Source organism: Streptomyces sp. NPDC050085 (assembly GCF_044460595.1).
In the GTDB taxonomy this organism is placed as follows: domain Bacteria; phylum Actinomycetota; class Actinomycetes; order Streptomycetales; family Streptomycetaceae; genus Streptomyces.
Genome location: NZ_JBITJZ010000002.1, coordinates 242260 through 299408, shown reverse-complemented (window position 1 = coordinate 299408; position 57149 = coordinate 242260). Strand labels below are relative to the sequence as shown.

The following is a 57149-nucleotide window of genomic DNA, read 5'->3' as shown; positions in this document are numbered from 1 at the left end:
GACCGACGAGCACCTGGGCGGCGTGCAGCGGGCGCGCGGCGGCGTCCGCGGGCACGACCCGGGCCATCGCGTCGGCGGCCTCCGCGTAGTTCCACAGCCCGTCGGTGCACACCACCACCACACCAGGCCGGTCCGGCTTGAAGGAAGCGGTGTGCGGCTCCAGTTCGTAGGCGTCCGCGCCGAGCCAGCCCGTGATGGCGTGGGCCCGCTCGTCGGCGTACGCCTCCGCCTCGTTCATCAGGCCCGCGGCCACCATCTGCGCGGCCCACGAGTCGTCCTCGGTGAGCCGGGCCGCGGGTGCGGTGCGGTTGTCGGGCACCCAGTAGGCGCGCGAGTCGCCGACCCAGCCGACGACGAGCAGTTCCTTGGTGACGATGGAGCCGACGAAGGTGCACGCCGGCGCGTTCTGGTGCGGCTGGTGCTCGCGGGCCGTCTCGGGCTCCTGCGCAAGCGCGTTGACCGCCTCGGCGGCCACGACGATCGCCTCGTGCATGGCCTGCTGCGGGTGCGTGCCGCGCGGCAGCGAGTCGTGCAGCGCCTCGTTGGCCGCGCGGGACGCGGCGAGGGAGGCGTCGTCGGGGCGCGTCGCGGAGGACACGCCGTCGCAGACGACGGCGACGACCGCGGGGGAGCCGTCGGGCAGCGCCGCCGAGGAGATCGCGAACGCGTCCTCGTTGCGGTGGTGGCGCAGCCCCCGGTCGCTGACCGCGGCGACCGCGCCCAACTCCTGCTCCATGTGGTCGCGTTCGCGCGGCTGGGCGTGTCCGCAGTTCTCGCAGTAGCCGTCCGGGTCCACGGTGCCCGCGCGGCAGGCGACGCACAGTTTGGTGCCGGCGGGCGGCGTCGCCGCCTCCAGCTCCTCGGCCGTCGCCGTCCGCGGATCGGGCGCCGCGAGCTCGAAGTCACTGCTCACGGCCGGGCTCTCGACCGGGTCGTCGAACCGTACGGCCGTGGGCAGTTCGGCCCCGCCGGAGTCCGTGCCCTCCAGGTCGGTCGGCAGGTGCACCGGCGCGGGAGTGTCCGAACTGTCCAGTTCGGGCGCGGTCGGCCACTCCACGGACTCCGCCTCGCCCGCCGCTCCCGGTGCTTCGGGCGCGGCGATGGTCAGCGTCGGCTGGTCGTCCGGCACCTGGGGCACCGACGACAGGTCGTATCCGCACGCCCCGCAGAAGCGGTCGCTCTCGTCGAGCGGCTCCTCGCAACTGGGGCAAGCGGCCAGCTGGTGCGTCTGCGACATCAACTCACACCCACGTCCGGGGGCGGTAGCGGTTGGCCCGCTCCACCAGATCGATCCTCTCCTCGCCCCTTGAAGCGAGCCTGGCCAGTGTCCGGTACGAGCGCTCCAGGCCGAGGCGCAGGCCGCGCTCGTCCAGGTCGTTGCCGAGCACCACCGCACGTACGGGGCCTGCCGGCTGACCGGAACCCTGCCTACCGGAGAGTACCCAGTCGAGCGCCGTGCCGAGGACCTCGGTCGACAACTGCTCGCGGCGCACCGCGTCCAGGCCGAACGAGTCCAGGGCCTCGACCTGTCCGGCCGCGGCCGTCAGATCGTTCAGCAGGGGGTCCCCGTTGACACCTTCGGTCATACGTCCCCGAAGGCGCGCCCGCACCGAGGCGACGCGGGCCGCCGTGTAGTGGATCGACGACTCCGGGACCGACTCCAGGGTGCGCACCGCGCCGCCCCGGTCGCCGGCCGCGAGCTGCACCCGGGCGAGCCCGAACGCGGCGCTCACGTAGCTGGGGTCGGTGGCCCACACGAGGCGGTAGTACTCCGCCGCGTTGTCCAACTGCCCCAGCACTTCCGCGCACACGCCGAGCGCCAGCTTCGGGGCGGGCTCGCCGGGGAACGCGTCGTAGATCGCGTCGAAGGACAGGGCCGCGCTCTCGTGGTCGCCCGTCGCGAGCGCCGCGACACCCCGGTACCAGACCACCCGCCAGTCGTCCGGATGGTCGGCCTCGAGCGCCGTCAACCCCCGTACGGCCGAGTCGAGTTCGCCCATTTCGAGGCGGGCCCGCAGCTCGCGCAGACGCAGCTCGAGGGAGCCGGTGGGCGCCGCGTGCAGCGCCGAGATCAGCTCGGCGGGGGCGGAGGCCATCAGGCCCGCGAGGAACCCCGCGTTCGGGTCGCCCGGGTCCACCCGCGGCACCGGAAGCGCGAGCGCGGCCGCCGGGGTGTGCAGCCGTTTGACGAGCGCGGACGGGGACGGCGGAAGGGCGGGCACCGGCGCGGGAGCGAGCTCCGCGGCCCTCTTGCGTACGCGCACGGGGATCGCCCGTGATCCGAGCCGGGACACCTCGCCTTCGAGGCGGGCGAACAACTCCGTGTCGGTGACCTTCACTTCGGGCCCGAAGAGCGTGGACAGGGCCGGGCGCGGCCGGTTCGTCTGCAGCGCCACGACCTCGCGCAGCACGCCCGTCAGCTGCTCGGCCATCTCCTGCGCGGAGGCGAACCGGCGGGCCGGGTCGGGGTCCGTGGCGCGCACGAGCAGCCGGTAGAAGGACTCGTAGCGGCGGAAGACCTCGATGTTGTCGGGGTCGGGCAGCGAGTCCACGTAGACGTTCGTGTAGCCCTGGAAGTCGAAGGTGAGGACCGCGAGCGTACGGGCGACGGTGTACAGGTCGGAGGCGACGGACGGGCCGACCTCGGCGACCTCGGGCGCCTGGTAGCCGACCGTGCCGTAGATCGCGGACTCGTCGTCGTCCATCCGCCGGACCGCGCCCATGTCGATGAGCTTGAGCTGGTCCTCGGTCTGTATCGCGTTGTCGACCTTGAAGTCGCAGTACAGGAGGTTGCGGCTGTGCAGGTGGCCGAGGGCCTCCAGCGCCTCGATGCCGTACGCGCAGGCCTGCTCGACCGGGAGCGGGTCGCGCTTGCCGTCGACCGTGCGCCGGTCGTTGGCGATCTCCTTCAGGGACTTGCCGCCGACGTACTCCATGACGATGTAGCCGTCCATGGATCCGGTGCGCTGGTCGAGGTGCTCCACGAAGTTGTAGATCCGCACGATGTTGCTGTGCTCGATCTCCGCCAGGAAGCGGCGCTCGGAGATCGCCGCCGCCATCGCGTCCTGGTCGCCTGTGTCGAGCAGGCCCTTGAGGACGACCCAGCGGTCGGAGACGGCGCGGTCGACGGCGAGGTAGACCCAGCCGAGACCGCCGTGCGCGAGGCAGCCCACGACCTCGTACTGGCCGTGCACGATGTCGCCCGCGGAGAGCTTGGGCATGAACGAGTACGGGTGGCCGCACTTCGTGCAGAACCCTTCCGTCCGGCCCGGCCGGTCACCGCGCGCACGCCCCACCGGGGCCCCGCAGTCCGAGCGCGAGCAGAATCGCTTCCGCTCGGGGACCTCCGGGTTCTTCTGCACCATCTCGCGCGGGTCGGGCCGCGGCACGTCCGGGACGCGCACCAGGCCCGCGCCGAGCCGCGCCCGGCCCGAACTGCCCGCCGCCGAACCGGAGCTGCGCACCGACACCGAGCGCGAGGTCGAACTCCCCGACAGGGAACGGGAGAGCCGGCCCGACACCGAGCGGCGCGACTGCGAGGAGCGCGCCGACGCCCTCGACGACGCCCGCGAACTCGACGACGAGCTCTGCGAGCCGCGCGAGCTGTGTCCCTTGCCCGCGATGCCGGTGGGCGGCGACGACACCATGCCGGTGGGCGACACCACCGGGGCGAGCCCGCAGGTGTCGCAGTACAACTCGCCGCCGCCGACGTCCTCGTAGCTCCCCGTGCAGCCGGGGCGCTGACAGGCCGCCGGGCCGGACTCGGCGGGGGCCGCCTGCGCGGGGACCTTGGCCGGCACCCCCTGCACCCCCTGCACCCCCTCGGATTTCAGGCCGCAGGTGTCGCAGTACAGCTCCCCGCCCATGTCCTCGTAGCGCCCCGTACAACCGGGCCGCGTGCACTTCTGCGCCACCGTCATGCCTACGACTCCCCCCTCTGGTCCGTGGGCGCGGACAGCACATCCGCCGCCGCCCGCTGATAACGCAGCACCGCCTCCTCGGCCACCCGCAGGTCACAGGGTGCCGACCACAGCATGCGGCGCGCCGCGTCGTACCGCTCCACCAGGAAGGGATCCTCCGCGAAACCGAGCCGCGCGACCTTCGCCTTGTACGCGTCGAGCCGCCCGCGCAGCTCCGCGCGGACGGCCAGCGGCTGGGTGACCGCCGTCAACGACTCGCGGGCCCGCAGCAGTTCGTCCTCACCCTTGGACTCCAGGGACTCCAGGAGCGGCGAGAGGCGGTGCCACTGGCCGTGCCTGCGGTACTCGGCGGCGAGCGCCAGCTGCTCCTGAAGTGCGGTCGGCGGTCCGGAGACGGCCGGTACTTCCGATGCCGCGATCTTCGCGAGCACCTCGCCGCGCGCCGATCTCGCCTCGGCGAGCGTGCGGTCCGCGCGCGAGAGCACGTCCCGCAGCTTCGCCAGGCGCGCCTCCGCGTCCTGCCGCACGGTCAGCACGGCCTCGATCTCGCGCCGCACCTCTTCCAGGGCGCGCGCCTGCCGGTCGTACGCCGTGGTGTCGGGCCGTCCACCGCCGGGGGCCGAACTCCCGGGCGCCTTCTGCCAGTACGCCAAAGGGTCCGAGACGACTTCCTCGCGCAGCCGGGTCAGCGCGCCCGTGATCCGCTCCAGGTCGTCGCCCGCCGGATGCTCCCCGGGCCGTACGCCCACGGAGTGCGCCAGCTGGCGGGTGCGGCCCAGCTCGGCCGCGAGCATGTCGATGCGGGCGGGCAGCGCCGACCACACGGCGTCGGCGGCGACGACCATGTCGAGGGACGACGCGTACAGCTCGTTCATCCGCGCCACGAGCGAGGCCAGCGTGAAGTGCTCGGACAGCTTCGCGGGCCCGGTGAGCGTCGGCGCGCCCTGCTGCCCGGCACTGGAGGCGACCGTCACCGAGTCGCCGCGCAGCAGCTCCGTCAGCTGCGCGAGCTCCTCACGGGCGGGCCACTTGCGCCGCGAACGGACCTCGCGCGCGGTGCGCAGCGCGGCCGTGTACGTGTCGAAGTACGTCCACAGCAGCGTGATCGCCTGCTCGGCGGCGGCCCAGCGCTCCCGGGTCGTCCCGGTCAGCTGCGCGCCTTCGAGCAGGCGGCGTCCGGCGTGGTCCTGGAGTGCGAGCAGCGACGTCTCGATGGCCTCGTGCTCGGCGCCGAGCCGGGCCAGGGCACGGTCCACCTCGTCCCGGTCCATCACCGGACCAGGGGGTCCCGCGACGCCCATCGATCACCTCTCGCTTCCCTCGGATCCCACAACCGGCCGACGGTGACGGCCGGTTGACCGCCACCAGCTTGCCTCACTTGTACTTCGGTGCGGGCGGCCCCGCGGACGGACCGAGCGCCGGCTCGAGCCACTTCGCGTACGACGCCCTCCAGCCGTCGCTGCCGGCGCGGTAGTCGTCCAGGACCTGGTTGACCCGGGCCACCAGGCCGTCCGCGCCCTGCTTCATCGCGACACCGTAGAACTCCGTGGTGAACGGCTTGCCCTTGAGCTCCACCGTCGGGTCCTGCGCGGCCTGGCTCGCGGCGAGCGCGCCGTCGGTGACCACCGCGTCCACCTCGCCGAGCTGCAGGCGCACCAGGCAGTCCAGCTGGTTCGGCACGGTCGTGGAGATGTCGGTGTCCGCCGGGAGCGTGCCCTTCGCCTTGCCGTCCTTCAGCGCCGACTCGGCCGTCGAACCGGCCGCCGAGCAGACCCGCTTGCCCGCGAGCGAGGCGCCGAAGCCCTTGATGTCCGTCGCGGTCTTCGGGGCGAGCACCTGCTGGCCGGTCTGGAAGTACGCGGTGGAGAACGCGACGTCCTTGAGGCGGTCGCAGCTGATCGTCATCGTGCGCACCACCATGTCGACCTGGCCGCTCTTGATCGCCGGGATGCGCTGGTTCGTGGGGATGGCCTTGAAGCGGATCTTGTCGGGGCTGCCGAGGAGCTCCTTCGCGATCTCATGGGCGAGATCGATGTCGAAGCCCTCCAACTCGCTCGACCTGTCCGTGTTGTTGGGGTCGCGATAGCCCCACCGGTAGCTGTTCTGGTCGACGCCGACCGACAGATAGCCGCGGTTCCTGATCGCCTGCACCGCGGCGCTGCTGTCGTCGCCCGACGCGCGCACGCTGCGCTCCGGCTCCTTGCCCTCGACCTTCGGGTCGCAGTCCTCCGCCCTCGTCTGCACACCGGTGCCGACGCCGCCGGAGCCGATGCCCGTACTGCCGTCGCCCTCGCCGCCACTGCCGCCGCGCTGCGTCAGGGGGAGCAGCAGGGCGCACACCACCGCCAGGGCACAGGCGAGAGCCATCGCCGCCACGCCGCCCCAGCCGCGCAGACTCACCTTCGACGTCCCTCGCTCGGCCATCACCGCACCCCCTCTCACCGGTACTCCGAAAGCCTGCGCCCGATGCCGAACACCGCGCCCGCCGCGGCGAGGACCGCCAACAGGGCGGCGCCGAAGGGCAGTCCGGTCATCGCGTCGCGCCCGTCGCCCGCGTCCGCGCTGAACTGACGCTGCTCGTGCGCGAGCGCCTTGTCGAGATTCAGGTCCACCTGATCGAAGCACTCACCCGTCGGCTTGTCGCCCTTCGCGCCGCCGATGACCTTGTCGAGGGCGCCCTGGTAGTTGCCGGCGTCGTCCTTCGCGCGGGCGTCCGTGTGGCGCTTGCGCCATTCCTGCATCGCGCCGTTCGCCCCGTCCACCGGCGTGCTCGCGGCCTTGTCGCCACCTGCCATGGAGTCCGCCGTCTTCAACTTCGCGGCCAGCGTGTTCATCTGCTGCTGGAAGTCGACGTCGTACTTGTCCTTGGTCTCGCCGCCGACGCTGACCGTCTCGGCGCCGCGGCTGACCAGCGTCAGGTTCTCGCTTCCGCGCGCCTTCAGGGACGCGATGCTCGCGTCGTGCAGCACGTTCAGCGACCGTACGCCGTCGTCGTACGACGCGTTGAGCCCGCTGCGCGCCACCGTGTGGCCCACGACGAGCCACAGCAGGACGATCACGGAGGCGGCGGTCGCGGCGAGCATCCCCTGGTTGAACACCCGGTTCGTACGCCGGTAGTGGCGCCGCTGCGCCCAGGCCAGGGCGGCGAGGGCGAGCACGCCGAGTGCGATCGCGATCCAGGGGTAGGGCGTCGCCGAGTCGTAGTCGTCGCGCAGCCGCTGGTTCTCGTTCTTGTACAGGTCCTCCGCGGCCGGGAGCATCTCCGTCTGCATCTTCTGGTTCGCGTACCGCAGATAGGCGCCGCCGAGGGGGAAGCCCTGCCGGTTGTTGGCCCGGGCCCGCTCGATGAGGCCCTTGTACTCGGGCAGCAGCGTGTTCAGCTTCGCGATCGTCATCGCCGAGGGGGTGCCGGGGTTCGTGCTGGCCGCGGCCGTCACGAGCTTGGCGGCGGCGGTCTTGATGTCCTTCTCGTACCGGTCGCGCACGGTGGCCGGCTCCTGCCCGCCCGCCAGGAAGCCGCTGGACGCCGCGGTGTTGGCGTCCGCGAGCGAACGGTAGATGTCGGCGGCGTCCGCGGTCAGCGGCTGGCTGGAGTGCAGCACGTCGTCCGCGGCCGCCGAGCGGTCCGTCATCTGCCAGGCCGTCGTCGCCCCGAACGCGACGACCAGCAGCGCGAGCACGGCCCCGATGAGGCGCAGCCGTCCCGGCTCCGTGGTGGCCGCGGAGCGCAGCCGGTCCACGCCCTCCGCCCAGGCGGTGCGGCGCGCGGGTGCGGCAGGCGCCGGTGCCGGGTCAGTGGCACCACGCGTCGCTTGCGGCGGCACGGGCGGTCCTGTCGGCACTGTCGGCGCGGCACCGCGCCCGGGCGGTGCCGCGCTCCCGTTCGGCGGGTATGTCACTCTCGACCCTCCCCCATGGAGTCGTACGTCGGCCGCAAGTATCGCTGCCGCGACTGACATCCGCACAGGCATTGACTCGATCTTGTTTGCGGGCCCTCCTCTTGAACACGTGGCGGGGGTGGGTTCGGTTCCCGTCGTTCAGACGAGTCCGGCGAGTCTGTCCAGCGCACGACGGCCCTCGCGGCGCACCCCGAGCGGCACCAGCGCGGCCCGCCCCGGCACCCGCACGCCGCCGGTGAACGCCACCCGGGTGCCGTCCCCGTCGGCCACCGCGGCGACGCCGACCAGCAGGAACCGGCTCTGCAGCCAGCACCAGCCGGGCCGCTGGACCCCACGCAGCCGCGCCCGCATGCCGTACCTGCTGCGGGCCAGCGCCTCCACGCGCTCGCCGTCCCTGCGTACGACCCGTACGTCACGCATGTCGGTGACGACCTTCCCGAACTCGCCTTCCAGATCGGACAGAAGAGCCCCCACGCGCGCGTAGGGCGCATCGATGCGGCCCTCGGTGACCGTGGCGCCGGGGACGGCGGCGGCCAGCACGTGCAGCCGCCGTACGGGATCGAGCTCGGCCCGCGGCCACGACTCGGTGCGGTCATTCATGACGTCCACGCCTTCCGGAAGGTCTCACGGGCCCGGGACAGCCGGGACTTGACGGTGCCGACGCGCACGCCGAGCAGCTCGGCCGCGGCCCGCTCGTCCAGGCCCTCCACGTCACGCAGCACGAGAACGGCCCGGTGCTCGGGCGACAGCCGGTCCAGTACGTCCTTGATGTCTGCGGCGAGTTCGGGGTCGCCGCGCCCCGGCAGCGTGCTCAGGTCCAGCGGCACGGCCCGCGCCGAACGCCGCGCCACCCGCACCGCCTCCCGTACGGCGATGGCACGCGCCCAGCCGCGCAGCGCCGCCGGGTCCTTCAGCGTCCGCAGCGACTTGAAGACGGCGACGAGCGTCTCCTGTGCGGCGTCCGCGCCGTCGTCCAGCGCGATCGGGCCGCAGATCCGCCCTACGTAGGGCGCGAGTTCGTCGAGCAGGGCCGCCATCGCGAGGGTGTCGCCGCGCTGGGCGGCCCGCACGGTTTCCGCGGTCTGCGTCTTCGGGTCAGACACGTACGGCATCTTCCCGGTACGTCGTGGAGCCCGCGCGGGCGACCCGGAGCGCAGAGACGGCCAGGGCGGCACACAAGGGCGTGTACAGGCCGAGGTTGAGCCAGTAGAAGGCGCTGCCCGGGTCCTTCTCGACGATCCAGTACAGCCCGGCCGCCCCGCGCAGCGCGAGCCCTGCGGCGACGGCGGCCGTGCCGAGCCGCCACAGCGGCCGGGGCCGCCGGGCGCAGGTGGCGACGACGCCGGACGCGCCGAGCAGGAGCGCGGCCAGCGGGAGCACCACGGGTGGGGTGAACGGGGCGTCCAGGCCCAACACGGCGTCGCTGAGCGCGTGCTGGTCGGCGGCGGGCCAGGTCGCCCCGGTCGCCCAGTAGACGTGCGCGAGGCCGTCGAGGGTGAGGACGGTGGCTACGAGGGTGGCGTTCTTGTTCACGGGGTGGTCCTCCAGGGGTGCGCGATCGGTTGCGGCACGTACTGGAGGAGGCGGGCCGGTAAAAGGTTCCCGGGGTTCTTCGCCGGTTCGCCGTAACTTCGGTTCCACGAGGGCGGCTGCCGGCCGGTGGGGCTTCTCGCGCAGTTCCCCGCGCCCCTGAGATGCACGCCCTTCGGGCGTGCATCTCAGGGGCGCGGGGAACTGCGCGACCAGCCACGACGAAGGTCGCACCCGCAATCGCGCCGGCGAAGCTACGGCGCGTAGTGCGCCCGCACCCGCGCATGCACCTCCGGCGGCGAGCCCACCGCGTCGAGGCCCAGCAGCGCCGCCCCCAGAACAGGCCGCTCAGAGACCACCCGGGGCGTCGCCTTGGGCGCCTGCTCGGCGAGCAAGTCACGTATACGCGTGTCCAGTTGGGGGTGCTGGGCGGCGAGTACGCTGCCGCCCAGCAGGACCGGGACCTCGTCGTCCAGGAGGTCCAGGCGGCGCAGGGCCACCGTGGACATGGCGACCACCTCGTCCGCCATCCGGTCGACCAGCGACCGGGCCACCACGTCACCCTCCGCCGCGGTGGCGAAGAGCACCGGCGCGCACTCGTGGCGGCGTTCGAACGGCACGTGCTCGAGGTGCAGCGCCTCGATCAGCGCGTACATCGAGGTGAGCCCGAAGTGCGCGGGCAGCGTCCGCATCAGGGCCGTGGGCACCCCGCGGCCGTCCTCGGCGCGGGCCGCGTACCAGAGGGCCTCCTCCGCCAGGCCCCCGCCGCCGCCCCAGTCGCCGGAGATCTTGCCGATCGCCGGGAAGCGGGCGGTGCGCCCGTCGGGGAGCATGCCGACGCAGTTGACGCCGGCGCCGCAGACGACGGCCACGCCGCGCGGCTCCGCGTCCTCGAGCAGTCCCGCCCGCAGCACGGCGAACGTGTCGTTGCGCACGTCGACGCTCGACGAGGACGACCAGCCGCGGGCGCGCAGCGCGTCCGCCAACTCCCTTTCCTCCACGGGCAGATCGGCGTTGGCCAGACACGCCGAGACGTGCCCGACCGAGGTCAGACCCGCCTGGCCGAGCGCCCGCGACACCGCGTCCGCGAGGACGTCCACGGCGGCCGTGACGCCCACCTTGGGCGGTTGGAACCCGCCGCCGCGGGCCGCACCGACGACCACGCCGTCGGCCGCGACCACCGCGACGTCGGTCTTGCTGTTCCCTGCATCGATGGCAAGGACGGTCATGCCCACGCGAGGTGCTCCCGGTTGTGCGCGATCAGCTGGTCGGTGAGCTGCTCGGCGTACTCGTACTGGCCCACCAGGGGGTGGGAGAGAAGTGCCTTGAAGACGCGGTCGCGGCCGCCCCGCAGGGCCGCTTCGAGCGCCAGGTCCTCGTACGCCGTCACGTTGGCGATGAGGCCCGCGTACAGCGGGTCGAGCTGCGCGACGGGCAGCGGGCGGGCGCCCTTGCCGTCGACCGCGGCCTGGACCTCGATGACGGCGTCGTCGGGCAGGAAGGGCAGCGTGCCGTTGTTGTACGTGTTGACCACCTGGTGGGGCGAGCCGCCGCCGCCGAGCAGCGATGCCGCGAGGTCGACGGCCGCCTCGCTGTAGAAGGCCCCGCCCCTCTTCGCCAGCAGTTCGGGCTTCTCGTCCAGCGTCGGGTCGCCGTACATCGTCAGCAACTCCCGTTCCATCTCCGCCACTTGGGCAGCACGGGACGGCTTGGTGCGCAGCTCTCGTACGACCTCGTCATGCTGGTAGTAGTAGCGCAGGTAGTACGAGGGCACGACCCCCAGGCGGTCGACGATCGCGCGCGGCATGTGCAGGTCCTCGGCGACCGCGTCGCCGTGCTCGGCGAGCAGCCGCGGCAGGACGTTCTCGCCGTCGGGGCCGCCGAGGCGGACGCCCAGCTCCCACGTGAGGTGGTTGAGGCCCACGTGGTCGAGGTGGACCTGGGACGGCTGGACGTCGAGGAGCCTCGCGAACTTGCGCTGGAAGCCGATCGCGACGTTGCACAGACCGACGGCCTTGTGCCCGGCCTGGAGCAGGGCGCGCGTCACGATGCCCACCGGGTTCGTGAAGTCGATGATCCAGGCGTTCGGGTTGGCGCGGCGCACGCGCTCGGCGATGTCGAGGACGACCGGGACCGTGCGCAGGGCCTTGGCGAGGCCGCCCGCGCCCGTCGTCTCCTGGCCGACGCAGCCGCAGTCGAGCGGCCACGTCTCGTCCTGGTTGCGGGCGGCCTGCCCGCCGACGCGGAGCTGGAGCAGCACCGCGTCGGCGTCGGCCACGCCCGCGTCCACGTCGGACGTCGTCCGGATGACTCCCGGGTGGCCCTGCTTGGCGAAGATGCGCCGGGCCAGGCCGCCGACCAGTTCGAGGCGGTCGGCCGCCGGGTCGACGAGGACGAGCTCCTCGATGGGCAGGGTGTCCCTCAACCGCGCGAAGCCGTCGATGAGTTCGGGTGTATAGGTCGATCCTCCGCCGACCACTGCGAGCTTCATAACCGAATACCGTCCTTAGCCCTTGACCCCGGTGAGGGTGACGCCTTCGACGAAGGCCTTTTGTGCGAAGAAGAAGACGAGGCAGACCGGCGCCATCACGAGCAGCGTCGCGGCCATCGTCAGGTTCCAGTTGACGCTGTGCGCCGACTTGAAGGATTCGAGGCCGTAACTCAGCGTCCACGACGCCGGGTTCTGGGCCGCGTAGATCTGCGGGCCGAAGTAGTCGTTCCAGCAGTAGAAGAACTGGAAGAGCGCGATCGCGGCGATGCCCGGCTTGGCCATCGGGACCACGATCTTCAGCAGGGTGCGCAGCTCGCCGCAGCCGTCGACCTTCGCCGACTCGATGTACTCCTTCGGGATCGTCAGCAGGAACTGACGCAGCAGGAAGATCGAGTACGCGTCGCCGAACGCCATCGGGATGATCAGCGGCCACAGCGTGCCGGCCAGGTGGAACTGCTGCGCCCACACCAAGTACATGGGGATCACGATGACTTGGGGCGGCAGCATCATCGTCGAGATGACGAGGATCATCGCGGTGCGGCGGCCGCGGAAGCGGAACTTGGCGAGCGCGTACGCCACGGGTATCGCCGAGCACACGGTGAACAGGGTGCCCAGACCCGCGTAGATCAGGGAGTTCTTCCACCAGTCGAGGAAGCCGTCGGTCTCGAAGACGGTCTTGTAGTTCTCCCAGTGCCAGGAGTCCGGCCACAGGTCGCCGCTCATCGCCTGGTCGTCGCTCATCACGGACGTGAGGAAGACGAAGACGAAGGGGAGGACGAAGAGGAGGGCCACGGCGATCGCGATGCTGTGCACGGCGATCCAGTGGAGGATCTCCTTGCGGCGCGGGCGGGCCGGCGCCTGCTCTCTGCGGTCGTCGGCGCCGGTCGTGGCCGGCGGGCGAAGGGTCGTAGTGGTCATGGGGGATCAGTCCTCCGCCGCGAGCAGGCCCGAGCGCTTGCGCATGAGCAGCATGGTCACGGCCATGGCGATCACGAACAGGACGAGCGAGAGCACGCACGCCGCGCCGGTGTTGAAGTTCTGGAAGCCCATCGAGTAGACGAGCTGGGGGACCGTGAGGGTCGAGTGGTCCGGGTAGCCGGGCTGGATCACGGAGCCGGGGCCGATGGAGACGCCGGACGCGATCTTCCCGGCGACCAGGGCCTGTGTGTAGTACTGCATCGTCTGGACGACGCCCGTGACGACGGCGAACATCACGATCGGCGTGATGGACGGCCACGTCACGTACCGGAATCTGCCCCAGGCGCCCGCCCCGTCGAGCTCGGCCGCCTCGTACTGCTCCTTCGGTACGTCGAGGAGCGCGGCCATGAAGATGACCATGAGGTCGCCGATGCCCCACAGGGACAGCAGGACGAGGGACGGCTTGGCCCAGGCCGGGTCGTTGAACCAGTTGGGGCCTTCGATGCCGATCTTGCCGAGCACCTCGTTGACCGGTCCGGTCGAGGGGTTCAGGAGGAAGACGAAGGCGACGGTCGCGGCCACCGGCGGGGCGAGGTAGGGCAGGTAGAAGGCGGTCCTGAAGAAGCCGACACCGCTCTTGATCTTCGTGACGAGCAGGCCGAGCGAGAGGCCGAAGACGACCCGCAGGGCCACCATGATCACGACGAGCCACAGCGTGTTCCACAGGGCCGGGCCGAACAGCGGCATGTCCTGGAACACGTACTTCCAGTTCCTCAGCCCCACGAACGTGGGCGCCTTGATCTGGTTGTAGTGCATGAACGAGAAGTAGACGGTGGCGAGCAGCGGGTACGCGAAGAAGACGCTGAACCCGATCAGCCAGGGGGACAGGAAGCCGAGCGTGCGCAGTCTGCGCCGCGCGGGCCGGGAGAGTGTGAGTGCCATTCTGCTTTCTCCGCCCCTCAGTTCTGCGACTGCAGTGTGTCGGCGTCGATGAGTTTGTCGAGGCGCTTCAGGCCCGACTTCAGGTTCGGGACGCGGCCCGCCTCCTCGGTGTACGAGAAGTCCTGGAGCTGGACGACGTACATGCCGCCGTTCGTCGACGGGGGCAGCACCTGGCTGTACTTGTTCTTCGCGATGTCCAGGAACGTGCGGAACTTCGGATCGGCGTCCAGCTTCGGCGACTTGAGGGCCGCGTTCGTGGACGGGATGTTGTGGATCGCGTTGGCGAACCTGACGACCTGGTCGGTGTCGGCGGTCAGGTACTTCACGAGTTCCCAGGCCGCGTTCTGGTGCCTGCTGCTGTGCGCGATGCCGACGACGGTGCCGGTCAGATAGCCGCGGCCGTACGTCTCCGGCTTGTCGTCGGGGACGGGCAGCGGGGCGACGCCCCAGTCGAACTTCGCCTTGGACTCGTTCAGCATCAGCCCGCGCCACTCGCCGTCCAGGTGCATGGCCAACTTGCCGCCCAGGAAGGCGTTCTGGTTCGACATCTCGTCGCCGAAGGAGGTCCGGAACCGTTCGAGTCGGTCGTAGCCGCCCTGAGCGTCCATCAACTTCTTCGTGGTGTCGAAGAATTGATAGGACGCCGGGTCCTTCGCGAGCCGCGACTTGCCGTCCTTGTCGAAGTACGTCGGACCCCACTGCGCGAACAGCCGGTCGGGGCTGTTCTGGTAGAGCCGGAAGTTCGGCATGAAGCCGACGCGCTTGTACGAGTTCCCGGACTTCTCGGTGAGCTTCTTGGAGTCGGCGACGAACTCGGACATCGTCTTCGGCGGGTGCGTGATGCCCGCCTCCTTGAAGGCGTCCTTGTTGTAGTACATGCCGAAGGCGTCGGCGAGCAGCGGCAGGGCGCACTGGTTGCCGTTGTAGCCCGTGTAGTCGAGCAGGGCCTGGGGGAACACCTTCTTCTTGTCGAGCCCGGTCTTCTTCATGAACGGGTCGAGGTCGGCCCACATGCCGGAGTCGCAGTACTGGCCGACGTTGTTCGTGGTGAAGGACGAGACGACGTCGGGGGCCTCGTCGCCGCCCGCGCGCAGGGCCTGGTTGACGGTGGCGTCGGTGACGTTCCCGACGGACTTCACCTTGATGTTCGGGTGCAGCTTCTCGAAGCGGGCGATCGAGTCGTCGATCGCCTTCACCTCTCCCTCCGCCGACCAGCCGTGCCAGAAGGTGAGGGTGACCGGCTTGGTCGGGTCGTCGGTGGCGCTGCCGGTACTCGGATTGGCACAGCCGGCGAGCAGCAGCCCGGCCGCGGTGAGCAGCACGGGGGCGCGCAGGGGTATACGCCATCGGGGCATGGCGAACGTCCTTTACTGGTACGGGGGTTGGGGAGGTCCGTGAAGAGGTGAGAGGTGCGAGGTGAGGGGCGAGAGGTGACAGGCGAGGGGGTGGCGGTCAGGCGCTGCTGGTGTCGAAGACGGTGGCGCGGGCCTGGGTGAGGGCGGTGCGCAGGGCGCCGGTGAGGATGGGATCGCCATCGAGCTCACTGATCCGCAACTGCGGCCGGGGCAGGGCGAGTCCGGTCAGCTCGTCCTCGACGCGCGCGCGCAGGGCGTCGCCGCCGGCCTGCGGCACCTGCCCGGAGAGCACGACGAGCTGGGGGTCGACGACGGCGACGATGGAGGCGATGCCGGTGGCGAGCCGCCGGGCGACCTCGGCGAGGACGTCCTCGTTCGCCAGCGCCTCGGTCAAGTCCTTGATGCCGCCCGCGAGTTGCCGCACGGCGGGCGCGGCGACCAGGCTCTGGAACCCGCCTCCGGCGTCCTCCCGGGCGAGCACGTCGACGCCGCCGCGGGCCAGCGGGGCGCCGGGCAGCGGCATGTAGCCGATCTCACCGGCGCCACCGGTCGCGCCCCGCAGCAGCACGCCGCCGAGCACGATGGCGGCGCCGACGCCCTCGTCGACGTAGGCGAGGACGAAGTCGTCGTGGTCCTGGGCGGCGCCCTCGTACTGCTCGGCGACGGCGGCGAGGTTGACGTCGTTCTCGATGGCGACGGGCGTGCCGAGCACCTCCGCCAGCTCGGCGCGCAGGGTGCGCGAGTGCCAGCCCGGCAGGTGAGGGGCGTAGCGCAGCTGGCCGGTGCCCGGGTCGATGGCGCCCGGGGTGCCGATGACGGTGGCCGTCAGGTCGTCGTGGCCGAGTCCTGCCCGGCGCAGGGCCCCGTCGACGGCCTCGGTGACGAGCTGCGCGGTGCGGTGGCGCACGTCCTCGGCGACGGCGACCGCCTCGACGCGGCAGCGGCCGCGCTCGACGCCGGTGATGTCGGCGACCACGGCGGTGATGCCGGTCGGGTCGGCGGACAGGGCGGCCACGTGGGCGGAGCCCGGGTCGATCTCGTACAGGACGGCGTTCGGCCCGGGCCGCCCGCTCTGGCTGCCGGTGGTCCGCACGAGCCCGGCGGCTTCGAGCCGCCCGAGGATCTGCGAGGTGGTCGGCTTGGAGAGCCCGGTCAGTTCGCCGATGCGGGTGCGGGTGAGCGGTCCGTGGGCGACGAGGAGGTCGAGGGCGGCGCGGTCGTTCATGGCGCGCAGCACGCTGGGCGTGCCGGGGGTACCAGCCATGGGTCCTGCCTCCTCGCAGCACTGTTAGGAAAGTTTCCTATTGGGGTGCGAGGAACGTAAGACGCATGTGAAGGGGGCGTCAATAGCTGACGCCCCCTGATTGTCCAACTCGTTACGCGGCCGCTGCCGACGGGCCGAGGTACGGGGCGAACTGCTCGGCCACCGCTGCCGCCACCGCGGCCGCGTCGAGCGTGCCGTCGACCTCGATGACGCGGATGCCGAGGCGGCGGGCGCTCTGCACCGCGTCATCGGCGAGCAGCCGGTCACGGGCGATGCGGTTGGCCTGGGCGCGGGCCGGGTCGCTGACCGGCGCGTGGAGAGCGGCGGCGCGCGGGAGGGTGCGGAGCTGGTGTTGCCGGAAGTCCTCGGTGGGCACGAGCGCGACCATCCGCCGGGGTCCGGGAAGACGACCGTGGCCGAACTCATCGCCGAGCAGCACCACTTGACGGCCCATCACACCGCTGCGCGTCACCGATCCGGAGCATGCGGTACAGGGAGGGGCAGGGAGTTCACTCCGGGCCGTCCGCCCCCTCCGCGGGGAACAGGATCGGGCTGATCAGGTAGCGGCTGCGGTCGGGGGTCGGGTCGTTGGTGATGTGCCGTACGAGGACCTCCCTCAACTCGCCGATCAGCGACGCGAGTTCGTCCGGGCTCAGCCACATCGCGTGTTGCCGGTAGCCCACCAGATCGGCGGCCGGGTCGGCGCCGGGGCGGTCGAGGTACGCGTTGAACTCGGCCAGCAGCGTCGCCATCGCCACCGCGAACACCTTGCGGTGCTCCTCGGGCGGCACCGCGGCGGCGGTCTTCGCGTCGATCGCCGCGCGCTCCCGCCGCAGCCGGTAGCGGCGCTCGACGGCGCCGCGCACCCGCTGCTCGCCCTCGACCTCGAGCAGCCCGCCGTCGGCCAGCAGCCCCACGTGCCGGTACACCGTGGCTTTCGACACGTCGGGCAGCAGGGCGCACAACTGGGAAGTGGTCAGGGCCCGTTCGCCGGACAGGGCGTGCACGAGGCGCAGCCGTACGGGGTGCAGGAGGAGATCGACCGAGTCCATCGACGTACGATCTCATGACTGATACCTTTCTCAAACATGAGAACGGTGAGAGCGGCGAGAACGGTGAGAACGGTGAGAGCAGTGCGGACAGCGGGGGCGGCGGGGGCCGTGGTGCACCCGCCCCTAGGGAAGCTGTACGACATCGGCGACGGCCGGACCCTGATGCTGCACCGCTCCGGCGCGGGCGGCCCGCCCGCGGTGTTCCTGGCGGGGGCCGGGGCGATGAGCCTCGACTACCTCAACGCGCACGACCGCGTCGCGGGGCTCACCACGAGCGTGCTCTACGACCGGGCGGGCAACGGCTGGAGCCACGAGGCGGACCTGCCCCGCACCGCGGCCCAAGTGACGGACGAACTGCGCGAGTTGCTGGCGGCCGCCGACGTCCCCGGGCCCTACCTCCTGATCGGCCACTCCCTCGGCGGGGCCTACGCACGCCACTACGCCCGGCGCTTCCCCGACGAGGTCGCGGCCCTGCTCCTGCTCGACCCGTTCCACGAGGACATGGCCGTACGGGCCCCCGCACCGCTGCGCGAGAAGCTGGACGAGATGCTCCGGGCGATGGCGGCCCAGGAGGAGATCGAGCCCACCGCCGCCCAACTGGACGCGGCCCGCGCCCAGTTGGCGACCCGGTTCGCCGCCTGGCCGGAGCCCGTACGCGAACCCCTCGCCGCCCGGCACCTGGCGACCTGGCGCGCCGCGGGCCGCGAGAACCTGAACCTCTACGACGCCGTCGCCGCCGAACTCCGCGCCGCCCCGCCCACCCCCGACATCCCGCTGATCGTGCTCACGGCCCTGGGTCCGGACGCGATGCAGGAACAGACATGGGGCGCGGGCCTGTTCCGCGAGATCAACGAGGCGAAGCGCCTGCTGCACGCGGAACTCGCGGCGGAGTCGCCACGCGGCGAGCAGCGGGTCCTCGACGACGCCGGGCACGGCTGGCTCCACGAGGAACGCCCCGACGCGGTACTCGCGGCGGTCGAGGACCTCCTCGCACCGTCGCGAGGGTCCGTCGCGTAGCGACAGACCCTCCCCGCGCTCGGCTCAGTCGCTGAACTGCGGGTCCTTCTTCTGGTTGTAGATCTCCTTTCCGGATGCGTCGTAGGCGTGGACGTAGGGGACGGGGCCCGGGTCCTTCGGGTCGGGGCTGACGCCGGAGGCGGACGCCGCGTAGACGAAGGCGCCGCCCGCCATGACCGCCGGGTACTCCTTCGGGCTGTCGTTGTAGCTGATGGTGATCTTGGCGATGTCGGACGTGTAGTGCCCGGCGCCCACCATGAGGTACTGCCCCTGGCCGGCACGCGCGCCGGTCGACTCGAAGTACGAGACCTTGTGCCCGGTGCCCCACAGGCGGTCGTTGATGAACGTGGGCGGGTGGGACGTGCTGGTGCCCTTGTCGCCCTTCGTGCCGCACTGCACGTACTGGCCGTCCGGGTCGACGGCGATGACCACACCGTCCTGGTCCTGCGCGGCGACGGGCGTGCGGACCGCGAGCACCGGGTGGAAGCGCGAGGCGTCCTGGCCCAGGCAGGAGGCCAGGATCCTGGAGACGGTCCCGGCGTCGATCGAGGTCGTCCTCGTGCTGGTCACGGTGAACGAGGTGGCCCCGGCGGCCCGGCCCTGGCTCTTGCCGGCGGAGGGCGAGGCCGGAGTCGGTGTCGCGGCGCGCGTCGGGTTCCCGGCCGGGTCGGCGACGAGCGGCTCGGCGTCCCCGGTCCTGCCGAAGGCGCTCACGGCCGCGACGCTCACCACCGCGACCCCGGTGGCGACGGCGAGCGGCACCCCCCACCTGAACCGTGCCGAAGGACGGTCGTTCTCTGTGTCGATCTTCATCAGGAGCTCCTCTCGGGTCCGCCGGCTGTCCGGCAGATCACGCTCGGAAGGAGCCGCAGGAACGCCCTGCGTGTGTTTCATCGTGCGACCTCTTCCGCATGGACGGGATTCCTGGAACTGAAGGACGCCGGCACCGCGGATCCCTCCACGAGATCGGCCCCCAGCCTCCGCCGGGCCCGGTGGAGCCGGGACTTCACGGTGCCGACCGCCACCCCGAGGGCCGCCGCGGCCGCCTGCTGGTCGAGGCCCGACCACATGCAGAGCTCGACGACCTCGCGTTCGTGGCGCGGCAGCCGGGCCAGCGCCCGGTGGATCTCCGACATGCGACGCTCGTCGTCGACCAGTCCCACGACGCGGTCGGCATGGTCGCCGTGGTCGCCCACGGGTTCGTCGTGGGAGACGAGCCGGTGCAGCAACGCCTCGGCCCGTCTCAGCCGCCGCCAGGTGTTCGACAGCTGGCCGTTGGCGATGCCCAGCAGCCACGGCAGGGCCGAGTCGCGGTCGAGGACCGTCTCCGAGCGCCGCCGCCAGGCGTGCAGGAACACCGTGGACGTGAGGTCTTCGGCCTCGGCCCAGTCGGCGGTGCGCCGGAACAGGTGGTTGTAGACGGTCTTCCCATGACGGTCGAAGATCCGGCCGAATGCCTCCCGGTCGCCGTCGACGGCTCTTGCCCACAGGTCGCGGTCGGAGGTGCCTCCGACCGGCGCGGCGGGACCAGCGTCGTTCAGTTCCATGCTCCGTACGTGTCCGGCACCGGGCCGAAGGTTCCCGACGGGGTCCATTGAATGTGACGACGGTGAATGTGACGACGGCCGCACCCCCACCCGCGGTGGGCGTACGGCCGTCCGGAAAACACGAGGACCCGGATCGAGATCAGGCGGAGACGCCTTCGATCCGGGCCAGTGCCTCGTCCGCGCCGAACGGCTGCAAGTACGGCAGCCAGCGCGGATCCCTATGTCCGGTCCCGATGATGCGCCAGGCCAGACCCGACGGCGGTGCCGGTTTGTGGCGCAGGCGCCAGCCGATCTCCACCAGGTGGCGGTCGGCCTTGGTGTGGTTGCAGCGGCGGCACGACGCCACCACGTTGTCCCAGACGTGCTGACCACCGCGGCTGCGCGGGATCACGTGGTCGACGCTGGTTGCGACGCCACCGCAGTACATGCACCGGCCGCCGTCACGGGCGAACAGTGCACGCCGGGTCAGAGGAACGGGCCCCCGGTAGGGGACCCGGACGAATCGCTTGAGCCGGACCACGCTGGGAGCGGGGACGGTACGTGTCGCGCTGTGCATGAAGGCGCCGGACTCCTCGAGGCACGTGGCCTTGTTCTCGAGGACGAGTACCAGCGCGCGGCGGAGCGGTACGACGCCGAGTGGCTCGTACGACGCGTTGAGGACCAGGACATGCGGCACGGATGCCTCCTTGTACGCCGGCGGCGCGTGGCTCGCGCCGGGACGATCTCGTAGTCAGTCTCCCCTCATGGCTGGTCGCGGCGCCACCATGTCCGCGTAACGGCCTTGAAGTGTTTTCGACCACATGTCCTTCATCCCCAGGTGAGGACTGTCTCTCCCTCGAACATGACAACGATCCGCACGCGATGCCCCGTTAGTGTGGTGGGTCTGCCCGCTCCTGTCCCCGAGCCGTGCCGTTCCGTTCGAGGCGGGCAGATGGCAACGCCTGGAGGTACCCGCCGTGATCTTGTCCGTCCTGTCGGCTGACGATGCCACTCAACAGCCCACTCTCAAGGACGCCCAGGAGCAGGCCGGTCAGGCCGCCAGCTGGGTCGAGCAGAACTGGTCCGCCTGGCTGGGCATCGGCCTGCGCATCCTGCTCATCGTCGTCATCGCCGCCGTGCTGCGCGTCGCGATACGCCGAGCCATCACCAAGCTGATCGAGCGCATGAACCGCACGGCCCAGGCCGTCGACGGCACCGCGCTCGGCGGCCTGCTGGTCAATGTGGAGCGGCGTCGTCAGCGGTCCCACGCCATCGGGTCCGTGCTCCGCTCGGTCGCCTCGTTCCTGATACTCGGCACCGCCGCGCTGATGATCCTCGGCACGTTCGAGATCAACCTGGCCCCGCTGCTGGCCTCCGCCGGTGTCGCGGGCGTCGCGATCGGTTTCGGTGCGCGCAATCTCGTCACCGACTTCCTGTCCGGCGTCTTCATGATCCTCGAGGACCAGTACGGGGTCGGGGACTCCATCGACGCCGGGGTCGCCTCCGGCGAGGTCATCGAGGTGGGGCTCAGGGTCACCAAGCTGCGCGGTGACAGCGGCGAGATCTGGTATGTGCGCAACGGCGAGGTCAAGCGCATCGGCAACCTCTCCCAGGGCTGGGCCACCGCCGGCGTCGACGTCACCGTCCGCGCCGACGAGGACCTCGACAAGGTGCGGGCGACGCTGGCCGAGGTCGGCGAGACCATGAGCAAGGCCGAGCCGTGGAACGAGATGCTGTGGGGCCCGATCGAGGTCCTCGGCCTGGACAGCGTCCTGCTCGACTCGATGGTGGTGCGGGTCAGCGCCAAGACCATGCCCGGCAAGGCCCTGACCGTCGAGCGCGAGCTGCGCTGGCGGATCAAGCGCGCCTTCGACGAGGCCGGCATCCGCATCGTGGGCGGCGTCCCCGTCCAGGCCGACGGCGAGGCGGCCCCCGGCGACCCGACGGCGGGCATGTCGGCCCCGTCCGCGTACGCGTCCACGACGTCCCCGCAGTCGCTGGCGGCTTCTCCGATACCTCCGGCGAACCTGTCGAAGTAGCGAGGGGCGCGGTGGCGGCTCAGTCCGTCGCCACCGCGTACGCCTCCACGGAGAACAGCGAGATCCCGAACCGCGTCGCCCGCCTGTCCCCGACGACCCGCACGAAACGGACGTCCTTCGCGTCCATCCGCACCGACTCACGCCCCCCGCGCCCGTCCCGTACGGTCGCCGCCGTGCGCCAGGTGCGGCCGTCGGTGGAGGTTTGGACGCGGTACGCGGACGCGTACGCCTCCTGCCAGTGCAGGACGACCTGGCCGAGCCGGACCGGCTGCGGGAGTTCGGCCTGCCACCACTCGCCGTCCTTCGCCGGGGACGACCAGCGGGTGTCCGCCGCCCCGTCGTTGGCGTCCTTCGCCGGGAAGTCGGGGGTCTCGTCCGCCGATGACGTCGCCTCGGCCGTACGCGCCAGGTCAGGGCCCGCGGTACGCGGGTAGGCGCGGACCGAGACCGTGCGGGTCTCGTCGCCGAACGTGAGGGGGATCTCGTACGTGCCCGCGGGCGTGTGCGCCGGGACCGTGATGTCCAGCGGGACGTCGACCGTCGTGCCGCGCGGCAGGTCCGAGCGGGCCGGGGTCTTCACCGTGATGCCGTGCGGGGCCTTCGCCTTCAGCGTGCCGTGGACGTCGCCGGGCCGCCGCGAGGCCAGGCGGGCCGTCACCCGCTGGGCGCCGCCGCCGATCTCCGCGTCGGCCTCGGTGCGGGCCAGGGCGAACGAGGCGGCCGGGGCGTCCGCGTACCAGGGGACGAGGTGGCGCACCGTGCCGGACGGTGCGCCGGTGACCCGGATCTCGTCGGCGCGCAGGTTCTTGCCGGACAGTTCCGTGAAGCCGCCCCCGTCGAGCGCGCCCAGCCGCTGCCAGCCCTCGCCGGGCACCTGCGCCTCGACGGTGCCCGTCGTGCCCGGGTCCGCCAGCACCGTGACCGTGGACAGGGCCCGCACGCGCGGCAGTCGGTCGTCCGGCCCGGTCGCCGCGTCGGCCGCGTCCGTGCCCGACCAGCTCGCGAAGGCGCCCACCGCCCGCGTGAGGTACGCGTCCAACACGCCCTTGCCGACCGTCACTTGGGACTTCGCCAGCTCCTTGCGCAGCGCCGCGAGCCGCTGCGATGCGGCCCACGCCGCCGTGCCGTCACCGCGCCCCGCCGCGTCCAGCATGTCGACGGCCGCCTCGCCGGCCCGGCCGTAGCGCCCCAACTGGTCGCTCCAGGGCCGCACTTCGGAGTCGAGCGCCGTGCCGTGGAGCCCGGCGGGCGTGCGCCGCATCGCCGTGAACGCGTCCCGCAGCGCCTTGGCGGCCTTCGCGGAGCGCGTGGCGTCCGTCGTCGTACGCGCCTTCCAGAACTCCGCGATCAGCGGCCGTACGTACGCGGACTCGTCGGCGCCGAGCACCGACGAGGCGTCGTTGCCCGCGAGCGCGGACAGCGCCGCCCGCGCGTCCTTGTCGCCGCCCGCCAGGTCGTCGATCGCCGCCTTCCAGGAGTCCTGGGGGCGGTAGTCGCGCGGGTTCCACGCGTAGTCCGCGGTCGTGAACAGGGGGATGCGGGAGGCGGCCGGCTGCTCCATCGCGTTCGCGAGCAGCGCCGCGGACCCGGAGGCCACCGCGGGGTCGCGGCCGGTGTACGGGCCGAGGAAGATGCGGTCCTCGGCGTAGTCGTTGACCGGGTAGTTGTCCATCGTGAGCAGCTTGTGGGCCGTGCCCGACGAGCTGAACGCCTGCCGGGCGCCCGCCAGTTCACCGCCCGTGATGGTGCGCGGGACGACGCCGACGCCGGTCCAGGCGACCTCCACCGCGTCGTCCAGGCCCCGGGCGAGCGCCGTGCGGTACGCGGTCCCGCCGTCCTGGTAGTACTCGGTCGGCATCAGCGACAGCGGCTCGGCGCCCGGGTACCGGGCGGCCAGGTGCTCCGCCACCGCGTTCGCGACCTTCGCCTGCGCCCGCGCTGCCGCCTCGGGCCCCGAGCCGAACTCCTTCGCGTCCGCCGAGCAGTGCCACTCGCTGTACGACACGTCCTGGAACTGCAGTTGGAACGCCCGCACCCCGAGCGCCCACATGGCGTCGAGCTTGCGGTTCAGCGCCTTGACGTCGTCGTCGGACGACAGGCACATCGCCTGCCCGGGGGCGACCGCCCAGGCGAGCGTGACGTGGTTGGCGCGGGCCCGCTCCGCGATCCTGCGGAAGTCCGCCCGCTGGTCCGCCGGGTACGTCTCGCGCCAGCGCGCCTGCCGGTACAGGTCGTCCCCGGGGGCGTAGAGGTAGCGGTTCTGCTTGGTGCGGCCCAGGAAGTCGAGCTGGTCCAGGCGCTGCCCGGTGGTCCACGGCGTGCCGTAGAACCCCTCGGTCAGACCGCGTACGACGGTGCCCGGCCAGTCGCGTACGACGACCCCGGCGACCTCGCGGCCCCTGATCAGCTGGCGCAGCGTCTGCACCGCGTGGAACAGGCCGTCGTCGCCGACGCCCTCCAGTGCGACGGACGGGCGGCCCGACGTGCGGCCGACGGCGAGGCGGTAGCCCCCGGCGGGCAGGTCGCGGCGGGCCGTGGCGCCGAGCCCGCGCAACACCGCGTCCAGGGAACTCCCGCCCGAACTCCCGCCGCCGGAGCGGCCGGTGGACCAGTCCCCGGCACCGGACCCGCCCTCGGGCGCGACCGATCCCGTACGCACGACGAGTCCGCCGCCCGCCGGGACCTCGTCCTCCGAGGCGACCTGCCGGATCTCCCGCACGCCCGCGTCCCGCAGCAGTGTGCGCAGCGCGTCCACCGCGTACGGGTCCGTCCCCGAAGGGGCGAGCAGCACCACGTCGTCCGGGATCGTGACGCCGCCCGTCGAGCCCGCCGCTTCCTTCAGCGACTGCGGCCGCGGCCACACCGACGGCAGCGCCGCCTCCGATCCCCGGTCACCGGCCGAGGCGCCGGGGGCCGGCACCGCCGTCGCTCCGGTGGCCCCGCCCAGCGTCCCCGCGATGACGGCGACCGCGACGGCGGCCGCCCTCTTCCTGCGCCGGAGCTGCACGGCGTACTCCTCGACTGGTCAAGAACGGTCAACGCGACAACGGTCGGCGCGATGGGGGTGTCCCAGGGTGACTACCGAGCCCACCACTGTCCGGGGCAGGGTGTCAACGCCCGTGGCCGTTGTGCCGCAATTGCCCTTCCGGGGCGTGGTGCGAGAGCTGAAGGTCTTCCCGTTCCACCCGCGCTCTGGTCAATTTCCTTTCGCGGGACACAATGTGACCAGTAACACGTTGAGCACGCGATCAGGTCTGCGGCCGCGCCTCCTGGGTAGGGCTTCCGACTCACGACCCCCTCTTCATGAAGGAGGCCCCCGTGGCCGCATCGGCACAACTCCTGCTCTCGGCCCTCTCCAAACAGGCGGAGCCCGTGAACCCCGTGACGCCCTTCGCGTACGACGCCGACACCACCACCTCCTCCTCCGAGGCGCCGCTGACCAGCGAGCCGCCCTTCGCCGACTACGCGCCCCTGACGTCCGAGCCGCCCATGTACGACGAGGCGCCGCTCACGTCCGAGCCCACACCGAGCGGCCTGGCCGCGGGATGACCAGGTGAGCCTGGCCCGGCTCGCCGAGCTGTACGGCGTGGCCACTTCCTACTCCCCGGCACCGGGCCGCACCGTCCGGGCGTCGGACGCGGCGGTGACGGCCGCGCTCACCGCGCTCGGCGTCGACGCGGCCGCACCCGACGCGGCGCTGGCCGCGCGGGAGGCGGAGCTCGCGGGGCGGTTGCTGCCGCCGACGGTGGTGTGGTGGCTCGGGGGCCCGAGGCCGGACTGGCTCGGTCAACTCCCCGAGGGGACACGGCTGTTCCTGACGCCCGAGGCGCGGAGCGATCAGGCGGGTGGGAGGGCGGAGCTCGAACACGAGCCCCCACCGGGGGTGCACGCGCTGACGGCGGAGACACCCACCGGAGCGAGGGCGACCGCCCATCTCATCGCCGCCCCGCCCATGGCCCCGCGGCCGGCCACCCGCACGCACGGCCTCCTCGTCCAGCTCTACTCCCTTCTCTCCAGCCGCTCCTGGGGCATGGGCGACCTCGGCGACCTGGCCGACCTGGCGTCCTGGGCGGCCCGCACGCACGGCACCGGATTCCTCCAGGTCAACCCGTTGCACGCGGCCGTCCCTGCCGACCCGCACGGCGGCGGCACCGACCCCTCCCCGTACCGCCCCTCGTCCCGCCGCTTCCCCGACCCCGTGCACCTGCGGATCGAGGACGTCCCCGAGTACGCGTACGTCACCACGCGCTCCACCGGTGAGGCCGCCCGGCTGCGCGAAGACGTCCTCGGCAAGGGGGAGTCGATCGACCGGGACGCCGTGTGGGAGCTGAAGCGGGCGGCGCTGGAAGCCGTCCACGACGTGCCGCTCGCGCCGGGCCGCCGCGCCGCCTACATCGACTTCCTCGCCGCCCAGGGCACCGCCCTGGAGGACCACGCCACCTACTGCGCGCTCGCCGAACGCCACGGCCCCGACTGGCACACCTGGCCGGCCGCGCTCCAGGACCCGCGCTCGCCGCAAGTGGAGCGCGCCCGCCGGGAGTTGAGGGACCGCGTCGACTTCCACAGCCGCCTCGCCTGGCTCACCGACGCACAACTCGCCGCCGCCCAGCGGGCCGCGCGCGACGCGGGCATGCCCATCGGGCTCGTCCACGACCTCGCCGTCGGCGTGCACCCGGGCGGCGCCGACGCGTGGGCGCAGCGCGACGTCTTCGCGCAGGGCATGGGCGTGGGTGCGCCGCCGGACGCGTTCAACGCGCGCGGCCAGGACTGGGGGCTGCCGCCCTGGCGCCCCGACCGGCTCGCCGAGACCGGCTACGCCCCCTTCCGCGACCTGCTCCGCACCCTCGTGCGGCACGCGGGCGCCATCCGCATCGACCACGTGATGGGCCTGTTCCGGCTCTGGTGGATCCCGCAGGGCGAGGCCCCCACCGAGGGCACGTACGTGCACTACGACGCCGAGGCGATGCTGGCGGTGCTGATCCTCGAGGCGACGCGTTCGGGGACGTACGTCATCGGGGAGGACCTCGGCACCGTCGAGCCCGGCGTACGGGAGCGGCTGCACGCCTGCGGGGTTCTTGGCACGTCGGTGCTCTGGTTCGAGCGGGCCTGGGAGGGGGACGGGCAGCCGATCCCCGCCGAGCAGTGGCGTACGGACTGCGTGGCCACGGCCACCACCCACGACCTGCCGTCCACCGCGGCCCGCCTGTCGGGCGACGACGTACGGCTGCGCGAGCGGCTCGGCCTGTCCACGGCCTCGCCCGCCGAGGCGGCGGCCGAGGTCGCGCAGTGGCTCGCCCTCTTCGCCCGCCTGGGCCTGACGGAGCAGGGGGCCGACGAGGAGGAGGCGATCCGGGCCGTGCACCGCTTCCTGCTGCGCACCCCGGCCCGCATGATCGGCGTCTGGCTGCCCGATCTGGTCGGCGACCGGCGCCCGCAGAACCTGCCCGGCACCTGGGACGAGTACCCGAACTGGCGCCTGCCCGTCGCCGACGCGGCCGGGCGTCCCGTCACCCTGGAGGACCTGGCGTCGTCGCCCCGCGCGCACGCGCTCCTGGCGGTGTTCGCGGACGTGCGCGCAGGGACGGGCGTGCCTCCTATAGACCCCCCGGACGCGCGGCTCGTTTAGGCGTTCGCTACGTTGGCACCGTGGACAAGAAGAACGCCCTGCGCGCCGGCGCCCTGGCCGCCGGTACGACGCTGATGATGCTGCTGATGTCGTCCCCCGCGCTCGCGCTGACGCGTGACGACGGCGACGACCCGGGTTCCGGCCTGAGCGTGATCGAGACGCTCGGCCTCTACGTGGTGACGCCGATCGTGCTCTTCCTGGTGATCGCCGGTCTGGTGATCCTGGGCGACAAGTCCCGCAAGCAGGCCAAGCAGGGCTGAGCGCCCACTTCCCGTCCGTCGAGGACGTCTTTTTCTTCGTCGAGGGCATCTGCCGTGGCATCCGCCGTGGTGGGTGCCCTCGACGTGTTCACGGCCCGGTTTCGCGGTCAGGGCGTCTTTGCCGTGAGGTAGCGCTGGATCGTCGGGCCCAGCCAGTCCAGGATCTCCGCCCGGCTCAGCGCCACGCTCGCCGGGAACCGCAGCACGTACCGCGTCATCGCGAGCCCGAGTGTCTGCGACGCGACCAGGGCCGCCCGGGCCGGCGCCTGTTCCGGGTCCGCGCAGGTCTGCCGGGCCACCGGGACCAGCTGGTCGCGCACGACGTCCTGCATGCGCGCGGCGGCGGCCGGGTTGGTGGCGCCGACCCGCAGCAGCGCGGTGAGCACCTCGTTCTCCTCCCACAGGTCCACGAAATGGCCGATCATGGCGCGGCCGATCTCCTCGCGCGGGATGCCCGCCGGGTCCGGGATGCGCAGGTCGAGGGCGACGGCCGCCGCGAAGAGGCCCTCCTTGTTGCCGTAGTAGCGCATCACCATGGACGGGTCGATGCGGGCGTCGCGGGCGATGGCCCGGATCGTGGCCCGCTCGTACCCGTCCGCGGCGAACCGCTCTCGGGCCGCCGTGAGGATCGAGGCCCGGGTGGCGTCCGAACGACGTGCGGTCTGCTGCTTCTCGCTCATGCCAACAAACGTAGGCCAACGCCTGTTGACAGTCCATAGCTGCGGTTCTACGTTGGCCAACAAGCGTTGACCAACAGTTGTTGGCATGACGGCCCGTCGCAGGAGGCTTCCATGAACAGCTCTGTCATCGTCGTCGGCTCGGGCCCCACCGGCCTGCTCCTCGCCGGGGACCTCGCCGCCGCAGGCGTCCCCGTCACCCTCGTCGAGAAGCGCCCCCACAGGATCAGCAACCTCTCCCGCGCCTTCGTCGTGCACGCCCGAGCCCTGGAGCAGCTCGATGCCCGCGGTCTCGCCGACGAGCTCGAGGAGAAGGGCCAAGTCCTCGACCGGCTGCGGCTGTTCAGCGGCCTCACCGTCGACCTGACGCGCCTGCGCTCCCGCTTCCCGCACCTGCTCGTCCTGCCGCAGTACGAGGTCGAGAAGGTCCTGGAGCGGCGCGCGGTCGACGCCGGTGTCTCCTTCGCTTACGAGACCGAGGTGACGGGGCTGACCCAGGACGCGGACGGAGTCACGCTCCAACTCCGGTCGAACGACGGCGAGTCGAGTGAGCGGCGCGCCGGGTACGTCGTCGGCGCCGACGGGATGCGCAGTGCCGTGCGCGACGCGATGGGGCTGCCCTTCCCCGGCAAGTCCGTCATCCGTTCCGTCGTGCTCGCCGACGTACGCCTCGCCGAGCAGCCGGAGAACCTGCTCACCGTGAACGCCGTCGGCGACGCGTTCGCCTTTCTCGCGCCCTTCGGTGACGGCTACTACCGGGTCATCGGCTGGAACAGGTCCCGCGACGTCGCCGACAGCGAACCCCTCGACCTCGACGAGATCAAGGAGATCGCCCGGCTCGCCCTCGGCCGCGACTACGGCATGCACGACGCCCGCTGGATGTCCCGCTTCCACAGCGACGAACGGCAGGCGCCGCACTACCGCGTGGGCCGCGTGCTGCTCGCGGGCGACGCCGCGCACGTGCACACCCCGGCGGGCGGGCAGGGCATGAACACCGGCCTGCAGGACGCCGCGAACCTGGGCTGGAAGCTGGCCGCCGTCGTCAACGGCCGTGCCACCACTGCCCTGTTGGACACGTACGAGGCGGAGCGCCACCCCGTCGGCAGGGCCGTCCTGCGCAGCAGCGGCGGCATCGTGCGCCTCGCGATGGCCAAGCGCCCCTGGACGATCGCCGCCCGCTCCGTACTGGCCCGCGTCGTGGGCCGCGTCCGCCCGATCCAGGACCGAGCCGTCGGCCAGATCACCGGCCTCGGCTTCACCTACCCGGCGCCGAAGGACGCGCACCCGCTCGTCGGCAAGCGCGTCCCGGACGTGGCCCTGGCCGACGGCACCCGGCTCTACGAGGCCTTGCGCGCGGGCGAATTCGTGCTGATCCTGCCGGAGGGCGCCGCGTACAAGAGCGACCGGGTCCGGGTCGCGCACTGGGCGAGCGGGCGGCGCACCGCCCTGCTGGTGCGCCCGGACGGCTACGCTGCGTGGGCGCAGGAGGGCCTTGATGGGGGAGTTAAGTCCACCGACTTGCCCGGGGAGTTCGCCGGATACTCCTTGCAGTAGTCGAAGCGGACAGGGGAGTTGGGGGACATGAAACAGGTCGAGGCGCTGCGGCGCTGCCACCGGCTGTGGTTGCTTTCGCTGGTGGCGGTGCACCGGTCGACGATGGTCCACCTCGCGGTGTGGACGCCGGTCCCCGGGCTGCTGCCGCGGGCCGCGGCCGGAATGCGCCGCGTCGTGGACCGGGAGCGGGCCCTTGCCGCCGAGTGGTCGGGCATCACCGTGGCCGCGCCGCCCGCGGTGCCGGGCGGGCGCGAGAAGGTGGGCTTCGGCCTGATCGCCCGCTACAGCTGGCTGTTCGGCGATGCCCAGCGGCGGCGCGAGTGGCGCTGGACCGCGCTGTACTCGCTGGTCGCCGGCCTCATCGCGGGTCTGCCCGGCGCGCTCGTCCTCTACGGCATCTGGGGTGTCTTCCTCGCGTTCTTCGGCTCGATGCTCTCGGACCCCTGGGACGGCGTGTGGTACACGGCCATCCACGTCACCGACGTACCCACCTCCGTCATGGCGGGCCTGCTCGGCCTGGCCGTCGGCGCGACCGGCCTCCGGCTCGCGCCCGTCACCGTCGACCGCCACGCCCGCTTCGTCCGCGCCACGCTCACCCCCGGCGACCAGGAGATGATGGCCGCCCGCATCGCCCATCTCGCGGCGACCCGCACCGACGCCGTCGACACCTCGGCCGCCGAACTCCGCCGCATCGAACGGGACTTGCACGACGGGGCGCAGGCGCGGCTGGTGGCCATGGGGATGACCCTTGACGCCGCCGAGCACCGTCTGAAGGAGGACCCGGAGGCCGCCGCCGCGCTGCTCGCGGAGGCCCGCGCCTCGTCCTCGGCGGCCCTGCAGGAGCTGCGCGACCTGGTCCGCGGCATCCTCCCGCCGATCCTCGCCGACCGTGGACTGGCCGACGCCGTACGGTCGTTGGCGCTGCTCAGCCCGCTGGACGCGGAGGTCACCGTCGACCTGCGCGGCCGCCCCGAGCCACCCGTCGAGTCGGCGGTCTACTTCGCGGTCGCCGAGACCGTCACGAACGCCGCCAAGCACGCCGACGCCGAACGCCTGTGGATCGACATCAGCCATGACGCCGGGGTGCTGAAGGTCGGCGTGTCCGACGACGGCCGGGGCGGCGCCACCGCGGCCCGCGGCGGCGGCCTCGCGGGCATCGAGCGCCGACTGGCCACCTTCGACGGGGTGCTGGCCGTCAACAGCCCGGTCGGCGGCCCGACCCAGATCTCGATGGAGGTGCCGTGCGCGTTGTCGTCGCCGAAGACCACTTCCTGCTGAGGGACGGTCTCGTACGACTCCTGGGCGCGTACGGCCACGAGGTCGTCGCCGCCGTCGACAACGGCCCGGAGCTGCTGGCCGCCCTCGTCGGCGAGAAGCCGGACGTCGCGATCGTCGACGTACGACTGCCCCCGGACTTCGGCGACGAGGGCCTGCGCGCGGCGCTCGCCGCCCGCCAACAGGTGCCAGGACTCCCGGTGTTGCTGCTCTCCCAATACGTAGAGCCGTTGTACGCCCGGGAGTTGCTGTCCGACGGTGCGGGAGCGGTCGGCTACGTCCTCAAGGACCGGGTCACGAACGGCGCCGAATTCCTGCGCACCATCCGCCAGGTCGCCGACGGCGGCACGGTGATGGACCCCGAGGTCGTCGCCAAACTCCTCGCCCGCAAGGTCCGCGACCAGCGCCTCGCCTCCCTGACCGCCCGCGAGCGCGAGGTGCTCGGACTGCTCGCGCAGGGCCGGTCGAACGCGGGTGTGGCGGAGGCCCTGTTCGTCACCGAGAAGGCCGTGACCAAGCACATCGGCAACATCTTCGGCAAGCTCCAACTGCTGCCGGGGGAGAGCGGCAACCGGCGGGTGCTGGCCGTGCTGGCGTATCTGGAGGGTTGACAGCGCCCGGCTACTCCGGTGCGGTCGTCGCCAGCAACTGCCGCAACAGGTCGGACAGTTGGGCCGCCTGCTCATCGGTCAGGGCTCCCGCGACGGCCTTCTTCTGCACGTCGAGGCCCGCGCCCACCGCCTCGTCCACGACCGCGAGACCCTCGTCCGTGAGCGTGACCTGGAGTCCGCGCCGGTCGTGCGGATCGGGTGAGCGGCGCACGAGCCCGCGCCGCTCCAGCTTGTCGAGCCGCCCCGTCATCCCGCCCGTCGTCAGCATCAGCGTGCCCGACAGCTGACGCGGCGAGAGCGTGTACGGGGCGTCCGCGCGGCGCAGGGTCGCCAGCACGTCGAACTCGCCGCGCGAGATCCCGATCCGGGCGTACGTCTTCTCGATCCGGTCGCCCATGCCGCGCGCGAGGCGGTAGATGCGGCCGAAGACCTCCATCGCCGTGGTGTCCAGATCGGGCCGGACCTTCGCCCACTGCTCGATGATCGCGTCGACGGCGTCCGTGGCGTCTGCGGCGTCCGTGTCCTTGTCGCTGCTCATGACCCCGAGTATCCGCACCGGGTCGGTAGAGGGCAAGAAAGTAGCTCGGGAGAAAGTAACTTTCGAGGAAGTAGCTTGACGAAAAGTAGCTTGAGGCTAAGCTACTTCCCATCGAGCTACTTAGGGGGTCCCCATGCAGGGCAAGCGCGTACCCGGCGAGCGGTCCATGACGTTCGCGGCCGCGGTGAACGGCATCGGCAACGGCATGTACGTCCCGTTCACGCTGGTCTTCTTCCACTACGTCACCGGGCTGTCGTTCGCCGTCGTCGGCGCCGTCCTCACCGTGACGGGCCTGGCCGGGATGGCGGCGCTGCCGCTGGCCGGCGCGGCGGTGGACCGGTTCGGGGCGCGCCCCGTCCAGTACGTCCTCTACACGGTCCGGGCCATCGGCTTCCTGCTCTACCCGGCCGCGCACTCGCTGCCCGCGTTCGCCGCCGTCGCCTTCCTGACGGCCGCCGCGGACCGGGCCTTCCCCGCCGCCCAGTCCGCACTGATCGGCGAGGTGGCACGCGGCGCCGACCGGGACCGGCTGCAGGCGGCCCTGCGCGCGCTGACCAACGGCGGCAGCGGCGCGGGCGCGTTGCTCGCGACGCTGGTCATCGGGGTCGCGGGCCCGGGCGCGTACACGTACGCGGCGTGGGGGAACGCGCTGACGTTCGCGGTGGCCGCGCTGCTGCTGCGCCCGCTGCGCCCGCTGCGTCCGGTGCGAACGGTGCGAACGGTGCGTACGGCTGTTGCGGGTGAGGGGCGGCGTCGGGCGGGCTACCGGCTGGTCGCCGCCGACCGCCCCTTCCTCGTGCTGACCGGAGCGAACTTCCTCAACGCCCTGTCCTACTCGGCCCTTTCGGTGCTCTTCCCGCTGTTCATCGTGGAGTGGCTGCACGGCCCGGCGGCGCTCACCGGCACGGCGTTCACGGTCAACACGGTGCTGTGCGCGGTGGCCGGGATGTTCGTCGCGGGCCGGGTGCGCGGTACGGGGGCGCGGCGCACCCGCTCGGCGGCGCTCGGCGGGATGCTGTTCGCGGCCTCGTTCGCGGGCCTGGCGGTGCTGGGCACGGTGCGCCCGGGCGGCGGGCTCCTGATCGCCACGGCCCTGATCGTGCTCGTGGTCGTCTACACGCTCGGCGAACTGGTCCACAGTCCGTCGGCCGAGGTGCTCGCGGTCTCCGCGGCGCCGGAGGAGGCGCGCGGCCGGTACATGGCGGCGTACCAACTGTCCTGGTCGCTGGCGAAGGCGGTCTCGCCGTCCCTGTTCACGGGCCTGCTCGCGGTGGACGGCCGGGTGCCGTGGCTGTTCCTCATCGCGACGTCGGCCGTTGCGGCCGGACTGCTGATCCGCGTGGAGCGGCGGCTGCCGGTGGAGTCGGTGCAGACGGTGGTCGTGGCGCGCGCCCCGCAGCCGGTGCGCGAGCCGGTGGCGGCGACGACGGCAGTGGCGACGACGGCGGTGGCGTCATGAGGCGGGCGGGCGTGATCCTGCTGACGGCGCTCGCCCCCGCGTCCTGGGGATCGACGTACGCGGTGACGACTCAACTCCTGCCGCCGGACCGCCCGTTGTTCACGGCGACGGTACGTGCGCTGCCCGCGGGCCTGCTGCTCCTGGCGCTGGCGCGACGGCTGCCGAAGGGGGAGTGGTGGTGGAAGGCGCCGGTGCTCGGGGCGCTGAACATCGGCGCGTTCTTCCCGCTCCTCTTCCTGTCCGCGTACCGCCTGCCCGGAGGTCTCGCGGCGGTCGTCGGCTCGCTCGGCCCGCTGTTCGTCGCGGTCCTGTCGACGGGCCTGCTGGGCCAACGCCCGTCCCGCCGCACGCTGTTGACGGGTGCGGTGGCGGCGCTCGGCGTCAGCCTGGTGGTGCTGCGGGCCGCGGGTGCGCTCGACGCGCTCGGCGTCGCGGCGGCACTCGCCTCCACGGCGTCGATGTCGACGGGCACGGTCCTGACGAAGAAGTGGGGCCGCCCGGACGGCGTCGGCCCGTTGGCCCTGACCGCGTGGCAGCTCACGGCGGGCGGCCTGCTGATCGCACCGCTGGCGTGGCTGGTCGAGGGCGCACCCCCGGCGCTCGACGGCCGCGCGCTGGGCGGTTACGCGTACTTGGCCCTGGCGAACACGGCGGTCGCGTACTGGCTCTGGTTCCGCGGGATCGGCCGGCTCACGGCCACGCAGGTGACGTTCCTCGGCCCGCTGTCGCCGCTGACGGCGGCGGTGATCGGCTGGGCGGCGCTCGGCCAGAGCCTCACGCCGCTCCAACTGGTGGGGATGGGGCTGGCGTTCGGGGCGACGGTGGCAGGGCAACGCCCTGCCGGATCATTCAGATCTACTAAAAATAGTGCACGGAAACATTCGATGGACGCGATGGGTGCAGCCCTGCGACGGTAGATCCACACGAGCACAAGGCAAGTGGAACACCACGTGAGAGAGGCCCCGATGGCAGTCCTGGACCGTACCCGTACCCCCGTGGAGCCGAGCGCGGCCGCCGGTCGGGCGGCCGGCGGACTCGGCATCGGACTGGCCCTCGCCGCCCTCGCGACGGTCGTCTGGTCCGGCAGCTTCGTCACCGCGCGTGGCCTGCACGACAGCGTGCCGCCGATCCAGCACGCGTTCTGGCGCTGGATCGTGGCGATCGCGGCGGTGGCGCCGTTCGGTGCGCGGGCGGCGTGGCGCGAACGGGCGCTGCTGAGACGGCACTTGGGGTACATCACCCTGGCCGCGCTGCTGGGCGTAACGGTCTACAACACCCTGGTCAACCAGGCGGGCCTGACGACCTCCGCCGGGAACATGGGCATGATCATGGCCGCGTCGCCGGTCCTGATGGCGCTGTACGAACGACTGGGCGGAGCGCGCCTCGGCGCCCGCCGGGTCACCGGAACTCTGGTGGCCTGCGCGGGAGTTGTGCTGCTGGTGACCAAGGGTTCGCTCACCCCCGACTTCGCGCCGGGTGACCTGTGGGTGGTGGCCGCGGCCGTCTGCTTCGGCTCGTACAGTGCGCTCCTGAAGCGGCGGCCGAAGGAGATCGGCGGGGTGGCGTTCCTGTTCGCGACGTTCGTCGTGGGCGCGCTGATGCTGCTGCCCGCGTATGTGGTGAGCCTGTCGGTGCAGGGTGGGTTCGAGGTGCGGGCGGGGACGGTGGGGCCGCTCCTGTACGTCGGCGTGGTCTCCTCGGCGATCGCCTTCTTCGCCTGGAACAAGGCGATCGCGATGATCGGCGCGGCGCGGGCCGGAGTCGTGTACTACCTCCAGCCGGTGTGCGTAGCGCTGTTGTCGTACGCGGTGCTGGGGGAGTCGATGGGCTGGATGCAGGTGGTGTGCATGGGGTTGATCCTGGGCGGGGTACTTCTGGCTTCGATGACCTCGACGACCTCGATGACCTCGATGACCTCAACGGGCCCATCCGCGAAGGGCCTTCGTCAGTAGCCGGGCGGTGGCCAGGTCGCAGCGCCCCAACTCCAGGAGGGGGAGGGGCGTTTCGCGTACGTAGGCAATGAGGTCGACGGCGAGGGAGGGCAGGGTCATCCCGGCGTCGCCGAGCGCGGTACGCAGTTCGTCGCGGACCTTGAGGGCTTCGGTGAGATCGTTGTCATTGTTACGGTTCATGCACTCAGCGTTACGGGTCGTGGCTAACCTGGGAAGGCCTGGGCTGTTGCCCAAGTGGGCTTGCAAGCAAGGGGGTTGCCGCCGTGACCGTTGTGCCGGACGACTCGATTCTGTATGTGACGGCTCGGGGGATGTTCGCCGCGGAGGCGAGGCGGCTCCGCGCGGAGGCGGGTCTGTCACTGACGCGGGTGGCGGAGTCGGCTCGCTGCGACAAGGGGTACTTGAGCCGGATCGAGCGGGGGGAGAAGTTTCCGAAGGAGGCGGTGGTGCTCGCGCTGGACGAGGCGTTGGGGGCGCGGGGGTTGCTGAGCAAGCTCTGGTATCTGGCGGTGAGCGGGAGCATCGTCGACTATGCGCGGCGGTTCATGGAGCTGGAGGCGCGGGCCACGAAGATGCACAAGTTCATGCCCGCGACGGTTCCGGGGTTGCTGCAAAGTGAGGCGTACGCGCGGGAGTTGCTCAGGTCCGGGCATCCTCGTGCCCCGCAGCGGATCGTCGATGAACTGGTCGTTGCCCGGATGGCCAGACAACAAGTGCTGAGCAGGGAGGACCCGCCGTTGCTCTGGGCGGTGCTGGACGAGGCTGTGATCCGTCGCGCTGTCGGCGGACCGGGAGTCATGGCCGAGCAACTGGAGAAGGTTGTCGCGGCAGCGGGACAACCAGACGTGGTGGTCCAGGTGTTGCCGTTCGCGGCGGGCGCCTCGGGGCTGAGCGGTGAGTCCTTGACGCTGTTGTCCTTCGCGCATGGTCAGGATGTGGCCTACCTGGAGGGCAACCGCATCGGGAACCTCGTAGAGTTGACCCAAGCCGTGGCGGACTACTCGTTCCGCTACGACCTGGTCCGCGCCAAGGCGTTGACGCCGGAGGCGTCGATCGACCTGATCCGGCAAGCAGCGGAGGACTACCGGGCATGCGCACCAACACCCGACTCGACCTGAGCGTGGCGCAGTGGCTTAAGTCGAGTTACAGCAACTCGGACGGCGGCGACTGCGTCGAGTTCACCTACGACTTTCTGAACGCGGCGACGTGGCGCAAGTCGACGTACAGCAACGAGGACGGCGGCGACTGCGTAGAGGTGGCCGACGGAGTCACCGGCGTAGTCCCCGTCCGCGACAGCAAGAACCCCGGGGGCCCCGTCATCACGGTGACCCCCACGGCGTGGACCGCGTTCGTCGGCGCGCTGTGAGCCGGCTAGTTCTCGACGTTCGGGTAGTCCGGGGTCACGTCGTACACGCAGTGGCCCTGGGGCACCGCGAAGGTCCCTGAGCACCACTCGCTCGGGGCGTCATTCGCTGCGGCGCTCGTGGCGCCGAGCCCGATCCCGCCGCCCGCGAGCAGCGCTGCGGCCGCGATCAGCCCAGCGGCTTTCCTGATGTTCATGGCAGGCAACCCCCGTTGTCGAAGCGTGGCCGCCACGGTACGAGAGGAACGGACGGCTCAGAAGGCCTCGGCCCTGCCCGTCCCTGCCCGTCCCTGCCCGTCGTCCTAAGGTCGCACCGTTCCCTCAGCCGTGCGGCGGGGCGGGTTCAGCCCCCGGAGCGATCCTCGGTGAACACTCTGGCTGCGATCTTCAAAGGGCACGGGGCGGCCGAGCCCCGCCGAACCCGAGGACCGCACATGCAGCCGAAGCTTGCCGCCCGTCCAGGAAGACTCCGTGCGGCATGGCGCGAGGCCCACGAGCCGGTTGCCGGGGTGTCCCGGCGGATGCGGATCGTCGCCTACGCCGTGCTGCTGGCTGTCCTGCCTTCGAGCCTCTGGAGGCTCCCGGCCGCGTTCGACAGGGACATCGAGGTCGGGGAGAGGATCTACGTCGTCGCTCTGTCGGTCCTATCTGAGGCGCTCGCCTTCACCGCGTTCGGGCTGATCGCCCGCTGGGGCGAGGTGTTTCCGCGCTGGATCCCGTTCCTGCGGGGGCGCCGGATCCCGACCATGGCGGCGGTCGTCCCCGCCGCGGCCGGAGCCGCGCTCGTCACGTCCCTCTGCTGCCTGACCCTTGTCACCCAGATCATGGGCAGGACGATCCGAGGCGACGAGGCCCCCGCCGATTCCCCCGACGACCTCTTCTTCTACGTCTGCTACGCCCCGCTGCTCCTGTGGGGCCCGCTCCTGGCCGTGCTCACCGTCGCGTACTGGAAGCGCCGTCGGGCGATCGAAGGTCCGTCGGCCCTGCTTCAGCGGAACTCGTGAACCACCTGGATCTCGCCGGCGATGTGGGCGTTGAACTCATCCAACTCCCCGGCCGGGACCCAGAGTTCAAGGATGGCCCTGCCGGGTGGCATGGAGGCGGCGGGGCCATCGGAGAGGGAGCTCGTGAACAGCGTGCTGCAGAATGTGACGTGAGCTGCGCTTAGTGGCCGCGATGCGCGATTCAAAGGCCCGCCATCGCCTTGTCGAGTACACCCCCGAACGCGCCGAACACACTGCACCTGACGGTGTGCCCCTTCCGGTGGCGGAGGGTGGCTCCCATCAGGAACGAGGCGACGAACAGCAGGACGAGAACCGCGGCCGCCCACGGCGCGTAGACGAACCACACCAAGCACGCGACGCCACTCCACACGACCAATGGCAGCAGAGAGGCCCGCACAACCGTCCTGAAAGGGACCGGAACCGCCTTCGTCGGCAGTGCTCGCTCGTTCCACACGTCCATGTGGTTCCGGGTGACACAGTGCTCGGGCCGAATCCCGCCATCAGATCACCGGTGGTTGCATGGGCGGCACCCCCTGTCTACGAACTCGCCCCCAACCACACCGGATTGGTGATCGCCGCCCAAGCCCCCGCCGTCCCCGCCGCCCCCGGAGGATGCCGGACCTCCGCGCGTACGTACTGCGCGTACGAGGCCGTCGTACGCCACTCCAGCGTCCCCGCGCCGGAGGCGGGTAGTGCCGGGCCCGTCGTCGGGACTCCCTCGTCCGTGACGAAGCGGGGGGTGCAGCCGGGGGCGCCGGAGACCTGGAGGCGGACTGTCACCGGGGCGTCGAGCGGCACCTCGAGACGTTCGCCGATGCCTGCTGTGGTGTCCCCTGAAGTGGCTGTCAGGGTCAGGCGTATCGCCGAGGATTCCGCCAGGTAGGAGTGGCCCGAGCGGAGGCCTGCGAGGATCGCCTCTCGGGTCAAGTCGTCGGCCAGGACCACCGTTTGGGGCAGGCCCACCACGTCCGGGTCCTTGTGGGCGTCGCTGTTGCCCATCGCCGGGAGCCAGCGGCCGGAGGATGCGGCGGACGCGGCCAGGGTCGCGTCCCAGGAGGCCAGGGCCAGTTCGTCGTCCGGTGTGTACGTGCCGTTCCAGACTTCCAGTGCGTCCGCGTGGTCGTAGCCGAGTTTCCAGCCGCAGGCGAAGCACGTCGCGTACGGGTGTGCCGGGACCACCAGGCCCTGCGCGGCGTGGATCACGTCGGCCGCGTCGGCGAATGCCCCGTCACGGGCCCGGTAGCGCCAGTCCGCGAACGTGCCGGGGGCCGTGCCGATCGCCAGGCAGTGGCCGTTGCGGGTCGTCAGTTCCTCGCCGAGGAGGATCAGGAGGTCGTCGCCCGCCAGCGAGGACCAATGGGCGTGGCTCGACGTCGTGTTGTGTTCGGAGGTGTTGATGAAGTCCAGCTTCGCGGCGCGGGCCAGTGCCGCAATTTGTTCCGGCGTGCGCTTGCCGTCCGAGTAGACCGAGTGGAGGTGGCAGTCGCCGCGGTACCAGGCCCGGCCGCGGCCCTTCGCGCGCTCCGGCGGGTACACGGGCTGCGCGGAGGGGCCCGCCCTGCCCGTCGTGAGCGTCGCCGTCACCGTGTAGTTCAGGCCCGTCGCCGCCACCATGTACGGGCCCAGGATGATGTGCCAGGTGCCCGGGTTCAGGGGGCCCGGCAGATAACCGGGCGTCGCCTCGTCCGCCCTGATGAAGAACTCCGTGCGGGCCCCGCCCGACCAGCCGCGGAACCCCGGGCTGTGCAGATCCGTGCCGCGCTCGTCGAACATGCCGATGTCGCAGCCGTTGCCCTGTGTGCCGGCGGGCACCTTGGGGTGGTCGAAGACGTACGCGACGTGGATCTCCCGTGTGTCCGGGGGGACTTCGAGCGGGAGGTAGATGAAGTCCGGGCATCCTGCGGGGAGTTGGCCGCTCAGCACTCTCGTCTCCTGCGTCATTTGTCCACGTTAGGGCCGCGGGGCCGTCCGCGTCACCGGTGGTGACGGAGAGGAAACCGGCCATGGTGCGCCGCGGACGGATGAGCGGGCCCGTCGCGGGCAGGCAACCCGAGCAGGCCCGAACGGGACGACCCGCACAGACCCGAACGGCCTCAACCGGTGGACGGCAAGCTCACGTTCACCGCCGCGCCTCCTCGCCGCAGCCCGGCCCGGGTACCACCGTGGTGCCGGGACCTTTCGCAACGGACGGAGCACCCACATGGCACCGATCCCCGCACGCAGAAGCCGCCTCGTGGCCCGCCTGTTGGCCACGGGTCTGCTGACCGGCGGCCTCCTCACCGCCGTGGCGCAGCAGCCCGAGCCGGAGGCGAACGCCGCGCCCCGGCCCGGTCACCACACCACGTACTACGTCGACCCGGCCGGCAGCGACGAGGCGTCCGGCACCTCGCCGAAGGCCGCGTGGCAGTCCCTGGACAAGGTCAACTCCCAGGTGTTCGCGCCCGGTGACACGGTGCGGTTCCGGCGGGGCGGCAGCTGGACGGGGCAGCTCGCGCCCCAGGGCTCCGGCACGGACGGCAGGCCCGTCACCTTCACCTCGTACGGACACGGCAGGGGCAAGCCGGTGATCGACGGGGCGGGGGCCGTCGACTCGGCGGTGCGGCTCGCCGATCTGCACGACGTGACGCTCGACGGGCTCGATGTCACCAACACGGCGAACAGTGGTGTGTACCGCAGCGGTGTTCACATCTACGCCAAGGACTCCGGTGCCCTGCCCGGAATCACCCTGCGGAACCTGCGCGTTCACGATGTCGACGGGCCCTCCGGCGATCACGTCGACATCGGGCACGGCGGCATCGTCGTCACCGTCCGCGGCAACGCCACGCCCACGTACTTCCAGAACATGCGCATCGAGGACAACGAGATCGCCGACGTGCACGCGTACGGCATCGTCACCTGGTCGACGTGGATGCGGCGCGACGGCTGGACGAAGCTGTGGCGTGAGACGGGGGTGCCGGAGAGCGAGACCGGGGCGTTCACGCCGAGCACCGGGCTCACCATCCGCGGCAACCACGTGCACGACATCGGCAACGGCGGCATCTCGCCCAACCAGGTCCGCGACACCCTCATCGAGCACAACACGGTGACGCGCACGTCGATGCAGCACTACAACGCCGGGATCTGGTGGTCGGGCGCCGACAACACCGTCGTCCAGTTCAACGACGTCGCCGAGGCCGCCTACAACGGCGAGCACAAGGACAGCGTCGCCTTCGACGCCGACGAGTCCACGTACGGCAGCCTCGTGCAGTACAACTTCAGCCGGGAGAACGGCGGCGGCTTCTTCATGACGTGCTCGGCCGCCCAGGCGCCGGTGGCGAACGCGGTCGTGCGCTACAACGTCAGCCAGTACGACAGCGGCAGCCCGTTCCTGTTCATCTGCAAGGGCGCCAAATCCGTCGACATCTACAACAACACCGTCCTGACCCGGCCGGGCAGCGCCGAAAAGCCCCTGCACCAAATGGTGTTCACGGCGCCGAACAACTCCGGGATCACCTTCCGCAACAACATCTTCGTGAACCCGGCGGGCGCCTCGTACGCGTCGAGCGGGACGTCGTACGACCACAATCTGTACTTCGGCGGGCCGGTTCCGAGCGACGCCTCGGCCCTTGCCGCCGACCCGCTGCTCCGCCACCCGGGCACGGCGAGGGGCCTCCACGACCTGTGGGGCTACCGGCTCGGCAAGGACTCGCCCGCGCGCGGCACGGGGGTCGTGATCGCGGACAACGGGGGGCGGGACGTCCTGGGGACGCGGTTGCCCGACGGGGCGCCGGACTACGGGGCGGTGCAGCACCGCTAGCCGACCGCGAGGCCTTCCCTCGTGACCGCCGCCCTGCGGCCCAACCGGCTTGTGCACAGCCGCCGTTGGGCCACCGCAAGCCCCGCGATCCCGGCCGCGAAACCGAGCCAGCCGAGCGGGCCCGCGGCCATCACCCCGGCCGTGATGACCGGCGGGCCGACGCAGCGGGCGACGGACGGGGACATGCCCGCGACGCCGAGGTAGGCGGGGCGGGTGTGCTCCGGGGCGAGGGAGACGGCGAGCTCCCACGAGCAGACGGAGCGCATGAGTTCGGCCAGGGTGACGGCCACGGTCGCGGCCAGCAGCGCCACGGCCGCGAACCAGGCGCCGCCCGCGCCCGACACCGCGATCAGCGCGCAGGAAACGGTGGTGAGGAGGCCGTAGCGGGTGACGGCGCGCAGGGCGCCCGCCGGGCCGTCGAACCGTGCGGTGACCCGGAGTTGGAGCAGCACCACCATGGCGGTGTTGACGACGAGGAAGGCGGGGATCAGCGTGTGCGGCGCGTTCGTACGGTGGACCAGCCACAGCGGCAGACCCACGGCCAGGATCGCGTCGTCCAGGTTCATGGGGACGTCGAGGAGGACGAAGAGCAGGTAACCGCGGTCGCGCCAAGGGGTCGTCGTGGTAGGTGAGTTGATGCCCCCTTGGTGGCTCTTGGGGCGGTGGGCCGTGCTGTTGACGCGCAGGGTGAGGAGCGCGGCGGCGAGGAACGACAGCGCGTTCACGAGGATCAGTGCCTGGTACGCGGTGTGCGTGCCGATCGCCAGGCCGATCGCGGCGAGGCCCGCGCCGAGCCCGTACGCGGCGTTCGCGACGCTGCGCGACAGGGCCTGGTATACGCCGCGCCGCTCACCGGCGGCCTCGGTCGCGAAGACCATCTCCAGCGTCTTCGCGGCCCGGTCGCCGATGCTGAGCAGGGCCACGACGGGGAACAGCGCGGCGTAGTCGTCCAGTTCGAGCAGCGAGCAGGCGGCGACCAGGCGCAGCAGATGGCACCCGGTCAGCAGGGTCCGTACGGGAAGGTGCGCGGCGAGCCGGCCGGCCAGCGGCGACCCCGCGACCCCGGCGATGCCCGACACCCCGAGCAGCAGCCCGAGTTGGGCCCCGTCGAGCCCGGTGACGAACGTGAAGTACAGCACCGAGGCCGCGGCCCACACCCCGGTGCCGGTGCGGTCGACGAACGTGCCGAGCAGCATCAGCCGTCCGTCGCGTCCGCCGGGCGGGCGACGCAACTGCCGCACCAGCCCGTCCTTCGACCCGTCCCGCATCCGCACCGTCAGCCCTCGCATCCCCGCACCGCCGATTGTCTTGACGTCGAGATACTCTGGGAGTTGTTGTCTTGATGTCAAGAGTTTTATGGGAGTAGTCCGCAGGTCTTCGTCCACGGGCGGGTTACGTTGTCGTTCATGAGCGAGCAGCACGCGGGGCACGCGCCCAGGCCCGACCGGTGGGACATCAAGAAGCTGATGATCCTGCGGACCCTGCGCGAGCGCGGCACCGTCACCGCCACCGCCCAGGCCCTGCTCATGACCCCGTCGGCCGTCTCGCAGCAGCTCACCAACCTGGCCAAGCAGCTCGGCGTACCGCTGCTCGAGGCGCACGGGCGGCGCGTCCGGCTCACCGACGCGGCGCACCTCGTGCTCGGCCACGCCGAGGCCGTCTTCGCCCAACTGGAGCGCGCCGACGCCGAGTTGGCGCAGCACCTGCACGGTGAGGTGGGCGTGGTGCGGGTGGCCGCCTTCTCCACCGCGGTGCCCGCGCTCGTCGTCCCCGCCGTGCGGGTGCTGCGCGCCGACCACCCCGGGATCACCGTCCGCGTCCGCGAGGCCGAGGCCGCGCAGGCCTACGAGCTCCTCGCCTCCGGTGACGTCGACCTCGCGCTCTCGCTCGCCGTGCACGCGCCCACCGCCCGCGACCCGAAGTTCACGCGGGTGCCGCTGCTCGCCGACCCGCTGGACGTGGCCCTGCCGGTGGGGCACCCGCTGGCGGACGAACCGGGCCTGCGCCTCGCCGACCTCGCCGGGGAGCAGTGGATCTTCGGCGGTTCCGGGCCCTGGTCCGAGATCACCCTCGCCGCGTGCGAGGCCGCCGGGTTCGTGCCCGAGCAGGCCCACAGCGCGGCCGGCTGGACAGCGATCCTGGCGATGGTCGAGGCGGGGATGGGCGTCGCGCTCGTCCCGCGGATGGCCGCGGTGCGGCGCGGCGGGGTCGTGATGTGCGCGCTGGGGGCGGACCGTCCCGTACGGCATGTGGTGGCGGCCGTGCGGCGGGGGGCGGAGGACGGGGCGGCGGTGGGGCGGGTGCTGGACGCGCTGCGCGCCTGACCGGTCCCTTTGTTGTTCCGTTGCTGTTCCGTTTATTGTTCAGTTTTGCTGAACGTGAGCCTCGGAAACTTTCGATGGACCTGTGCGGTCGGTGTGCCCGACAGTGGCGCGTATGACGACGACTCCCGACGCGACGAGCCCCGTGACCGACGACCCGCACGCCAACGACGCCGCCCCCTACGGCGGCGGCGACCCGTACGCCGACTACCGCACCTTCGGCGACGCCACCGCCTTCACCGACCTCGTCGACCTCGCCGACCGGCGGCTCGGCGCCGGAGTCATCGCCGCCAACGACGAGTTCTTCGCCGAGCGCGAGAACCTCCTCGTGCGCGAGCGCGCCGTCTTCGACCCCGAGCACTTCGGGCACAAGGGCAAGATCATGGACGGCTGGGAGACGCGCCGCCGCCGCGGCACCTGCGACGAGCCGTTCCCCGCGCCCGACGACCACGACTGGGCGATCGTCCGCCTCGGCGCCCCCGGCGTCATCCGCGGCGTGATCGTCGACACCGCCCACTTCCGCGGCAACTACCCGCAGCGCGTGAGCATCCAGGCCACCAGCGTGCCCGGCGCCCCCGGGCCCGACGAACTCCTCGCCGACGACGTGAAGTGGGAGGAGATCGTCCCGCGCAGCCAGGTACGCGGCCACGCCGCCAATGCCTTCACCGTCACCTCGGACCGCCGCTGGACCCACATCCGCGTCTGCCAGCACCCCGACGGCGGCATCGCCCGCCTCCGCGTGCACGGCGAGGTGGTCCCCGACCCCGAGTGGCTCGGCCTGCTCGGCACGTTCGACCTCGTCTCCGTCCTCAATGGCGGTACGTACGAGGACGCGTCCGACAAGTTCTACTCCTCGCCGACCCAGATCATCCTGCCCGGCACCTCCCGCAAGATGGACGACGGCTGGGAGAACCGCCGCCGCCGCGTCCACGGCACCAACGACTGGGTCCGCTTCCGGCTCGCCGCGCAGGGGGCGATCCGGGCCGTGGAGATCGACACGGCGTATCTGAAGGGCAATTCGGCCGGCTGGATCGCGCTGAGCGGTCGCAACGGTGACACCGGGGAATGGTTCGAGATCATCCCGCGCACCAGGCTGCAGCCCGACACCGTGCACCGTTTCCCGCTGGCCGCGCAGGCGGTGGCCACGCATGTCCGCCTCGACGCGTTCCCTGACGGGGGTGTGGCGCGGATGAGGCTGCACGGTGTTCTGACGGAGGCGGGTCGCTCCGCGCTGGAGGCCCGGTTCGGCGGGGTCTGAGTTCTCGGGGGCCGGGCGGTCGAGCGCCGTGGGGGCATGGGCTCGTTGCCGGGTGCGGCTCCGGTGGGGCTTCTCGCGCAGTTCCCCGCGCCCCTTCAGGGGCGCGGGGAACTGCGCGAAGCAGGACCACCGGGCCGCGGTCCGCAACGAGACCGCGGCCCGGCAGACGGGAACCGGCTACACGTCCGCGGCCTGCGCCCGCAGCGCCCGCTCCACACCCGCCCGCGACTCGGACACGAGACGCCGCAGCGCCGCACCCGGCTCCGCCGAGGACAGCCACGCGTCCGTCTTCGTCAGCGTGGCCTCGTCGACCTGGAACGACGGGTAGAGGCCGATCGCGATCTGCTGGGCCATCTCGTGGGACCGCGAGTCCCACACCTGCTTGAGCGACGCGAAGTACTGGTCCGCGTACGGCGCCAGCAGCTCCCGCTGGTCGGTCTGGACGAAACCGCCGATGACCGCTTCCTGCACCGCGTTCGGCAGCTGGTCGGAGTCGATGACCGAGGCCCAGGCCTCCGCCTTCGCCTCCGGGGTCGGCCGTGCGGCCCGCGCGGTCGCCGCGTGGCGCTCACCGGCGGCGGTCTTGTCCCGCTCGTACTCGGCGGCGATCTCCGCCTCGTCGTAGCGGCCGACGGCGGCCAGGCGCTCCACGAACGCCCAGCGCAGCTCGGTGTCCACGGCCAGGCCCTCGATCGTCTGCGCCCCCTCCAACAGGGCCTCCAGCAGGTCGAGTTGCTCGGGCGTGCGGGCCGTGGCCGCGAACGCCCGGGCCCACGCCAGCTGGTGGTCGCTGCCCGCCTCGGCGGAGCGCAGGTGCGCGAGGGTCGCCTCGGTCCAGCGGGCGAGGAGCGTGTCCCGGTGGGCGGGCGCCGCGTACAGGTCGACGGCCAGCTTGACCTGGCGGTGCAGGGACTGCACGACGCCGATGTCGGACTCCTTGGCGACGCCGGACAGCACGAGGTCCAGGTAGGCGCTCGTCGACAGCTCCGCGTCCCGCGTCATGTCCCAGGCCGACGCCCAGCACAGCGCGCGCGGCAGCGAGGACTCGAAGTCGCCGAGGTGCTCGGTGACGAACCGCAGCGAGTCCTCGTCGAGGCGGACCTTCGCGTACGACAGGTCGTCGTCGTTGAGCAGGATCACGGCCGGGCGGTGCTTGCCGACCAGGGCCGGGACCTGGGTCAACTCGGCGGCGGTGACGTCGAGTTCGACGCGGTCGCCGCGCAGCAGCTTGCCGCTGGCGCCCTCGTCACTGTCGAGGTCGTAGAAGCCGATCGCGATGCGGTGCGGCCGCAGCGTGGACTCGCCCTTGGCGCCCTCGGGCAGCGCCGGGGCCTCCTGGCGGACGGCGAACGACGTGATGACGCCGTGCTCGTCCGTCTCGATCTCGGGCCGCAGGACGTTGATGCCGGCCGTCTCCAGCCACGCCTTCGACCAGGCCTTCAGATCGCGGCCGCTGGTCTCCTCGAGCGCGCCGAGCAGGTCGGACAGGCGCGTGTTCCCGAACGCGTGCCGCTTGAAGTACGCCTGCACGCCCCGGAAGAACTCGTCCTCACCGACGTACGCGACGAGCTGCTTGAGCACCGAGGCGCCCTTGGCGTACGTGATGCCGTCGAAGTTGACGAGGACGTCGTCGAGGTCGCGGATGTCCGCCATGATCGGGTGCGTGGACGGGAGTTGGTCCTGCCGGTACGCCCACGTCTTCATGGAGTTGGCGAACGTCGTCCACGAGTGCGGCCACTTCGAGCCCGGCGCGTACGCCTGGCAGGCGGCCTCCGCGTAGGTGGCGAACGACTCGTTCAGCCACAGGTCGTTCCACCACTCCATGGTGACGAGGTCGCCGAACCACATGTGCGCGAGCTCGTGCAGGATCGTGGCGGCCCGCACCTCGTACGCGGCGTCCGTCACCTTCGAGCGGAACACGTACTGGTCGCGGATGGTGACCGCGCCCGCGTTCTCCATGGCACCGGCGTTGAACTCGGGCACGAAGAGCTGGTCGTACTTGGCGAACGGGTACGCGTAGTCGAACTTCTCCTGGAACCAGTCGAAGCCCTGCCGCGTCACCTCGAAGATCGCGTCCGAGTCGAGGAACTCGGCGAGCGACGGCCGGCAGTAGATGCCCAGCGGGACCGACTGGCCCGTCTCCGCGTTCTCGTACGAGGAGTGGACGCTGTGGTACGGGCCGACGATCAGCGCCGTGATGTACGTCGACATGCGCGGCGTCGGCTCGAAGTGCCAGATGTCGTCCTTGGGCTCCGGAGTGGGGGAGTTGGAGACGACCGTCCACCCCGTCGGCGCCTTCACCGTGAACCGGAACGTCGCCTTGAGGTCCGGCTGCTCGAAGCTCGCGAAGACGCGGCGCGCGTCCGGCACCTCGAACTGCGTGTAGAGATAGGCCTGTTGGTCGACGGGGTCGACGAACCGGTGCAGTCCCTCACCGGTGTTCGTGTACGCGCAGTCGGCGACGACCTTCAGCTCGTTCGGCCCCGCCTCCAGGTGCTTGAGCGCGATGCGCGAGTCACGGAAGACGGCGGCGACGTCGAGCGAGTGCCCGTTCAGGACCGCCTCGTGCACGGCCGGGGCGACCAGGTCGATGAAGGTCTCGGCACCGGCCTCGGCGCTGTCGAAGCGCACGGTGGTCACCGACCGGTACGTGCCGCCCTCCTGCGCGCCGGAGAGGTCGAGATCGATCTCGTACGAGTCAACGGTGAGCAGCTTCGCCCGCTGCTGCGCCTCTTCACGGGTCAGGTTTGTGCCAGGCACGCGGTCATCTCCTAGGGCGGTCTACGTTCATGACGTTTCGGCCATCCTTCCACGCGGGATACGGGAACGCGATGTCCGTTTTCCGCCGGTGAACACGCGCGCGCGAGACGACGCTGGAGCCATGACCAGGTACACCGCACGCGCCATCGACCCCGCCGCGCTCAAGGAGCTGCGCACCACCGACGACGCGGGCCGCCGATGCGTCCCGTACACGGCCACGGACGACGACGCGGGCTCCCCGCTGCGCTGCTGCCTGAGGCCGATCCAGGAGGGCGAGCGCATCGCCCTCGTCTCGTACGCGCCGCTGCGCCGCTGGGCCGCGGCGACGGGCGCGGACCCGGGCGCCTACGACGAACAGGGCCCGGTCTTCCTGCACGCCGAGGAGTGCGCAGGGCCGCGGCCCGGTGCCCGCTACCCCTTCGACCGGCCCGGCGCCCTGCGCACCGTCCGCCGCTACGACGCCCGCGGGCACATCGCGGGCGGCCGCCTCCTGGAGATCCCGCAGGACGCGACGGCCGGCTTCGACGCGGCACTCGACGACGCGTTCAGCGACCCGGCGGTGGTGCTGGTGCACGTACGGGCGCTGGAGTACGGGTGCCTGCACTTCGCGGTGGAACGACCCGCGCACTGACACGGCGAGGGGCGGCCACCTCCCGGGTGACCGCCCCAAGACCCGCCGAGACCTACTTGGCCCGCAGCTCCTCGGCCACCAGCTCCGCGACCTGCACCGCGTTCAGCGCGGCGCCCTTGCGGAGGTTGTCGTTCGAGATGAACAGGGACAGGCCGTGCTCGACCGTCTCGTCACCCCGGACGCGGCCCACGAAGGAGGCGTCCTTGCCCGCGGCCTGCAGCGGCGTCGGGATCTCGGAGAGCTCGACGCCGGGGGCGTCCGCGAGGAGCTCCGTGGCGCGCTCGGGGGAGAGGGGGCGGGCGAAGCGGGCGTTGACCTGGAGCGAGTGGCCCGAGAAGACGGGGACGCGGACGCAGGTGCCGGAGACCTTGAGGGCCGGGATCTCGAGGATCTTGCGGGACTCGTTGCGGAGCTTCTGCTCCTCGTCCGTCTCGTTCAGACCGTCGTCGACGATGGAGCCCGCCAGCGGGAGCACGTTGAACGCGATGGGGCGCTTGTAGACCTGCGGCTCGGGGAAGTCGACGGCCTCGCCGTCGTGCGTCAGCTTGTCGGCGTCGGCGACGACCTTCTGGGCCTGGCCGTGCAGCTCGGCGACGCCCGCGACGCCGGACCCCGAGACCGCCTGGTAGGTGGCGACGACGAGCGCCTCGAGCCCGGCCTCGTCGTGCAGCGGACGCAGCACCGGCATCGCGGCCATCGTCGTGCAGTTCGGGTTGGCGATGATGCCCTTGGGGCGGTTCGCGATCGCGTGCGGATTGACCTCGGAGACGACCAGGGGGACCTCGGGGTCCTTGCGCCAGGCCGACGAGTTGTCGATGACGACGGCGCCCTGCGACGCCACCTTCTCCGCGAGGGCCTTCGACGTGGCGCCGCCCGCCGAGAACAGCACGATGTCCAGGCCGGTGTAGTCGGCCGTCGAAGCGTCCTCCACCGTCACGCCGTCCAGGACCGTCCCCGCCGAACGGGCCGAGGCGAACAGACGCAGCTCGTCGACCGGGAAGTCCCGCTCGACGAGGATCCTGCGCATGACCGTGCCGACCTGGCCGGTGGCTCCGACGATTCCTACCTTCACAGCGTTCCTCCGTACGTACACGAGCTGAGCAGCGGGATGCCGCTCCATGATGCGTCTGTCCCGGCCCGCCTTGTCCAATCCATTGTCCGCGGTACGGGACGGCCGCACGGCTCAGCCGTGCAGCGAGATGCTCCACTTCCCGGACGTCCTGATCTGCAGAAATCCGCTCGGAACGCGCTGCAGACCGGAGGCTGTGCTGAGGCGGCGTACCGGTTCCAGGCGTTCGTCCAGTTCCCAGAGCACGAAGAGGTCGAGCATCCCGCGCGGTTCGTGCTTCACCATCACCTCCGCCTCGGGCCCCGTGTGACGTACGACTCCATAGCCCTGGCCCTCCACGCGGTCCTTGAGCACGGGGACGGTCGACAGGTCCCGCGTCTCGATCCGCCAGCCGGTGTCCGCGCTCGCGGCGAACACGTGGACGTAGCAGTACCCGGCCTCCGTGACCCACAGCGGGCCGGTGGCCGGGCGCCGCCGCCCCACGCTGTCGGCCGAGATCTTCAGCTGGCCGTCGGCCTGAAGGCTGCGCGTCTCCAGCGACTCCGTGTCCGACGTGGTGCGGCTCAGGGTGAGCAGGGCGGGCGGCCCGTCGTGGCGCAGTACCGCGCTGCCGTGGCCCTCGGCGGCGCCGGTGAGCGGCGGGACCTGGGTGATCGGCAGCAGGTACAGGCGCCAGTCACCGGGGTTGTCGAGGCGCAGCCGCAGCTCGGGTTCACCGGCGCGGAAGACGACGGTGCGGCCCCGGGTGCCGTGCCGGCTGCTGTCCAGGAACGGCTCCTCGTCGTCGTACTCGTCGAGCAGCGTGACCTTGGGAGCGGCGAAGGGGAGGCCGCCGCCGAAGGAGTACTCCAGGAGCGCCGGGTGGCCGGGAGCCGGGTTCGCGAGGGTGATCGTCCTGTCTCCGCGGCCGCTCCAGGAGCCCGCCTCCTGGGCGGCGGGGCCGTCGAGCACCGGCAGGGGGCGGGCGGTCAACTGCCAGGCGCCGTCGGCCTCCAGGAGCAGGAGCAGCGGCCCGTCGGGCAGGGGCACGGTCTGGCGGAGCCGGTCGGTGTCGTTGACGAGCAGGTCGTAGGCGTCCGGGTCGGACAGGTGCCGGGCCTCCAGGCTCCTGAGCCCGAAGTAGCCCTCGCCGTCCTCGTCGCCCGCGAAGTCGACGTCGAGGTCGGCCGCGGTACCGGTGTACGCGACCACTTCGGGGCCGTATCCCTGGAGCGGGCCCGTGCCCAGGCGGCGGGCGACCGACAGCGGCTGCACGAGGACCGTCCAGTCGTCGTCGGCCTCGACGCGCAGGCGCAGCGGGCGGTCCTGCGGGGGCCGGACGAGGCAGCGGCCGCGGAAGTCGCGCAGCGTGCTGTTGAAGAGGAGGTCGTCGTCCTTGTTGCGCCGGTTCAGGGTGTGCAGCCCGAAGTAGCCGTCGCCGTGGTGCCAGGCCTCGACGAGCACCGGGCCCGGCGGCAGCGGCGCGTCCACGGCCACGATGCCGTTGCCGCGGCCCCGCTGGGTGTACGGCGGGAACTCGGGGCCGAAGGAGTACGGGGCGGCGTCCTGGGGCGGCACCCCGTCCTGGACCTGTGGCACGGCGTCCTGGACCGGCGGCACCGTGCCCTGGACCGGCGGCACCGTGTCCTGGACCGGCACGGTGTTCTCGGACACCGGGACCGGGGCCGGCTCCGGAGCCGGCTCGTCCACCGCGATGCCGAAGTCCGTCGCGAGGCCCGCGAGCCCGGACGCGTACCCCTGCCCCACCGCCCGGAACTTCCAGGCGCCGTCCCGCCGGTAGAACTCCCCGAGCACGAACGCCGTCTCGCTCGACGCGTCGCTCACCGCGTAGTGCGCCACCACCGAACCGTCGGGCAGGGACGCCTGCACGTACAGGCCGGGCACCTGGCCGAACACTCCGCCGTCGCAGGAACCGGCTATCACCACGCGCTGTACGGCCGGTTCGACGCGCGGCAGATCCAGTTCCAGCCACTCGGCGAGCAGCCCGCCACCCTGCGCCGCACCCGTGTGCCGGACCGCGCCCGAGGGGTGCGCGGGCTGGTTGTAGAACACGAGGTCCGCATCGCCGCGGACCTTGCCGACCGCGTCGAGCAGCAGGGCGGAGGCGTCGACGACCGGGGCCCCGGGGACGTCCTGACGGCAGACGGCGACCTTCAACAGGGCGGTGGGGACAGCCGTGTTGGCGCCCTTGGCGATGCTTGTCATGAGGCACATGGTGCAGTGGCGGCGGTGTGAAGTCGATGGTTGGAAATGGTGAAGATCTGACGGGAGTGGCGACGGATCAGGAGAGGGGGCAACGGATGTGGACCGACCCCGAACGTTTCACCGCCCACCGGCGTCCTAGGGGAAACGCGGCGAGGGAGGGGTGGCATTGCTGCGAAGAAAGTCACGAGGCCGGCCGGGCGATCCCCTGGACGACGCCGTCGAGGGCCGGGTGCGGGCCGTCCTGTCGCTGGGCGGGGTGCCGTACGCGGATCTGGCCGACGGGGTCCAGCAGGTCCGCCTGCGGCTGCTCGAACGGGCCGCGAAGGGCCAGGACGCGCCGCGCGACGTCTCGGCCTGGGCGGCGGTCGTCGCCTCGAACCTCGCGATGGACTGGCACCGCGCCCGCCGCCGCCAGGAACGCCTCGGGGAGCGCCTCGCCGCGCTGCGCCAGGAGGACGGCCGCGACGCCGCCGAGACCCGCGTCCTCTCCCTGGCCGTGGCCCAGGGCCTGGACCAACTGCCCGACCAGCAGCGGCAGGTGGTCGTCCTGCGCTTCTACGCCGATCTGCCCGTGCGGGACATCGCGACGGAGCTCGGCGTGCCCGAGGGCACCGTGAAGAGCAGGCTGCACACGGCGGTCCGCATGCTGCGGGCCCGGCTGCACGAGCAGGAGGTGGTGTGACGTGGAGGACAGCACACGGGAGGACCGGCTCCTGATGCTGGCGATCAGTGGGGAGCCGCTGCCCGACGACGACCCCGACGCCGCCGCCGTCGCGGCCGATGTCGCCCTGCTGCGGGACCAGTTGAAGGGGCTGGGCGACGCACTCGGCACCCTTCCGGAGCCGGTACACGTGCCCGTGCCCGTGCCCGCGCCTCACAGGCACCGCCGTCGCCCCCTGCGTCTCGCGCTCGGCTCCCTCGCCGCGGCGGGCGCCCTGGCCTTGGCGGGCGGCATGGTGTGGGTCGTGGCGCAGAGCGGCGTCGGCGCGTACGACACCGGCGGCGGCAGCGACAAGTCGGCCGCGGACAGCCGGCAGGTGGCACCGGGGGACAACGGCGGCAAGCGCTCCCCGGAGGGACTCGTGGCCTGCTCCCGCGTCATCGCCGAGGGCACCGTGCTGCGCGTCGTGCCCATCGGGGACACCGGCGAGGACCGCGTCACCCTGCGCGTCACCCGCTGGTACAAACCGGCTTCCGGCGGTGCGCGGACCCTCACGTTCCCGATGGACCACGAGGTGCTGCCGCGCCTGAGGCCGGGCGACCAGCCACTGATCACGATCCCCAACAGCAGCCCCCAGCCGGACCATTGGGCCCTCGGCGAGGAGCGCGACAGCCTGCGCGCGACCGTGCTGAACGCCCTGCCCGGGGCGAGCACCTGTTGACGTAGACGAAGAAACAGCGGGGGCGGACGCCACCGGCGCCCGCCCCCGCACTCAAGCCTCCCCAGGTACAACAGGTACAACAGGTGTTACGGGGTGACCTTCTCGATCTTCACGCTGCCGACGCCCGCGGGCACCCCGCGCTCGTTGAGCAGCTGCACCTGGCCGAAGAACTCACGGCCCTCCGGCGCGGCGGCCGCGGCCGTGACCTCGGCGGAGACGTCCGTGGACGCCCCGTTCGCCAGCGTCACGGCCTTCGACTCGTCGACCTTCACCGTGCCGAGCGCCGGCGAGAAGAAGACGTCGGTGTAGTCGTACGCGGTCGAACCCGACGGCACCGAGTAGCCCGCGACCTCGATCGTGTACGTACCGGCGGCCGGCTTGGCGATGCTCACCGACTCCTCGGAGTCACCGTCGGCGGACGACGCGACCGTCTTGCCCGCGGCGTCCTTGACCGTCAGGTCCAGGTCGGCCGCCTGGTCGGAGACGTTGCCGATGGCGACGTCGAGCCGCTCGGTGCCCGTGGGCACCTCCACCGTCGAGGTCTGCGTGGCGCCACCGGCGATGGTGGGCCGCGCCGACTTGGACGAGCCGAGCGGGCCGCCCTGCAGCTTCCCGCCGTTGATGGCGGCGAAGTTGTTCGTCACCTTCCACGTGACGGCGGCCGGGGTACCGACCTTCGCCTCGGGCAGCGTCTGCACGGCCGGGTCGAACGCGGCGCCGAGCAGCGCGACGTCCAGCGTGTACGGGTTGTCGAGCAGCGGCGACGTACGGCGCGACTCGACCTCGATCTCCCAGACACCGGCCTGCGGGTCCGCGTACGAACGCAGGTCCGGGCGGCAGGTGTTGGCCGGGTTGTTGTAGTTCGGGTAGCAGCTCGGCGTGGACGTCTCGTCGACCGGCACCCCGTACGGGTGGATCGAGATGAACCGCGTCTGGCTGCCGTCCTTCAGGCCGCTCATGCGCACCTGCAGCGACTTGGCGCCCTCGGGCACCGTGATGAAGTACGACTTCGTGCTGTTGCGCTGCACGGAGCCGCTGTCGTGGAACGTGTACGACGGTCCGGCCAGCGGCTTCGAGACGACGACGGTCGCCATGATCTGCTGGTCGACGCCCTCGGTCCTCGGGTCGTCGACGCGCAGGATCGCGCTGCGCAGACCGGCCGACTCGGGACGCGCCTGCACCTTCACGGTGACGGCCTTGTTCAGCGGCAGCCACACGTAGCTGGAACCGGCGATGTCGAAGGTGTCACCGGAGTTGTTCGCGAGCGACAGCTTGTGCAGGACCGGCTTGGCCGAGCCCGACGTACGCGTGATGGTGACGTCGTACGTCTTCTTCTGCCCGGCCTTCAGACCGCCCTCGCGGTCGTAGATGCCGGTGCCGAAGCCCGGCGTCTTCAGCGCGTAGTCGATCGCGGTGTCCACGGGCGCCTTCACGGTGTACGTGTGTGCGGTCGCGCCGTCCTCGATCGCGTCCCAGGCGTCCTCGATGTCGATGAGGCCCGAGCCCTCGGCGTACGCCTGCTCGCCCTTGATGTGCTTGGCGGTCGAGGTGAGCGCCGTGCGCAGGTCCGCGGGGGAGAGGTCGATGTGCGCGCGCTTGGCGGCGGACAGCAGCAGCGCGGAGGCGCCGGCGGCCTGCGGCGACGCCATCGACGTGCCCTGCAGCATCGAGTAACCGGCCGGCAGCGAGTAGCCCGCCTCGGCGACCGGCGAACCGGGCAGCCAGGTCTGCGTCGAGTTGATCGACGCACCGGGCGCCGTGATGGCCGGCGTGAAGCCGCCGTCCTCACGCGGACCGCGCGAGGAGAACGGCATCATCGCGTACGACTTCTCCACCTGGGAGCCGTAGTTGGAGGCCCAGGTCTCCTTGGAGATGGACGCGCCGACGGAGAGGACCTTGTCGGCGAGGCCGGGGTCACCGATGGTGTTGGCGCCGGGGCCCGAGTTGCCCGCGGAGATCACGAGCTGCACGCCGTAGGTGTCGATGAGGCGCGTGTAGAGCTCGGAGCGCGCGTTGTTGCCGTCGTTGAGCGCCGGCAGACCGCCGATGGACATGTTGACGATGTCCACGCCGCGCTTGGTGACGAGGTCGATCATGCCCTCGGTCAGCGCGATGTTGGTGCAGCCGCCGCTCCACGTGCAGGCACGCGAGGAGACGAGCTTCGCGCCGGGCGCGGCACCGTTCATGTTCTTGTTGCCGAACAGCGAGTTCGCCGAGGTGATGCCCGCGACGTGCGTGCCGTGCTCGGACTCGATGACGCCGATGTTGACGAAGTCGCGCTTCTGGCCGACCCAGTCCCCGCCGTACGGGTCCATGGGGACGTCCTTGCGGATCTCCACGACGAACGGCTGCCGCTCGACGACGTCGGTGGACGGGTCGTCCTTGCCGAAGTAGCCGATCTGGTAGCCGTCCTTGTACGGCTTCATCGGGGTGTCGTCGGTGAAGTCGCCGTTGTCGTTGAGGTCGACGGTGACGGTCCCGGCGGCCGCGTCGTACAGCAGGCCCCACTTGTCGGTGGTGTCGCCGTCCCGGTTCGCGTCGCCCTTGGCGTCGCCGCCCGCGGTCGCCGCCTCCGAGAAGGTGCTGAAGTTGTACGAGCCCGCATTCGCCTTGTACGTACGCCCGTTGACGGTGAAGGTCGGCCCGGTGACCGCGGTGACCATGGCCCGCCAGGTGCCGTCGCCGTCCAGGATCGGGTCGGTCGCGGTGACCCAGTCGACGATCTTGCGCTCGCCGGTGGTGGTCTTCTGCAGCGCCGGGTGGCCCAGGTCCACGCCCGAGTCGAGGATGCCGATGGTGACACCGCGCCCGTCGGCCTTCGGGTTGTCCTTCACGAAGTCGACGGCGCCCGTCTCGAACGACGGGTTGTACGGGTTCTTCGCCGGGGTGTCCTTGCCGGGCCCGCCGTAGGACCCGGTGGCCGCGCCCTTGGAGGCCGACGCGCTCCTGGCGGTGTCGGCGGCCGGCGTCGGGTCGTCGAGCTCGATCTCCTGGCGCAGGTCGATGCCGTGCACGGAGTCGAGCTTCTCGGCGGCCTTGATGGCGGCGTCGGCCCGGCCGGTGGGCACGGTGGCCCGCACGTAGCCGAGCTTGTCGTAGGAGAGGCCGACCGAGCCGCCCTTGACGGCGTCCAGCTCCTTGGCGACCTCTTCGGTCCTGCCGGGGGCCGTGGCGACCATCATGGTCACGTTCTTCGTGCCGTCGGCCTTGGCGTCGGCGAGCAGTTCCGCGTCGTGCGCGCCGAGCTTGTCGCTCGCCGCCTTGACCGCGGGGTCGGCGGCCGGTGCGGAGTCCGTGTCCGCGGCCGTGGCCATGGATATCGGCCCTGCCGCGGTGAGCGCGGCCACCAGGCCTGCGGCGGCCGCGAGCCGGGCCGCGCGTCTCGCGCCGGATATGGGCGCGCGCTGGGGATCGAGGGTCATCAGCATCCCTGTACGTAAAGGTGAGAGCTACTT

General features: G+C 71.7%; 50 protein-coding genes (1 of these 50 running past the window's edge). 20 read left to right on the top strand and 30 right to left on the bottom strand.

What is annotated here, in order from left to right; all coding sequences use genetic code 11:
• The 16 genes from ACIBUY_RS09710 to ACIBUY_RS09635 all read right to left on the bottom strand — a co-directional run.
• Positions 1 to 1237, bottom strand: the 5' portion of a protein-coding gene (locus ACIBUY_RS09710; RefSeq protein WP_399152283.1) for a PP2C family serine/threonine-protein phosphatase. 86 nt of this gene lie to the left of the window's left edge; 1237 of the gene's 1323 nt are visible here — the first part of the coding sequence; it begins with the start codon at positions 1235 to 1237; its stop codon lies off the left edge, out of view.
• A 4-nt stretch (positions 1238 to 1241) separates the two neighbouring features.
• Complete coding sequence (locus ACIBUY_RS09705; protein WP_399152522.1) at positions 1242 to 3866, bottom strand: tetratricopeptide repeat protein; 2625 nt, start codon at positions 3864 to 3866, stop codon at positions 1242 to 1244.
• A 56-nt stretch (positions 3867 to 3922) separates the two neighbouring features.
• The gene (locus tag ACIBUY_RS09700; protein ID WP_399152282.1) at positions 3923 to 5221 is read right to left on the bottom strand and encodes a hypothetical protein; all 1299 of its coding nucleotides are present in this window, start codon (positions 5219 to 5221) and stop codon (positions 3923 to 3925) included.
• A gap of 73 nt (positions 5222 to 5294) precedes the next feature.
• Positions 5295 to 6344, bottom strand: coding sequence for a glutamate ABC transporter substrate-binding protein (locus ACIBUY_RS09695; protein WP_399152281.1), 1050 nt, complete (start codon positions 6342 to 6344; stop codon positions 5295 to 5297).
• A 14-nt stretch (positions 6345 to 6358) separates the two neighbouring features.
• The gene (locus ACIBUY_RS09690; protein ID WP_365578816.1) at positions 6359 to 7819 is read right to left on the bottom strand and encodes a hypothetical protein; all 1461 of its coding nucleotides are present in this window, start codon (positions 7817 to 7819) and stop codon (positions 6359 to 6361) included.
• Between the two features lie 138 nt (positions 7820 to 7957).
• A complete protein-coding gene (locus ACIBUY_RS09685; RefSeq protein ID WP_365578818.1) occupies positions 7958 to 8419 on the bottom strand; it encodes a hypothetical protein in 462 nt (153 codons plus the stop codon).
• A complete protein-coding gene (locus tag ACIBUY_RS09680; RefSeq protein ID WP_365578820.1) occupies positions 8416 to 8931 on the bottom strand; it encodes an RNA polymerase sigma factor in 516 nt (171 codons plus the stop codon). Before ACIBUY_RS09680 ends, ACIBUY_RS09685 begins: the two co-directional genes overlap by 4 nt.
• Positions 8915 to 9352 (bottom strand): DUF3995 domain-containing protein, encoded by a 438-nt coding sequence (locus ACIBUY_RS09675; RefSeq protein WP_365578822.1) that lies wholly within the window; start codon positions 9350 to 9352, stop codon positions 8915 to 8917. The genes ACIBUY_RS09680 and ACIBUY_RS09675 overlap by 17 nt, the downstream gene beginning before the upstream one ends.
• Positions 9353 to 9603: 251 nt before the next feature.
• Positions 9604 to 10584 (bottom strand): BadF/BadG/BcrA/BcrD ATPase family protein, encoded by a 981-nt coding sequence (locus ACIBUY_RS09670; protein ID WP_365578400.1) that lies wholly within the window; start codon positions 10582 to 10584, stop codon positions 9604 to 9606.
• Entirely contained in the window at positions 10575 to 11840 is a 1266-nt protein-coding gene (locus ACIBUY_RS09665) for a 6-phospho-beta-glucosidase (RefSeq protein ID WP_365578402.1), read from the bottom strand. Before ACIBUY_RS09665 ends, ACIBUY_RS09670 begins: the two co-directional genes overlap by 10 nt.
• A 15-nt stretch (positions 11841 to 11855) precedes the next feature.
• On the bottom strand, positions 11856 to 12758 hold the full coding sequence (locus ACIBUY_RS09660; RefSeq protein ID WP_365578404.1) for a carbohydrate ABC transporter permease: 903 nt from the start codon (positions 12756 to 12758) through the stop codon (positions 11856 to 11858).
• A 6-nt stretch (positions 12759 to 12764) separates the two neighbouring features.
• A complete protein-coding gene (locus tag ACIBUY_RS09655) occupies positions 12765 to 13700 on the bottom strand; it encodes a carbohydrate ABC transporter permease (protein WP_399152280.1) in 936 nt (311 codons plus the stop codon).
• A gap of 17 nt (positions 13701 to 13717) precedes the next feature.
• Positions 13718 to 15055 carry an ABC transporter substrate-binding protein gene (locus tag ACIBUY_RS09650; protein WP_399152279.1) on the bottom strand — a complete coding sequence of 446 codons (1338 nt, stop codon included), beginning with the start codon at positions 15053 to 15055 and terminating at the stop codon, positions 13718 to 13720.
• 97 nt (positions 15056 to 15152) lie between these two features.
• On the bottom strand, positions 15153 to 16319 hold the full coding sequence (locus ACIBUY_RS09645; protein ID WP_399152278.1) for an ROK family transcriptional regulator: 1167 nt from the start codon (positions 16317 to 16319) through the stop codon (positions 15153 to 15155).
• A 112-nt stretch (positions 16320 to 16431) separates the two neighbouring features.
• Complete coding sequence (locus ACIBUY_RS09640; RefSeq protein WP_399152277.1) at positions 16432 to 16791, bottom strand: hypothetical protein; 360 nt, start codon at positions 16789 to 16791, stop codon at positions 16432 to 16434.
• 37 nt (positions 16792 to 16828) lie between these two features.
• Positions 16829 to 17371, bottom strand: coding sequence for a helix-turn-helix domain-containing protein (locus tag ACIBUY_RS09635; protein ID WP_399152276.1), 543 nt, complete (start codon positions 17369 to 17371; stop codon positions 16829 to 16831).
• An 81-nt stretch (positions 17372 to 17452) separates the two neighbouring features.
• Between ACIBUY_RS09635 and ACIBUY_RS09630 the strand changes: the two genes are divergently transcribed.
• Positions 17453 to 18388: an alpha/beta fold hydrolase gene (locus tag ACIBUY_RS09630; RefSeq protein WP_399152275.1), complete on the top strand. Its 936-nt coding sequence runs from the start codon at positions 17453 to 17455 to the stop codon at positions 18386 to 18388.
• A 24-nt stretch (positions 18389 to 18412) separates the two neighbouring features.
• Here ACIBUY_RS09630 and ACIBUY_RS09625 read toward each other — a convergent pair whose 3' ends face one another.
• From ACIBUY_RS09625 to ACIBUY_RS09615, 3 genes are all read right to left on the bottom strand, one after another.
• A complete protein-coding gene (locus tag ACIBUY_RS09625; RefSeq protein WP_399152274.1) occupies positions 18413 to 19201 on the bottom strand; it encodes a hypothetical protein in 789 nt (262 codons plus the stop codon).
• Positions 19202 to 19278: 77 nt separating this feature from the next.
• Positions 19279 to 19935 (bottom strand): RNA polymerase sigma factor, encoded by a 657-nt coding sequence (locus tag ACIBUY_RS09620; RefSeq protein WP_399152273.1) that lies wholly within the window; start codon positions 19933 to 19935, stop codon positions 19279 to 19281.
• 139 nt (positions 19936 to 20074) lie between these two features.
• Complete coding sequence (locus tag ACIBUY_RS09615) at positions 20075 to 20611, bottom strand: HNH endonuclease (RefSeq protein WP_018531511.1); 537 nt, start codon at positions 20609 to 20611, stop codon at positions 20075 to 20077.
• 280 nt (positions 20612 to 20891) lie between these two features.
• Between ACIBUY_RS09615 and ACIBUY_RS09610 the strand changes: the two genes are divergently transcribed.
• Entirely contained in the window at positions 20892 to 21953 is a 1062-nt protein-coding gene (locus tag ACIBUY_RS09610) for a mechanosensitive ion channel family protein (RefSeq protein ID WP_365578456.1), read from the top strand.
• Between the two features lie 19 nt (positions 21954 to 21972).
• Here ACIBUY_RS09610 and ACIBUY_RS09605 read toward each other — a convergent pair whose 3' ends face one another.
• Positions 21973 to 24960, bottom strand: a complete 2988-nt coding sequence (locus ACIBUY_RS09605) for a beta-N-acetylglucosaminidase domain-containing protein (protein ID WP_399152272.1) — start codon at positions 24958 to 24960, stop codon at positions 21973 to 21975.
• A gap of 311 nt (positions 24961 to 25271) precedes the next feature.
• On the opposite strand from ACIBUY_RS09605, the gene ACIBUY_RS09600 reads away from it, so the two are divergent.
• Genes ACIBUY_RS09600 through ACIBUY_RS09590 form a run of 3 tightly spaced genes read left to right on the top strand, consistent with a single transcriptional unit; the run spans position 25272 to position 27839 of the window.
• Complete coding sequence (locus ACIBUY_RS09600; protein WP_365578460.1) at positions 25272 to 25502, top strand: hypothetical protein; 231 nt, start codon at positions 25272 to 25274, stop codon at positions 25500 to 25502.
• A 4-nt stretch (positions 25503 to 25506) separates the two neighbouring features.
• Positions 25507 to 27579: a 4-alpha-glucanotransferase gene (gene malQ, locus ACIBUY_RS09595; RefSeq protein WP_365578462.1), complete on the top strand. Its 2073-nt coding sequence runs from the start codon at positions 25507 to 25509 to the stop codon at positions 27577 to 27579.
• Positions 27580 to 27599: 20 nt separating this feature from the next.
• Complete coding sequence (locus ACIBUY_RS09590; protein ID WP_365578464.1) at positions 27600 to 27839, top strand: hypothetical protein; 240 nt, start codon at positions 27600 to 27602, stop codon at positions 27837 to 27839.
• 107 nt (positions 27840 to 27946) lie between these two features.
• On the opposite strand, the gene ACIBUY_RS09585 is transcribed toward ACIBUY_RS09590, so the two are convergent.
• The gene (locus tag ACIBUY_RS09585) at positions 27947 to 28519 is read right to left on the bottom strand and encodes a TetR family transcriptional regulator (protein ID WP_365578466.1); all 573 of its coding nucleotides are present in this window, start codon (positions 28517 to 28519) and stop codon (positions 27947 to 27949) included.
• 111 nt (positions 28520 to 28630) lie between these two features.
• On the opposite strand from ACIBUY_RS09585, the gene ACIBUY_RS09580 reads away from it, so the two are divergent.
• Genes ACIBUY_RS09580 through ACIBUY_RS09570 form a run of 3 tightly spaced genes read left to right on the top strand, consistent with a single transcriptional unit; the run spans position 28631 to position 31956 of the window.
• Entirely contained in the window at positions 28631 to 30070 is a 1440-nt protein-coding gene (locus tag ACIBUY_RS09580; protein WP_365578468.1) for an FAD-dependent monooxygenase, read from the top strand.
• Between the two features lie 27 nt (positions 30071 to 30097).
• Positions 30098 to 31348, top strand: a complete 1251-nt coding sequence (locus ACIBUY_RS09575) for a histidine kinase (protein ID WP_365578470.1) — start codon at positions 30098 to 30100, stop codon at positions 31346 to 31348.
• Positions 31312 to 31956 (top strand): response regulator, encoded by a 645-nt coding sequence (locus tag ACIBUY_RS09570; protein WP_399152271.1) that lies wholly within the window; start codon positions 31312 to 31314, stop codon positions 31954 to 31956. Before ACIBUY_RS09575 ends, ACIBUY_RS09570 begins: the two co-directional genes overlap by 37 nt.
• 10 nt (positions 31957 to 31966) lie before the next feature.
• Here ACIBUY_RS09570 and ACIBUY_RS09565 read toward each other — a convergent pair whose 3' ends face one another.
• Positions 31967 to 32494 carry a MarR family winged helix-turn-helix transcriptional regulator gene (locus tag ACIBUY_RS09565; protein ID WP_399152270.1) on the bottom strand — a complete coding sequence of 176 codons (528 nt, stop codon included), beginning with the start codon at positions 32492 to 32494 and terminating at the stop codon, positions 31967 to 31969.
• Positions 32495 to 32627: 133 nt separating this feature from the next.
• Between ACIBUY_RS09565 and ACIBUY_RS09560 the strand changes: the two genes are divergently transcribed.
• Genes ACIBUY_RS09560 through ACIBUY_RS09550 form a run of 3 tightly spaced genes read left to right on the top strand, consistent with a single transcriptional unit; the run spans position 32628 to position 35905 of the window.
• Positions 32628 to 33953 carry an MFS transporter gene (locus ACIBUY_RS09560; protein ID WP_399152269.1) on the top strand — a complete coding sequence of 442 codons (1326 nt, stop codon included), beginning with the start codon at positions 32628 to 32630 and terminating at the stop codon, positions 33951 to 33953.
• A complete protein-coding gene (locus tag ACIBUY_RS09555; protein ID WP_399152268.1) occupies positions 33950 to 34870 on the top strand; it encodes an EamA family transporter in 921 nt (306 codons plus the stop codon). The genes ACIBUY_RS09560 and ACIBUY_RS09555 overlap by 4 nt, the downstream gene beginning before the upstream one ends.
• A gap of 48 nt (positions 34871 to 34918) precedes the next feature.
• Positions 34919 to 35905, top strand: coding sequence for a DMT family transporter (locus ACIBUY_RS09550; protein WP_399152267.1), 987 nt, complete (start codon positions 34919 to 34921; stop codon positions 35903 to 35905).
• Here the strand turns inward: ACIBUY_RS09550 and ACIBUY_RS09545 are convergent.
• Complete coding sequence (locus ACIBUY_RS09545; RefSeq protein WP_399152266.1) at positions 35870 to 36085, bottom strand: hypothetical protein; 216 nt, start codon at positions 36083 to 36085, stop codon at positions 35870 to 35872. The genes ACIBUY_RS09550 and ACIBUY_RS09545 overlap by 36 nt on opposite strands.
• Before the next feature lie 83 nt (positions 36086 to 36168).
• Here ACIBUY_RS09545 and ACIBUY_RS09540 point away from each other — a divergent pair, with 83 nt between their 5' ends.
• Together ACIBUY_RS09540 and ACIBUY_RS09535 are read left to right on the top strand one after the other, a co-directional pair.
• Positions 36169 to 37023 carry a helix-turn-helix domain-containing protein gene (locus ACIBUY_RS09540; RefSeq protein WP_399152265.1) on the top strand — a complete coding sequence of 285 codons (855 nt, stop codon included), beginning with the start codon at positions 36169 to 36171 and terminating at the stop codon, positions 37021 to 37023.
• Positions 36996 to 37271 (top strand): DUF397 domain-containing protein, encoded by a 276-nt coding sequence (locus ACIBUY_RS09535; protein ID WP_399152264.1) that lies wholly within the window; start codon positions 36996 to 36998, stop codon positions 37269 to 37271. The genes ACIBUY_RS09540 and ACIBUY_RS09535 overlap by 28 nt, the downstream gene beginning before the upstream one ends.
• Before the next feature lie 5 nt (positions 37272 to 37276).
• On the opposite strand, the gene ACIBUY_RS09530 is transcribed toward ACIBUY_RS09535, so the two are convergent.
• Positions 37277 to 37465 (bottom strand): hypothetical protein, encoded by a 189-nt coding sequence (locus ACIBUY_RS09530; RefSeq protein WP_399152263.1) that lies wholly within the window; start codon positions 37463 to 37465, stop codon positions 37277 to 37279.
• A gap of 237 nt (positions 37466 to 37702) precedes the next feature.
• Between ACIBUY_RS09530 and ACIBUY_RS09525 the strand changes: the two genes are divergently transcribed.
• Positions 37703 to 38272, top strand: a complete 570-nt coding sequence (locus tag ACIBUY_RS09525) for a hypothetical protein (protein WP_399152262.1) — start codon at positions 37703 to 37705, stop codon at positions 38270 to 38272.
• Between the two features lie 537 nt (positions 38273 to 38809).
• On the opposite strand, the gene ACIBUY_RS09520 is transcribed toward ACIBUY_RS09525, so the two are convergent.
• Complete coding sequence (locus ACIBUY_RS09520; protein WP_399152261.1) at positions 38810 to 40213, bottom strand: CehA/McbA family metallohydrolase; 1404 nt, start codon at positions 40211 to 40213, stop codon at positions 38810 to 38812.
• 259 nt (positions 40214 to 40472) lie between these two features.
• On the opposite strand from ACIBUY_RS09520, the gene ACIBUY_RS09515 reads away from it, so the two are divergent.
• The gene (locus tag ACIBUY_RS09515) at positions 40473 to 42068 is read left to right on the top strand and encodes a right-handed parallel beta-helix repeat-containing protein (protein ID WP_365578498.1); all 1596 of its coding nucleotides are present in this window, start codon (positions 40473 to 40475) and stop codon (positions 42066 to 42068) included.
• Here the strand turns inward: ACIBUY_RS09515 and ACIBUY_RS09510 are convergent.
• Entirely contained in the window at positions 42065 to 43357 is a 1293-nt protein-coding gene (locus ACIBUY_RS09510; protein ID WP_399152260.1) for an MFS transporter, read from the bottom strand. The two genes, ACIBUY_RS09515 and ACIBUY_RS09510, sit on opposite strands and share 4 nt — an antisense overlap.
• A 117-nt stretch (positions 43358 to 43474) precedes the next feature.
• Between ACIBUY_RS09510 and ACIBUY_RS09505 the strand changes: the two genes are divergently transcribed.
• Together ACIBUY_RS09505 and alc are read left to right on the top strand one after the other, a co-directional pair.
• The gene (locus ACIBUY_RS09505) at positions 43475 to 44392 is read left to right on the top strand and encodes a LysR family transcriptional regulator (RefSeq protein ID WP_399152259.1); all 918 of its coding nucleotides are present in this window, start codon (positions 43475 to 43477) and stop codon (positions 44390 to 44392) included.
• 112 nt (positions 44393 to 44504) lie between these two features.
• On the top strand, positions 44505 to 45647 hold the full coding sequence (gene alc / locus ACIBUY_RS09500) for an allantoicase (protein ID WP_365578504.1): 1143 nt from the start codon (positions 44505 to 44507) through the stop codon (positions 45645 to 45647).
• A 177-nt stretch (positions 45648 to 45824) separates the two neighbouring features.
• Here the strand turns inward: alc and pepN are convergent, their stop codons facing one another.
• Positions 45825 to 48407 (bottom strand): aminopeptidase N, encoded by a 2583-nt coding sequence (pepN, locus tag ACIBUY_RS09495; protein ID WP_399152258.1) that lies wholly within the window; start codon positions 48405 to 48407, stop codon positions 45825 to 45827.
• Positions 48408 to 48528: 121 nt separating this feature from the next.
• Here pepN and ACIBUY_RS09490 point away from each other — a divergent pair, with 121 nt between their 5' ends.
• Positions 48529 to 49038, top strand: a complete 510-nt coding sequence (locus ACIBUY_RS09490) for a DUF1203 domain-containing protein (protein WP_399152257.1) — start codon at positions 48529 to 48531, stop codon at positions 49036 to 49038.
• A 52-nt stretch (positions 49039 to 49090) separates the two neighbouring features.
• Here ACIBUY_RS09490 and ACIBUY_RS09485 read toward each other — a convergent pair whose 3' ends face one another.
• Complete coding sequence (locus ACIBUY_RS09485) at positions 49091 to 50110, bottom strand: aspartate-semialdehyde dehydrogenase (RefSeq protein WP_399152256.1); 1020 nt, start codon at positions 50108 to 50110, stop codon at positions 49091 to 49093.
• Positions 50111 to 50221: 111 nt separating this feature from the next.
• On the bottom strand, positions 50222 to 52312 hold the full coding sequence (locus ACIBUY_RS09480; protein WP_365568711.1) for a TerD family protein: 2091 nt from the start codon (positions 52310 to 52312) through the stop codon (positions 50222 to 50224).
• Positions 52313 to 52472: 160 nt separating this feature from the next.
• Between ACIBUY_RS09480 and ACIBUY_RS09475 the strand changes: the two genes are divergently transcribed.
• Entirely contained in the window at positions 52473 to 52994 is a 522-nt protein-coding gene (locus ACIBUY_RS09475) for a sigma-70 family RNA polymerase sigma factor (protein WP_365568708.1), read from the top strand.
• Position 52995: 1 nt separating this feature from the next.
• Positions 52996 to 53694, top strand: a complete 699-nt coding sequence (locus ACIBUY_RS09470) for a hypothetical protein (RefSeq protein ID WP_365568705.1) — start codon at positions 52996 to 52998, stop codon at positions 53692 to 53694.
• Between the two features lie 86 nt (positions 53695 to 53780).
• On the opposite strand, the gene ACIBUY_RS09465 is transcribed toward ACIBUY_RS09470, so the two are convergent.
• Complete coding sequence (locus tag ACIBUY_RS09465) at positions 53781 to 57116, bottom strand: S8 family serine peptidase (protein ID WP_399152255.1); 3336 nt, start codon at positions 57114 to 57116, stop codon at positions 53781 to 53783.
• Positions 57117 to 57149: the final 33 nt, after the last annotated feature.

Coding starts and splice junctions, on each gene's coding strand:
- ACIBUY_RS09510 (WP_399152260.1), bottom strand. CDS start 43,357: ATGCGAGGGCTGACGGTGCGGATGCGGGACGGGTCGAAGGACGGGCTG.
- ACIBUY_RS09565 (WP_399152270.1), bottom strand. CDS start 32,494: ATGAGCAGCGACAAGGACACGGACGCCGCAGACGCCACGGACGCCGTC.
- ACIBUY_RS09660 (WP_365578404.1), bottom strand. CDS start 12,758: ATGACCACTACGACCCTTCGCCCGCCGGCCACGACCGGCGCCGACGAC.
- ACIBUY_RS09490 (WP_399152257.1), top strand. CDS start 48,529: ATGACCAGGTACACCGCACGCGCCATCGACCCCGCCGCGCTCAAGGAG.
- ACIBUY_RS09655 (WP_399152280.1), bottom strand. CDS start 13,700: ATGGCACTCACACTCTCCCGGCCCGCGCGGCGCAGACTGCGCACGCTC.
- ACIBUY_RS09645 (WP_399152278.1), bottom strand. CDS start 16,319: ATGGCTGGTACCCCCGGCACGCCCAGCGTGCTGCGCGCCATGAACGAC.
- ACIBUY_RS09535 (WP_399152264.1), top strand. CDS start 36,996: ATGCGCACCAACACCCGACTCGACCTGAGCGTGGCGCAGTGGCTTAAG.
- ACIBUY_RS09560 (WP_399152269.1), top strand. CDS start 32,628: ATGCAGGGCAAGCGCGTACCCGGCGAGCGGTCCATGACGTTCGCGGCC.
- ACIBUY_RS09505 (WP_399152259.1), top strand. CDS start 43,475: ATGAGCGAGCAGCACGCGGGGCACGCGCCCAGGCCCGACCGGTGGGAC.
- ACIBUY_RS09555 (WP_399152268.1), top strand. CDS start 33,950: ATGAGGCGGGCGGGCGTGATCCTGCTGACGGCGCTCGCCCCCGCGTCC.
- ACIBUY_RS09545 (WP_399152266.1), bottom strand. CDS start 36,085: ATGAACCGTAACAATGACAACGATCTCACCGAAGCCCTCAAGGTCCGC.
- ACIBUY_RS09705 (WP_399152522.1), bottom strand. CDS start 3,866: ATGGGCGGGGAGCTGTACTGCGACACCTGCGGCCTGAAATCCGAGGGG.
- ACIBUY_RS09665 (WP_365578402.1), bottom strand. CDS start 11,840: ATGAAGCTCGCAGTGGTCGGCGGAGGATCGACCTATACACCCGAACTC.
- ACIBUY_RS09680 (WP_365578820.1), bottom strand. CDS start 8,931: ATGCCGTACGTGTCTGACCCGAAGACGCAGACCGCGGAAACCGTGCGG.
- ACIBUY_RS09635 (WP_399152276.1), bottom strand. CDS start 17,371: ATGGACTCGGTCGATCTCCTCCTGCACCCCGTACGGCTGCGCCTCGTG.
- ACIBUY_RS09465 (WP_399152255.1), bottom strand. CDS start 57,116: ATGACCCTCGATCCCCAGCGCGCGCCCATATCCGGCGCGAGACGCGCG.
- ACIBUY_RS09650 (WP_399152279.1), bottom strand. CDS start 15,055: ATGCCCCGATGGCGTATACCCCTGCGCGCCCCCGTGCTGCTCACCGCG.
- ACIBUY_RS09620 (WP_399152273.1), bottom strand. CDS start 19,935: ATGGAACTGAACGACGCTGGTCCCGCCGCGCCGGTCGGAGGCACCTCC.
- ACIBUY_RS09520 (WP_399152261.1), bottom strand. CDS start 40,213: ATGACGCAGGAGACGAGAGTGCTGAGCGGCCAACTCCCCGCAGGATGC.
- ACIBUY_RS09515 (WP_365578498.1), top strand. CDS start 40,473: ATGGCACCGATCCCCGCACGCAGAAGCCGCCTCGTGGCCCGCCTGTTG.
- ACIBUY_RS09575 (WP_365578470.1), top strand. CDS start 30,098: ATGAAACAGGTCGAGGCGCTGCGGCGCTGCCACCGGCTGTGGTTGCTT.
- ACIBUY_RS09695 (WP_399152281.1), bottom strand. CDS start 6,344: ATGGCCGAGCGAGGGACGTCGAAGGTGAGTCTGCGCGGCTGGGGCGGC.
- ACIBUY_RS09530 (WP_399152263.1), bottom strand. CDS start 37,465: ATGAACATCAGGAAAGCCGCTGGGCTGATCGCGGCCGCAGCGCTGCTC.
- ACIBUY_RS09625 (WP_399152274.1), bottom strand. CDS start 19,201: ATGAAGATCGACACAGAGAACGACCGTCCTTCGGCACGGTTCAGGTGG.
- ACIBUY_RS09700 (WP_399152282.1), bottom strand. CDS start 5,221: ATGGGCGTCGCGGGACCCCCTGGTCCGGTGATGGACCGGGACGAGGTG.
- alc (WP_365578504.1), top strand. CDS start 44,505: ATGACGACGACTCCCGACGCGACGAGCCCCGTGACCGACGACCCGCAC.
- ACIBUY_RS09685 (WP_365578818.1), bottom strand. CDS start 8,419: ATGAATGACCGCACCGAGTCGTGGCCGCGGGCCGAGCTCGATCCCGTA.
- ACIBUY_RS09550 (WP_399152267.1), top strand. CDS start 34,919: ATGGCAGTCCTGGACCGTACCCGTACCCCCGTGGAGCCGAGCGCGGCC.
- ACIBUY_RS09525 (WP_399152262.1), top strand. CDS start 37,703: ATGCAGCCGAAGCTTGCCGCCCGTCCAGGAAGACTCCGTGCGGCATGG.
- ACIBUY_RS09585 (WP_365578466.1), bottom strand. CDS start 28,519: ATGAGCGAGAAGCAGCAGACCGCACGTCGTTCGGACGCCACCCGGGCC.
- ACIBUY_RS09480 (WP_365568711.1), bottom strand. CDS start 52,312: ATGACAAGCATCGCCAAGGGCGCCAACACGGCTGTCCCCACCGCCCTG.
- ACIBUY_RS09580 (WP_365578468.1), top strand. CDS start 28,631: ATGAACAGCTCTGTCATCGTCGTCGGCTCGGGCCCCACCGGCCTGCTC.